Origin of the sequence: Chlorobium sp. KB01 (assembly GCF_001975465.1) — a bacterium.
GTDB lineage: Bacteria > Bacteroidota > Chlorobiia > Chlorobiales > Chlorobiaceae > Chlorobium.
In genome coordinates, this window is sequence record NZ_MPJE01000077.1 from 1 (window position 1) to 57,101 (window position 57,101).

A 57,101-nucleotide genomic window follows, 5' to 3' on the forward strand; every position below is an offset into this window, starting at 1 on the left:
TCGTGCTTAAATAGTGATACTTATCCGTTAACGTGCGCGCCTTATCCGACTTTTAGGTTACCCGGCAGTAAAATCCATTGCTCTATACTCGTTACTCCGTAACGGTGCTGTAATGGATGAATGTTTGAAAGGAGTCGATAAAGAGCGTTGCAACCGCTCGTTTGATTGGAGGCTTTCGGGTTTTTTGTATTTTCCTGAACCCCTGTTCTACTTTCAGGCACTCTTTCCAACTGACGGAATCTTCTGTTTGATCGCTCAGTTAATAGTATGCATTAAACTGTATGACCATGGCCGGTGAAGCTGATCTGATTCCGGGTATTTTTAGTTATTGTGACCGCTGGTGTGAGCGTTGTGCATTTACCGCGCGCTGTCTTCAGTTTCAGGTTGAATCCGGTGAGCAGGAGAGCGGCAGCGCTCTGCACGAGTTTGATGCACTCAATGCCGGGTTTTGGCAGGAGATGGGTGAAGCTCTTGTCAATGCTATGCGTTACATTCGGGAAATGGCCACCAGGCAGGGTCTCGGTGTTGATGATCTGCAAAAAGAGACCGTGCTCTCCGAACCGCCGGACAGTAAGTATCGTAATGCCCGTGAGCATCCCTGCTCTGCAGCAGCTCTTCTCTATGCCGGTATGGTCAATGAATGGTTTGCTGCGGTTGATGATGTTTTCGAGGAGTCTCTGCTCATGAACCTTGATCAGCCCTCGTTCAGAGAACCGGTTGAGATTATAAGGCACTATCAGTATTTTATTTATCCGAAAATTGTTCGTGCTGTTGAAGGCAGAATGACCGATATCGCTTCCGGGATCAATGAACCGGATAATGATGCCAACGGTACGGCCAAAATTGCTCTTATTACTATTGATCGATCACTTGCCGCATGGAGTCTGCTTTATACCGGATTACCCTCACAGGAGGATAGTACGCTCTCTCTTCTTGTTCATCTTGACCGGCTTCGCCGTTCCGTTGAAGTTGTTTTTCCTGCAGCAAGGTCATTTATACGGCCGGGTCTTGATGCATAACCGTATGTGCCTATAACCATTATCAAGAAGTCATGCTTAAAACAAACGAACCACATTTAGTGGAGTTTTTACTGCAGTGTCAGCCGGGACAGCCGAGAACCAGAGGTAACTGGGAGGTTGACCACCACGGCACGCCGTTTATTCTTCCTTCAATCGGAGGTATTACCCTGAATGTTCAGGCGGGAGATCCGGCATTCGGATGGCAGGGGGATCATATAGAGCCGGGAGTAAGCTGTACTGCCGATACCCAGAAACCTTTCGAGCATCCCAACGTAGGTGTACAGATCTACTCCTGTGCAGGCAATGTTGCCACCGTTGTCACCGGTGAGGCCAAAGGGGCTGAAGGCCGTGTTCTCGGTCATCATGGAGGGTCAGAGCATGTGATTGTCGATTTCACGCGTGAAGTGAAGGAGAAGCTGCTTTACAGCGATACCATTATTATCCGGGGGAAAGGTCAGGGGCTTAAGCTCACGGATTATCCGGCTATTACCCTGTTCAATCTTGATCCCGATCTGCTTCAGGCCCTGAAGATCCGTGAACTTGACGGTGATGTGCTTGAAGTTCCGGTTACCACCGTTGTTCCTGCTGTCTGCATGGGTTCAGGTATCGGTTCCGCACACGTTGCAAAAGGTGATTATGATATTATGACGAGTGACGGTGAAACGGTCAGGGAGTATGGTATTGACAAAATCCGTTTCGGTGATTTTGTTGCGTTGCTGGATCATGATAATCGCTATGGAAGAGCATACCGCAAGGGGGCAATCTCTATCGGTATTGTCGTACACAGCGACTGCATGGAGGCCGGTCATGGACCGGGGGTTACTACGCTCATGACCTGTGCTTCGCCGCTTATCAGGCCGTTTATCGATCCTGAAGCCAATATTGCCGACCGACTTGGCTTTGGAACCACCCTGAAAAAGCCCGCATGAAGGTAAGCAATGCATAGCCTGCACCCCGTCCGGTACTCCTGGAGATGAGGGGTGCGGCTCCGGAGCCGTTTGTGCTTATGCTTGCCTGAGGATTACTCTGAAACGTAAGGGCGGATGCTCTTGCGATGTTTGCTGCATCAGGCATCTTTCCCTGTCACACGACGTTCAGAGAGTTGAAGAGAGTTGTGACGGAGCTCTATGCCGGTCGAAAGAAGCGATGATTATCGCCTGCCCTCTCCTCTTTTTATAAGCGAAATTTAAGTATTTCTTAAGAGCGGTTTAATGATGCAATGGTTATCATAAAATCGTTGTAGTTGTTAACTTAAACGATAAAAAGAGATGAGCGAAAAATATCTTGCGGCAACGGACCAGAATTTCACAACCGAGATTCTTGAGTCGGATAAAGTGGCTCTGGTTGATTTCTGGGCAACCTGGTGCGGTCCTTGCATGATGCTTGGTCCGGTTATTGAAGAACTTGCCGGAGAGTATGCCGGCAGAGCAGTAGTAGCAAAAGTAAATGTTGATGAGAATCCTGCCACAGCAGCCCGGTATGGTATCCGAAGTATACCGAGCCTGCTTATTTTCAAGAACGGCCAGGTTGTAGATCAGTTGCTCGGAGCCATACCGAAAAACCAGATTTCGAGGAAAATGGATCTGCATATCGCATGATTATGCAGAAGCAGGCAAGTGGGTAAAGAGTTTTATTAATTACATCATCATGACCAATATGGAAAGAGACGTGCGTGATATCGTTATCATGGGCACCGGGCCTGCTGGATATACGGCAGCAATCTACACCGGAAGATCCAATCTCAAGCCGCTTATTATTGAAGGTATGCAGCCGGGCGGTCAGCTCATGATCACCACCGAAATCGAGAATTTCCCCGGTTTTCCTGAAGGAATCCGCGGACCTGAATTGATGTCGAAAATGCGTGAGCAGGCAGCAAAGTTCGGGGCGGAATTTCTTGCTGGGAGCGTGACCGAGGTTGATCTTTCCAGAAGCCCCTTCTCTCTTCAGCTTGAAGACGGTCGTGAACTCTTTACCCACGCACTCATTGTTGCAACCGGGGCCTGTGCCAAATGGCTCGGTATTGAGTCGGAAGACCGCTATCGAGGCAAGGGTGTTTCTGCCTGCGCAACCTGTGACGGCTTTTTTTTCCGTGACAGCAAGGTTTTTGTTATCGGTGGCGGTGATACGGCCATGGAAGAGGCGCTCTACCTTACAAAATTTGCCTCGGAAGTCGTGCTTGTTCATCGTCGGGAAGAGTTCCGCTCTTCAAAAATCATGAGTTTGAGAGTTCAAAAAAATCCAAAAATCAGGATGCTGCTCAATGAGGTAGTTGATGAAATTCTCGGAGATGGCATGCAGGTAACCGGGATCCGTCTGAAAAACGTCAAGACCGGCGAACTTGTTGAGCACTCATGTGACGGGGTGTTTCTGGCTATCGGTCACTCTCCGAATACCGCTTTGTTCAAGGGGCAGCTTGATCTTGATGACTACGGATATATCATGACCAAAAAATCATCATCGGAAACCAGTGTGGCCGGTGTTTTTGCCTGTGGTGATGTTCAGGACTTCAACTACCGACAGGCCGTTACAGCTGTAGGAACCGGCTGCATGGCAGCGGTTGATACCGAGCGCTTTCTTGAAACAATACGCTGAGAAGAATGAGCTAAGTGATAGGTGAAGAGGTATCAGGTTTTAAGCCCTGTAGGGGCGGATGTTGGTAGTCCCTGGGGTTTCTCTACGTCCCTGTAGTCCTTGAACTCCTTTGGGTCCTTTTTTCTCTCGGGACAGGTGCTATTCCTGATGCCTGACCGCTGACACCGGGCTTCTTCTTCCGCATCCGCCGGGAATTTTTTTCATTGTGGCTGTGTTCTTGTTCTTAGTGTTGTGATAGATTCAAATTCGACTTTTAAAACCCTTAAAAGATGGAGATGCAGTCATGTCACTGAAACTGTATGGAAGGGATCCGCTGAGAATGTTTGAGGATGTTTTCAACGACAAGGTATCACCATTTTTCTCTTCTATGATCGCGCCCTCCTTCAAGGTTGATATCAGTGAGGATGAAAATGCCATCAATATTGAGGCTGATCTTCCGGGCGTCAAGAAAGAGGATGTAAAGGTCTCAATGGATGATGATGTGCTTTGCATCACTGCTGAAAGAACCCAGAGCGAGGAGGAGAAGAAAAAGGGATATCATCGCATTGAACGTTCGTGGGGAAGCCTGAGCAGGAGTTTTACTGTAGGAGAGAACATCAATGCTGAAAAGATCGAGGCATCCTACGATAACGGTGTGTTGAAGATCGTTCTCCCCAAGTCGGAACCGAAGCCCAAAACCGGCAAGGAGATTTCCATCAAATAGGAAACAGCATGTGTAACAAAAAAACCCTCCGGTGTGGAGGGTTTTTTTGTTGTAACCGGTCAGGAATGAATCAGCAGTTGCGCACGGTTGATGAGGTGCGGTCCTTGATGGTGGTTTCATCGAACTCATCCCAGTTATGCTCGTCATGCTCACGCTGATAGCCTGCCTCCTTGAGACCGAAGCTCATGTCGGCAACCATCTCCGGACGCAGCTCCTTGAGGTTTTTGACCTCATTCTGTGTCAGGATTCTTGACTTGTCAAATCCAAGATCGATTTCAATCTTGTTGTTCTTGGTCTTGACGCGGTCGATATCGTAGAAGCGCTTGGTAATGGTTGTCTGGGCAAAAGCCTTAAGGCATCCGAGCATGTACTTGCGTACATAGGGGTCCTTGATCCAGGGGTAGCTGAAGAAGGTTTTGCGTGCATAGAACCGTGCATACGATTTCAGCACGCCCTTGAGCACATCCTCGCGCTCCATGTTATCCGGCTTGATGATCGGGGTAACGAAGTTATACCTGGAGTAGTCGCGTACTTCAACCCTGTCGCCAAGCTCCTTGAAGAGATCGGAGAATGGCCATGGTGTGTAGATTGTCCAGTTTGCCATATCGGGATCCCAGTCCTTGCAGAGCTGGTAGGTCTCTTCGATGGTCTCGGGAGTTTCATGCTCAAGTCCCATCACAAACTGCGCTTCGGCCACAATGCCGTTTTTCTGAAGCAGCTTGATGGCATACTTGTTCTCCTCAATGGTTGTCTCTTTGCGGAACCGGTTCAGGTTCATCTGGCTTGCAGCCTCGGTTCCAAGCGAAACGTGCACAAGGCCCGCCTTGCGGAAGAAGGGCAGCAGGTCGGCATCACGCATGATGTCGGTCACGCGGGTGTTGATACCCCAGGAGACGTTGAGTTTGCGGTCGATCAGCTCCTGACAGAGTGAGACGAACTTCTGCTTGTTGATGGTCGGCTCTTCGTCGGCAAGGATGAAAAATCCGACGTTGTATTTTTTGACCAGTACCTCGATTTCATCAACAAAGGTTTTCGGGCTGCGTGCACGGTACCGGCGCCAGAACTGCCACTGTGAGCAGAAGGTACAGGTAAAGGGACATCCTCTTGCAAAGTTCGGTACAGCAAGACGGCAGTTGAGCGGGGTGTAGATATATTTATCCCAGTCGTAGAGGCTCCAGTCGGGGGTAAGGGTATCGAGGTCCTCGATTACCGGATGAGCAGCCGTGGCAAACACCTTGCTCTCGTCATCAAGATAGGCTATACCGGTGATGTTTGCGCGGTTCTCCCTGTCGGTACCGGCGGCAATCTCTCTGATGAGGTTGACGGTTACCTCTTCGCCTTCACCGCGTACCACATAGTCGGTTTCCGGTGCCTCGCTCAGTACCTGCGGGTACATGAAGGTGGAGTGAATACCGCCCATGATGGTTCTGATATTGGGGTCAACCTTTTTGGCGACCTTCATGATATCCTGTGCCTTGAAGATGGAGGGGGTAATGTTGGTGGCCATCACCACATCAGGCTTGTTCTTTCTGATGATCTCTTCAATCTGATCGTCTTCAAGATTGTCGGCCATGGCGTCAACGAAGCGCACCTGGTCAAATCCTGCCTGTTTCAGGGCGCCGCCGATATAGGCTACCCAGCTTGGCGTCCAGTTACCTGCAATTTCAGCTCCACCTGAATGATAATTTGGCTGAACCATCAGTATTTTCATCAGTCTTCACCCTCCAGATATGTTTTTTACAAAATAGGAATCTCTTTACGCGGTAACGGGAACGCCGATCTGCCAGAAAAAAATCCCTTGACTTTTAATTTACAATTTATTTGGAAAAATCTCTTATGGTTTTAGCATAAACCGCCCCTACTTGTGCGATGCATTCATCAGCATGGTGTGATAAAAACCAAAACTGATCTTTTCGCGACTTTTTACCTGCATGCCGGCTTTTTCCATTGCACGCTGCATCTCCTCATCGCGGATCATCTGGATGGTTGTTCTCCGTTCCTTTTTCGGGAAGTAGCCTCCGATCCAGTGCTGGAAAGCAAGAATATTGTTGTATGGTGCATAGGTGAAAATAACCGACCCTTTGGTCAGGCTGCTCAGATTGCGGAAAGCCTCTGCAAAACCTTCTGCGGGATAGTGTATCAATACATCAAAACAGACCACAGCATCATAGGTGCCGCTTACCGATTCAATAGTATTGACTTCGAATTCAATGTTTCCTTCAACACCCTGCTTGATGGCTTCCTCTTTTGCCTTGCCGACCATCTGCGAGGCTATATCGACCGATTTTACCTTGTAGCCCGCTTTTGCAAGTCTGATGCTGAAAAGTCCTGTACCGCATCCAGCATCAAGTACGGTTGCTCCTTTCGGCAGTCTAAGTTTCTGTAACCAGTCAAATGCCTTGTCCATCATGACTGCATGACCCTGACGGACGGTATTGCGTACGGAGGAGAGCTTGTCATCCCCGTATATGGAGGCCCAGCGCTGGAAGCCCTGCCCATTGAAATAGGAACGGAGCATTTTTTTGTGCTCTTCAGCATTGAAAGAGGAACTGCTCATGGTAGAAGTTTTGATGTTTCGTAATTACTTATAAAAAAATTCTGGTGTCAGAGTTTACTGTTGAACCTCTTCGATTCTTGTTTCAAGGTCTGCATAGAGATCCTGCAGCTCCTCGATCGTTCCCTCTTCTGCTTCCCAGAATCCTCGGGAGTGTGCCTCAAGCAGCCTCCGGGTCATCGATATGGTAGCATGCGGATTAAGAGCGGTAAGGCGTTCCAGCATGGCCTTGTCCTGGAGGAACGTTGCACTGAACTGATCATAAGTCCAGTTTTTTACTGCTGACGCCGTAGCACTCCATCCATAGGTGTTGCTGAGATGGGACTCAATCTCTCGAACTCCCTCATAACCGTTTTCCAGCATGGCATCGTACCATTTCGGGTTGAGCAGCTTGGTTCGGGCTTCAAGCGATACCATTTTTTCAAGCGAGCAGATTCTCTGCTTTTTTCCTGTTCCGTTGATATCGCCCACCATCACCTTCGGTTTTGCCTTGCTGAGCTGCTGCACGGTTTTTGAAACTCCGCCAAGATACTCATAATAATGATCAATATCAGAAATACCGATTTCATAGCTGTCAATATTCTGGAACGTGAGGGTCACATGTTTCAGTGCGGCACGAAGGGCCTGAGGGCACTCCTGCCACTCTCCGACCGGGGTTACGGCAAAACTTTTGCGACTGACGAAGGCATCGGCAAGCTGGTTCTCCTCCTCCCAGCTGCTGCTCTCCACCAGGTGATTGACATTTGCACCGTAGCTTCCTGGAGCGTTCGAATAGACCCTGTTCGAGGCCTCCTCAAAGGAGCAGGCACTCTCCTGCATCTCAGCCAGCACATGCTTGCGTATGAAGTTCATCTCTTCCGGCTCATCCGCCGCTGCGGCCATCCGTGCCGCCCTGTCGAGCAATCGAACCTGCACGGAGAGCAGATCGCGGAAAATACCGCTGATGGTCATGACGACATCAATGCGCGGGCGACCAAGTTCGCTGAGGGGAACAAGTTCGACATCGCTGATCTTGCCCAGTTCATCGGTTTTGGCTTTTGCTCCCATGAGTGAGAGTGCCTGGGCAACGCCCTCGCCATCACTTTTGAGGTTATCCGTTCCCCAGAGGATCAGGGCGATGGATTCCGGCAGCTCGCCACTCTCCTCCCGGTAGTGAAGAAGGAGTTCTTCAGCGAGCCGTTTCCCGCTCTGCTGTGCAAACGAAGAGGGGATCGTGTATGGGTCGAGACTGTGAATGTTACGGCCTGTCGGGACAATCTCCGGATTGCGAACCAGATCATTGCCGGGAGATGGAGGGGTGAATTTCCCCTCAAGCGCGTGCAGCACCGCCTTGAGTTCCCGGTTGTCGGAAAGGTGTATCAGTACCGTGTTCAGGAAGTGCCACAGGCGATGGAGTTCTGCGGGCTTGATACCGGTTTCACGGCGAAGATAGTTATCAGCGTCCGTGATTCTGACAGCAAGGCTTCCTTCAAGCAGCCTTGCTATAGGCAGATCGGGGTGATTCTCCGGATCGAGGTGTCCGATAAAGAGCCTGACGGCTTCACGGGCGATTGCGGATACCTTCTGCCATTTTACCTGTGCATCGCGCTCACTTCCCATCATATCCTGCAGTTGATGGAAGTCATAGTGCAGGTGACGGCAGATCAGTTCGTTGAGTGAAATCCCGTCAAGTTCGGGGCGGCTGTGTGCCGAGAGAAGCGTGAGATGATCAATGAGGCTGTTTGGTGCCTGCGCTTCGCCCATGATGTGCAATCCGAGCGGAATCATCCGTTCCTCGATGGTGTAGAGTTCACTTTGCAGCCGTGTGACATACTCTTCGGCCTCTGACTCACTAGGGGCGGTGTCGAGCTCAAGCGAGGCAGCCAGCTCCCTGATCTCAAGAAGCAGCTCATCGGAAGATGCCGTGCGGAAAGCAGCAACAAGATCCTTCAGTTTTCGCAAATCCTTGTAGAGTCCGGCATGTTCAAGCGGAGGGGAGAGGTAACTCAGTAGGGTGGCAAATCCCCGGCGTTTGGCAATGGCACCTTCGCTTGGATTGTTGACCGAGTAGCAGTAGAAGTTCGGCAGAGAGCCGATCAGTTGTTTCGGCCAGCAGATGGCCGATAGTCCGGTCTGCTTGCCGGGCATGAACTCAAGCGCACCATGGGTGCCAAAGTGAAGAACCGCATCTGCGCTGTAAACGTGTTCAAGCCAGGTGTAGAAGGCGGCAAAGGCATGGTTCGGTGCTGCGTCTTTGGCCATGAGAAGACGCATCGGGTCGCGTTCGTAACCGAAACTTGGCTGCTGGCCGATAAAGATATTGCCGAGTGAGCAGCCGAGAATATGGAAACGGACTTTGTCGTTGAGAATTTCGCCCGGAGCGTCGCCCCAGAAGGGTTCAATACGCTCATAGGCAGGAAAGAGCCTTCGGTACTCTTCAAGAGGGAGATGAGCCTCCACATTTCCGTCAGTGCCGTAAATGAGCCGGTTCCCCTCAAGCAGCAGATCTTTAAGCGCTTCAGCGCTTTCCGGTACCTCTACGGTATATCCTGCAGTGTTCATTTCGATGAGCAGGCGGTGCAGGCTTTCGAAAACATTGAGATATGCAGCCGTTCCTGCATTGCCGAGATTTGGCGGAAAATTGAAGAGAACGACAGCAATTTTTTTGTCGGCCAGCGGTGACTGCTGAAGGTTGAGCAGTCGCCGGACTCTGCGGGAAATAATCTCTATCTCCTGCACAAGCGGAACGGTCTGTTCACTTCCGGTTTCTGTACCGGCATAGACCTGTGGCTCTATGGTGCCGTCCAGTTCAGGCACAGCTACACTCAGTGCGGTCTGCATCGGTGTCAGGCCAAGCATGCTTTCACGCCACTGCTCAATGGGCTGAAAAGAGAGCGGTATGAGATTGAAGCAGGGGATATCAAGTTTTTTCAGCACGGCAACCGCCTCGGCAGCCTTTGTTTCCGCAGGCCCCCCTACCAGAGAAAACCCTGTGGCGTTTACCAGCAGTGAGGGTTTCAGTGAACGGGGTGTTTCAGGATTGAAAAACTGTTCGAGTGCCGGGCGAAAATCCAGCCCGCCGCCGTAGGCAATAAAGCTGTTGATTCCTTTCCTCTCAAACGATCGAACCAGAGCGTCGAGGTGCGCCGTGTTTTTGCTCAGTACGGTTGATCGCATGGCAAGGATTGCTACAGGGCCGAGCTTGAGGTCAGGCCTCTTTTTTTGCTGCCAGTCGAGAAATTTTGCAGCCGTAAAAAATGGTTCGGGCGCTTCGGGATGGCAGATGGCTGCATCGGGATAAAAGAGCGGATCCTCCTGCGGCAGTTTGCCTTTCCATCCGGGAGCATACCGGTCAACCAGAAGAGAGAGAAAGCGTTCCAGATTCTCCTGTGAACCATTCAGCCAGAACTGGTGTGCAGCAATAAAGGTATGGATATCACGCGCCTTCCCCGGGATGTGCTTCATGATTTTGCTCACACTTCGAACGAGTGCAAGCTGGCGCTGGCTCTCACCGTGGCTCTGTTTTGGTTTCAGCTTTGCCGCCCACTGCTGGAATATCCCGGTTTCCTTCGACTCATCCTTTTTTGGCTTGCGAAGCGAAAAACGACCAAGCCGGGTCTGGGAAACCAGGGCGGGATTGCTTGTTATCATGCAGACCGGGCATGAGAGTGTGTTCAGCATCTTTTCGAGGGGGCGAACAATATCCTCGCTGAAGAGCATTGAACCAAACACGAAATCGGCATTTGGCAAGGCTGTTTCAAGCGTTTCCCAGAGTTTAACGCTGCTATGGAGTCCGAGACTGAAGACAGAAACCTCCAGATCGAGCTGGAACTTCCTGTTAAGCACACCGGCAGCCGCTTTAAGGGTGCTGTTATTGGTGGCTTCCATGGTCAGAAATACAAAACGCATAGGGTAAACCTCTTTATCGAACGTGATTGCCAAACGCTTACACCCTCTTTTGAGGTGTCCGGCATCGTGAAGCGTCACTCTTTCCAGATAGCTGTAATGGCAGCAGAAGAGCTGGGAGCGTAAAGAGGTTTCAGATCAGCAGGATACGATTCTGCTGGAAGAGGTTGGAGGGTTTACCGAGAGATGAAGGTGTTGAAAATATCCGGTTATTCGGAATATGGATGCAGTTCTGAAGGGTATGATAAGGGATATGCAGTATGGATGTGGATCCGGGAAACGAAGGATGGGATCTCTCTGAACCGAGAGAAGCGTTTAATAACCCGCTCAGACGATCAATTCCGAAACCAGGGGGCAGTGAAATACCGGGAAGTGAACGGTCTCCGGAAGCTACAATACCCTCAGAGAGAGAGTTCGTTTTTGACTTGGAGTTTAGTGACCCGGTCTTGACAAGCAGGTTAAAACCGACAACTGAGACGACGAAGAAGATGAACACCTCAATTGAACGCCAGATGTTGCGTGCTATATTGCAGTGCCTTTTGTTCATAGGGGTTGTTTTGGAAGTAATATACCAAAAGGGGAGGTAATAATGAAACGGGCTTTCTTGGGTGTGCCGGGTGCTGAGAAGATTTGTCAAAAAAAAAAGAGTTAAAGGACAATAGTGACTTCAACGACGAAGAGAAATATCAGTGCAACCAATCAACTCAAGCTAAACCTGCTTTCAGGTTCTTAAATCGCCCATAAGTCCTGTAAGTCATACAGGTGCTGTACTTCCCGGCCTCCGACGACCGCTATACAAAATCTTTTCACTCTTGTCCACTCTGTCCATTAGAGCCCACCATTTCTTCGTCCACTTACGTCCACTTCTCTTTTTCCAAAACAAAAAAGCACGGGGTGAGCCGTGCTTTTTTGGAGTAGATGTATTCAGCAAGAGTTATACCTCAATGCCTTCCAGACGGTCTTCGAGATCGGAGTAGATCTCCTGAAGTTTTTCGATCATCTCCGGATCGGCGCTCCACATTCCTCGGCCGCTTGCTTCAAGCATACGACCTACAATGTTCTTGAAGGCTTTTGGATTGACCTTCATCAGGCGTTCACGCATTTTCGGGTCCATGGCGTAGGTTTCAGCAGCCTCTTTGTAGACCCAGTCGTCTACACCCTTGGTGACGGCATCCCATCCCAGCATGTAGGTAAACCGGTTGCTGATTTCGGTTGCTCCACTGTGTCCCTGTTCAAGCATGGTCTCAAACCATTTCGGATTGAGCAGCTTGCTGCGGAACTCCACCTTGAGAGCCTTGTCGGCATCGTCGATCTTGACGTCGGCCGTAAAGGTCTCTACGTAGTTCAGTTTCACATTGTCGCCTTTCGGGTTGCGACGTCGGGCAGAGAGCTGAAGTGCTCCCGATGAGGAGAAGTAGCGGTCAATATCGGTAATGCCGAACTCTGCAGAGTCAACCTGCTGGACAACCCGGTCAACAGTGCTGAGAAGTCCTTTGAGAATATCGGTCTGCTGGTCACCGTAACGGTTGCCGCCGTAGGCAAAACCGGTGCGCTTGATGAACATGTTGTCGAGATCTTCTTCGGACTCCCATGCGGAATCTTCAACAAGCTCCTCAACCTGTGAGCCGTAAGCGCCGGGTGCCTGGGTGAAGAGACGCGAGGTTGCACTCTCGAAATCACTGCCCGCTTTGATTGCCGCATCAACATGTTTTTTGATGTGGTTCATCTCATGCGGTTCAATTGCTTTTGCGGCATCCTTGACCAGTTTGTCGAGGTGATCGACAAGGACTCCGAAGGTGTCGCGGAAGATCGAACTGATCTGGATCAATACATCAATTCTTGGACGGCCGAGCTTTTCGAGCGGAACGAGGCTGTAGTGGCTGATTTTGCCCTGTGCATCGTAAGCCGGTTCGGCGCCCATGAGATGAATGATGACGGCCACAGCTTCACCCTTGCTCTTTATGGTGTCCAGCCCCCAGAGTACCTGTGCAATAGTTTCCGGGTACTCGCCGTTGTTCTCTTCGACGTGACGGTTGATAATGGAGTCGGCAATCTGCCTTCCGCGCTTGAATGCCAGTTCCGAAGGAATGCGCCACGGGTCAATGGCGTGGATGTTGCGTCCGGTCGGCAGAATCCCTGCTCCATCACGCACCAGATCACCACCTGAGCCCGAAGGGATATACTGGCCGCAAAGGGCGCGGAGGAATCCCTTCATCTCATTGCTGTTATCCTCCAGAGCGCGCTTGAGAGCAACTCCTTCCTGGAGTGCAGTGTTTATGGCTTCACCCATCTCCTGCGAAATTTTTGCTCCGCCGGTAAGCACGTTAAAGACAGTTGCCGGATTGCTCTTGCCGAAAATGGTCTGCTGGATAAACTCGCGAGTATGATCGTCCACCTGTTCACGGGCCTTCATGGCCTGCGGTTCTCCCTTGCGGGCGCGGGTTGCGAGCGAGGCATAATCGCCAAAGAGTTTGTCTTCACCGATAGCCTGCATGATGATGGATGGCAGCGATTTTTCATTGCCACGCACCTTCAGGTACTCGGTAATGGTGGTAACCTGGGTTTCCAGCTTCGGCGTTTCTCCGAAGACATGCAGCGAGTTGGAAATCAGACGGCCTTCAAGCTCCATCATATAGGTGTAGAGCCGGCTGATATAGTCCTGGAAGCTTTCGCCCTCAATGCGCGGGCAGTCATCAGTCAGATTGAGCTGCTGAGCCTTGGTGAGAATGACCTCTTCGGTTTCGACATCCACAATCTTTTCAAGTCCGCGCTCGCGGTAGTCATTGAGCATCTCCTTGAAGGCAGGCAACTCCTTGTAGAGCCCGGCTCTGGCAAGCGGAGGAATGTTGTGCGAAATCATGGTGGCGTAGCCGCGACGCTTGGCGATGTTGGCCTCGCTCGGGTTGTTGATCGGGTAGATATAGAAATGCGGTACCTCACCGAGCAGGGCATCAGACCAGCAGTCACCGGTTACACCGAGCTGAAGACCGGGCATCCACTCAGCCGTGCCGTGCATGCCGATATGCACCATGGCACTCGCTCCGAAGACGCGACTGATCCAGCGGTAGAAGGCTATATACTGATGGTGTGGTGTATTCTCCTTGTCGAAGAGCAGACGCATCGGGTCGCCCTGGATGCCGAGGCGCGGCTGAACACCGATAAAGATGTTGCCGAGCGTGAGTCCGCCGATAAAGAGCTTGTCGGGCTTGATCGGTCCGATCTCGCCGGGGAAACCGCTCCAGCGTCCTTCAATGCGTTCACGCTCTCTTGAGCTGGTGATGCTGTTGAAGGTCTCGCGGTCAATGGCAAAGCACTCCTGCTCATGTGCCTGAATTTCGTAATCGGTAGCTTTGTCGAGCATCGCAAGCAGGGCTTCCGGTGATTCCGGCAGTTCGCCGACATTGTACCCTTCAGCTTTAAGCGTTAACAGAATATTGTAGATACTTTTCGGCACGTCCAGCAGAGCGGCGCTTGCCTTTTTACCCATGCCGGGAGGATAGTCGTAAACTACAAGGGCAACCTTTTTGGCCTTGTTCGGAAGCTGACGCAGTTCGGAAAACTTTTTGGCGATTCCTGCAAGCCGCTCAAGACGGTCAGGAACAGTCTGAAGACGGCCATCCTTGATCGCGCCGAGTACAACCGGGCATACGGCACCGTCCATTTCCGGCAATGAGTAGGTCATCGCAGACTGGAGCGGTACCACGCCCTGCGATTTCCAGGATGCAACGTCCTGTATGAAAAGCGGTTGTGAAACGACGTAAGGGGCATTGATCTTGCCCAGAATCTCGTCACGTGCGGCTGATGATGCGCCCGGTGTGGTTGCGCCCGCCGGGCCGCCCACAAATCCGAACCCCATCATGTTGACGAGCATGTCGATTTTGTTATGGGTAAACCACTCCCTGGCGGCAACGTGACCCTCAACACCCATGACAAAAACCGGCAGGGGATTAAGTCCTTTTGCTTCAATAGCCCGGATGGTATTGTCGATATACTCCTTCTCCTGCAACAGATGCTTGCGGAAAAAGAGGAGGCCGATGTTTCTGTTTTTGTCAGAACCTTTCTTATGCTTGTGCAGCCATTTTTCGTAGTGGTGCAGATCCCTCTGGTACTCCGGAGCATCCGGATGATAGAAGCCCATTGTTGGTACCTCAACCACCTTTTCAACCTTGACTCCAGCTTCAAAGTACTCTGCCATGATGTAGTTGAACATCGATGCCAGATTATCAGTGGTCGGGTTCATCCAGTAGGTGTAAACCTGCATCCAGTTCTTGAAATCCTTTGCCTTTTTCGGGATGAGGGGCAGCATGGTGCGCATGATTTTCAGCAGCTTCATGTAGCCGTAAAGTGCATCCTCATCGCGGCCCTTTACCAGCATTTTGGCAACCTTTTTGACGATATCGGGCATACCGCTTCCGTCTCCGGAGACGACATAACTGCCTATTTTTGTCATCTGCATCACTTCAGGCATAGACTCATAGGCAAAGATGGTTTTCACCTTCGACTGTTCGATCTGTTCCTGAAGCCAGTCAGCCTGTCCCTTGAACTGTATCAGTGTGGTGAAAATGCAGTCGGCATTGCGGATGGCTTCAGCCGTTTCAGGGTTCTGATGCTCAAGGTCCTGATCGGTCCATTGGGTCAATTCGGCATGTGCGGAAATTTTAGCCGTGACCTCGCGCCATACCCGCTGATTGCATTGCTCCATCCCGACAATAGCGGCAATTCTGATTTTATCATGCATAGAATTACAAAAGATGTGCGTTTGATGTGGTTGTAACAGGATTGAAAATGTAATAAAATCCCTTGATGAATGCTAACGATTAAAAAAGCCAGCCCCTCGGGGTGAGGGGCTGGCTGCAGATGTAATAGCTAAAGAGCCTGCGGATTTCTCAGAAGGTGAAATCTACGCCAGCAACATAGCTGCGTCCTGGAGCGCGGAACCAGACAACTTCCTCATACTGCGTGTTGTTGATGTTGTTGCAGGTCAGGGATGTTGTGCAGTTTTCCATGACCTTGTACTTGGCGCCGATATTGAACACCACGAAATCACCGGGATAGTCTGTCCCTAAAGGATTCGAGAAGTTTGTGATGGCCTTGTACGTTCCAACATAACGGCCGTTAACGTTCAGTGCGAGGTCTTTGGTTGTCTTCCACGTAACGCTTGCAGATGCGGTGTGTGCCGGTCTGTAAGGCAGCCAGTACGGATCAGGGTTAGCATCGTTTGTGCTACTTGCCCCTGCGACATATGAACGGTTTTTAGCGTTCATGTAGGTGTAGGCAAGGTTCATGCTGACATCATCGACGGGACGGATGTTGACATTCGTTTCGATACCATAGATCCTTGCCTTTGTGATGTTATTGTACTGGAAGCTGCTTCCGGTTATTTCTGATTCGATCAGGTTGTTGTAGTTGTTGACAAATCCTGCGATGTCGACCGAAATCCGCTCACCGAACTGCTTGAATACACCCGCTTCCCATGCGGTCAGAGTCTCTTTTCCGAGGTTGGGGTTCGGTGTTCCGCTGAAGATACCCGCTTCGCGGACGAAGCGTTCGTATAGCGTTGGTGCTCGGAAGCTCTTGCCCCATGAGGCTCGCAGGGCCATGTCGTCCATTGCTTTGTAGTTAAGTGCGACGCGAGGACTCAGGGCCTCAACCGTTTTGTTGTTTAGCGGGATAGTTGTCGTCGCAGTAGTATACACATTGTCTGCATTGATACCGCTCCAGTCGTAACGTACTGACATAAGAGAGGTCAGCTTGTCTGTCATTTTCCACTCATCCTGCAGGAAGATGGCTGCATTGTTTTCCTGTATATCATTAAACTGGTTTATTACAGGATATTGTGCTGCAATCTGGGTTGTGCTGGTCAAAACGATGTTGCGGTCCACGCCAACAAGAATACGGTTTTCAGGGGTTACTTTCCAGTCAAGTTTTGCGCCAACGCCATAGCGGCTGCTGTTGGTTTCATTGAACTGTCCGGGAATCTTCTGGCTTGGACTTGAAGTGCCATTGAAAGGAGCCCGATAAGCCCCTCCGCCAGTTGGGTATATCTGGTTGGCACTGGTGTTGTTATACTCGTAACGGGTAGAGTTGTAAGTGTAATAGGCCCTTGTATCGAGCGAAACGTTGTCGCTGAGCAGATTAACGTAATTCAGGCCAATAAGTGCATTTTTTCTTTTGATCAAATCGTCAGAATAGATTTCATCATAAGTCGCAGCATAAGGATAAGGGGTATAACCTCCGGTATATGTCCTGTATACGTCATATGCTCTGTTGGGTATTACCGTGAATGTAGTCGTTGGTGGAAATCCGACCACATTGGTATTGTATGCCCAGTTGTAAGCGTAGCCACCGGATGTCGACGTATATATGCTGCTCAGCTGCAAGTATTGCGTTGCATTAATGTCATACCTTGCTTTCAGCTTGATGTCGTCCATGCTGTTCTTTGCGTTCTCCCGGTGACCGTCGTCATCGCTGTGTGAATACAGTAGGCTGTAGTTCAGTTTATCGCTTTTGTTACCGAGGCCAAGGTAGCTGTTCCACATCCATGGTGTTCCTACCGATGTGGCAGAAGTGCCCGCAGGCTGGCGATAAAGGCTTTGATCGGATGATGGCGGTGCATCATAGAAGCCGATGCTTGATCCTGCCTTGATTTCTAGTTTGTCCGGAAGGTGGCCGAAGACGTTCACAACACCGCCCATGGCACCTGAACCGTAAAGAGTTGCTGCGGCGCCTTTCAAAACTTCAACCTTGTCGGCAGCATTCATGTTGATTGATTGCCAGACGATCTCACCGGATTCAGGGGCGTTGATCGGAAACCCATCGTAGAGGCCCAGGACGCGGGTTCCGATTCCTCCGCCATTGAAATTATTCGAACCGCGGATCTGCAAGCTGGATGATGAAGTTCCACCGGAGCGGGTGATAACAACACCGGGAACATCCTCCACGACTTCACCGAGAGTCGGGTTGGCCTGCTGCTTGATCTTTTCCTGTGAGACCACGTTGGCGGTTACCGGAACATCAAGGCGGTTCTGCTTGTAGAGTGAAGCACCGACCACGACTTCGGAAGCCATAATGGTGGTCTGGCCGATTTGCAGGTTGATCTGGTATGTCTGGCCGGAAGCGACGGTAACAACCTGGCTTGCCGGGGCGTAACCTACAATGGAGATGGCGATTTTCTGCTGTTTTGCCGGAACGTTTGGAAGCGTGAAGTTACCGTTCGTGTCAGTAGTGGTACCAATGGTTGTCCCCGCAATACTGACCGAAGCTCCGTAAACGCCTTCACCGTCGGCCTTATCGGTGATTTTACCTTTTACTATGCCGTAGTCAGCTCCGAGGGCAGGGAGCGGCATCAGTGTAGCCGTCAGGCAAAATGCCGACAGAACAAAACGGGCAACGCGATACTTCTGCGCATGTTTTGTTTTCATGGTTGTGTGTTGTCTGGTTGCAATGATACGAACGAAAAAAAACAGGATAAAACTTTGTTAATCTTTGTCAGCTTTGCAATAATCATCAACACGCTATATCAGCAATCACTACTTATCAAGAATCCGGGCATCACTCTTCATGTGGTCACAGTACTTACAATTTATTAAAAAAAAAGGGAATTGTGCAAAAGTGCAGGTGAAAGTGTCGTAAATCAGGGTGAGGGGAGGAAAAAGAATCCCCGGTTTTGGCCGGGGATAACGCAAATAAACGATGTATGTGCAGCTCAGACGACTCCGAGCTCTCTGCCTATGGTGGAGAATTCGGTGATAACCTTGTCGAGGTGCTCCTTGCGGTGGGTTGCCATAAAGCTTGTTCGCAGCGCTTCGTGACCGGGCATAACCCCGGGGCGGATAAAGGCATTGACGTAAACCCCGGCATCAAAAAGCTTTTTCCAAAAAAGAAGAGTTTTCATCTGGTCACTGATCAGAACGGTCACAATGGCTGTCCGTGAGGGCATGAGCGTGAAGCCGGCTTTAAGCAGTCCCTGGCGAACGTAATCGGTATTTGCTATCAGCCGCTCGGTGAGCTCGGGCTCATTGCGGATTATTTCAAGTGTTGCCAATACGGCAGCTACGCTTGCCGGTGTGGGCGAAGCGCTGAAGATCAGCGATGATGCATTGTGTTTGATATAGTTGATGACGGAGCGGTCGCCTGCGACATATCCTCCGAGTGAGCCAAAGGTTTTTGAGAAGGTGCCCATGATGAGATCAACCTCGCTTACCAGGCCGAACTCCGATGGTGTACCCCGGCCACCTTTGCCGATAACTCCCACAGCATGGGCGTCATCAATAAGAATGCGGGCATTGTATTTTTTCGCCAAAGCTACAAGTTCGGGAAGATCCACAATTTCACCTGATACCGAAAAAACGCCATCGGAGACGATCAGCCGTCCGGCAGTTTCAGGGATTTTCTGAAGCACCCGCTCAAGATCCTCCATATTATTATGGTTGTATCGTACCAGGTTTGCCCCTGCACCCTGCGCCATGATGGAGGCAGCGACAAGGCTTGCATGGTTGTCGCGGTCAGAGACAATATATTCTCCACGCTGCACGAGGGTAGGGATGATGCCCTGGCCTGTCTGGTAACCGGTACTGAAGAGCAGGCAGCGCTCTTTCTCGAAAAAGTCGGCCAGCTTCTCTTCAAGTTCAATATGAAGATTGACGGTTCCGGTCATGTATCGTGATCCGCTGCAGCTTGTTCCGTATTTGTTGATCGCCTTGATTGATGCAGCTTTGACCCTGGGGTCTGCAGTCAGGCCGAGATAGTTGTTGGAGCCCGCCATAACGAGTTTTCGTCCTGCAAAGGATACTACCGGCCCTTCATTTTCGTCTATCGGATGAAAAAATGGATATACACCCTGAGCCTTGACTTCATCGGCAAGGGTAAACTCAATACATTTTTTAAATAAATCTTTTGTTTTATCCACAGGAATGCAAATTTATCTCAGCTGTAACAAAAAAAGCTGGAATTTCTTGTACTTACGGTCGTTACTTTTTGTTTTTCTCTTTTGTTGACCGGGTTTCAGCAGGGCGCTTTTAGCCTCGAACCGAAATGTATCAAATTTTTTATGTTTTTTGTCAAAACACGATCCGGTTTTTTTCCTGTCAGACCGTAAAGAGCCGTGTAATGGGCGTAACTGTTTTATAAAAATGAACAAAAGCAGGTATGGGTGAAACAATATTAGTGACGGGTTCAACGGGCTTTATCGGTTCGAGGCTGTTGAGTCTGCTTGAAAAGGAAGGGGTAGAGATAAAAGTTTTTCTTCGTCCCGAAAGTGCCGGAGCTCCCACATCCGGGAAGATCGGGATTGTCCGTGGCAGTTTCACTGACGATACGGCTCTTGCCAGAGCCGTAGAGGGAGTTGACAGAATTGTGCATCTTGCCGGAGTTACCAAAGCAGTTGATGAAGCCGGTTTTGAAGCCGGAAATGTTATGCCGGTCCGGAACCTGCTTACGGCAGTAAGGAGGCATAATCCCGGGCTCAAGCGCTTTCTGCTTGTCTCATCCCTTACTGCTGCCGGCCCGGCAACGGATGGGCTTTCCGGTGTCAGGGAGTCGGAGCAATGCAACCCTGTGAGTGCCTACGGGCGAAGCAAGCTGAGGGCGGAAACCCTCTGTATGGAGTTTGCAGGGGAAATTCCTGTTACCATCATTCGTCCTCCGGCAGTGTACGGTCCTGGTGATCGTGATATTCTGCAGGTCTTCCGGATGCTTGCAAAAGGAGTACTGATTTCTCCGGGCAGTACAGCAAGGAAGCGCTTCAGCATGATTTACGTTGATGATCTTCTCAAAGGTCTCATGCTGTCCGCCCGCTCTGAAAAAGCGGCAGGCCAGATTTATTATATTACCTCGCCACGCTCTTTGTCATGGGATGACGTTATTGCGGCAGCAAGACCGGTGATTGGTTTTCAGAGGCTTTACAAAGTCGCCCTGCCAATTCCTCTGGTCTTTTTTGTCGGAAATATTATTGGTGCAGCAGCAGTCTTTACAGGCAGGCCTGCGCTTATTAACCGTGACAAGGCAAATGAACTGGTTCAGGACTACTGGGTCTGTTCACCGGAAAAGGCTGAACGCGATCTTGGTTTTATTGCCGGTACCCCCCTTGACAAAGGCGTTGCCATAACCATTGACTGGTACCGGCGAAAAGGGTGGATGTAGCTGGTTAAAGGTCTTAAAATCATTTATAGTACCTATAGGACTCATAGGACTTACAAGACCTATAGAAGACTTAAGAATCTTGCAGCGTAACTTTAGTTTGGTTGACGAGTTTTTTTCTTCTTTTTTCACCCCAGCAGTTTCTGCATGAGTTTCAGGAGCAGGAATTTTTCATCCGGGTAGGGGAGCAGTCCTTTGAGTGCGGCATCGGTTTCCTTCAGGGCGGCTATTGCCCGTTCGGTATCGGAGAGTGAAAACGACCTGGTGTAGGTCAGGTAGTTTTTTACGAAGTACTCCTGCTTGCCGTACATGCCGAGAATTTTGGCGATTTCAGCCTGGGGCAGCTGTCGGACTTCGGGCAGAGAGAGTTTCCAGAGACGGATATAAAATGTTGCGAGATACCGGACGATGTTTCCGAGTCCCTCCTTCTGCCCCTCCTGATCCATAATCATCAGAGAGATACCGCTGCAGAGCCTGAGATTGCGTGCTGCAAGAGCTTTTTCCAGTTCAAAGACATTGTAGGTCCGTGATATGCCCACACAGTCAAGCACATCGGCAGCGGTGATAAGTTTCAGGCCGGTTCGTGCGGAAGCATACATAATGATTTTATCAATCTCATGGCAGATCTCCCGAGCGGAGGGCTGGATATAGGCCGTGAAGGCCTTGAGCGCATCAGGTTCGAACTTCCAACCGGAGGATTTGGCCCTGTCGGAAGCAAAGAGATCCGGATTTTTAATGACCGGAAACTCTTTGCGGTACATTTTCAGCGTGCTGAACGGTGGTTTTTCCTGCTCCTTTTTCTCTATCTGGTCGGCATCGATAACAAGAACAGTAAAATCTGCCGGATTCTGCATGTACCGGCTGAATTTCTCTTCATGCTGTTTTTGCAGCTCTTTTGTCGGGGGCTTTTTGACTTTTTCAAACTGCCGGACAATAATAAGCTGCTTTTGGGTGAACATCGGGTACTCGGATGCTTTCGATACAAGCTCTCCCGGAGTGAGGTCCGGGCCATAAAGGATATGCGTATTTGCGGCAGCATCGCTCTCCGAAGGAAAGAGTGCTGTTTTTATCATCTCCGCAACCTCTTCCTTCAGGTAGCTTTCCGGGCCGTAAAGGAAATAAACCGGAGCGATGGTTCCGGCCCGAATACTCTTTTTCAGTGCATCCATTTATGTATGAAGAGATAATGGATTTTGAATTCTGAATTTTTGATTGCTGTAGGGGTGATCCTGCGTGATCGCCCTGTTGGCAGGTGTTGAGAACCGGGCGCAGAGAACCCGGTACTCAGCACGTTCTCTTTAAAACGGAAGGTCATCCTTGTCGCTCTCAAGCAGGGGTGCAGATGGAGGAGCAGACGGGGCAGGATAGTCAGAGTCACTCTGCGAATAATCGCGTTGCTGAGTTTTGTCTGGCTGACGCTCGTAATTCGATGCACCGCCTTCATGGTATCCTCCCATACCGGCACCCTGATCCCTCTGTCCGCCGAGCATCTGCATATCAGTGCATATAATGTCGGTAGCATATTTCTTTTCGCCGCTTTTCGGGTCATCCCAGCTTCGGGTCTGCAGTTTCCCCTCGATATAGACTTCGCGTCCTTTCGTCAGGTATTGCTGGCATATCTCGCCAAGTCGTCCCCATACGGCAATGTTATGCCACTCGGTCCGTTCCTGTTTCGAGCCCTGGGCATCCTTGAATGTTTCGCTTGTGGCTATGGTGAAGTTGCATACGGTGTTGCTGCCGGCCTGACGGCTAACCGGATCTTTGCCAAGGCGGCCTATGAGCATTACTTTATTGAGTCCTCTTGCCATGGTGTTTCAGGGTTCATTGAAAAAAGCTTTCGGGAATGCCTTTCCCATGTTTTTTGAAGATATATCTCTGTGTTCTATAGTACAAAAAGTTCAGCATCGATGACGGGACCTTCTTTACAGAGCAGGAGAGTGCGTGTGCTTCCGTCAGGAGTATTGATTTCAACACTGCAGCCGTAGCAGATACCGATGCCGCAGCCCATAACCGATTCAAGGGAGAGTTCGCAGGGGATGTGATGCTGCCGGCAGCATCCGGCAAGTGCCTTCAGCATCGGATTGGGACCGCAGGCAAACACTTTGAGTCCTCCTTTTGTTTCAAGAGTGGGCAGTACACTCTCAAGCAGCTCAACCACATTCCCGCGGAAGCCGGCTGAACCGTCATTTGTCGCGAACATCAGGTTGGTAAGTCCGGGGGCTATCAGATCCTCTTTTGTTCGACCTCCCACCAGATTGATTACCGTTTTTTGGTGAAGGGCAAGTGCTCTTTCCAGAAAGAGCATCGGTGCCGTGCCTACTCCTCCCGAAAGCAGGATAGCGGTATCAAAGTTCTGACCGGAGGTATTGAAGCTGTTTCCGAGCGGTCCGAGTACCATCATGGAAGTTCCCGCAACGCAGTTGCTGAAGATGGCGGTGCCGCTTCCGATTGATTTGACCATGATATCAATTGAGCCGCCCCTCACATTGTGGATGGAGAAGGGTCTTCTGAGCAGTGGCTGTGTGCTGTCACTGACCTTGATATTGACAAAGTTTCCCGGTTTTGCCGCGGCGGCAATTTCCGGGCACTCCAGCGTAATGATGCTGATATCGCTGCTGATTCGCCGGTTTTCTGTGATTGTTGCCCGGATATCTGCAATGGCGTTCGTTTCGATCATAACGGGACTCATTTCAAAGAGGGTGAAAGGAGGATAGAGGTTGAGAGATCAATAAAGAGAGTTGTCCTGTCATTTGCAAGCTGTTTGCCAACACCGTCTCTTTTTCATTACGGTGGTGCAATGAATTTCCTCCTCCGATACAATTCCTTTGTTTGGTTCCCGATCGTATCGGGACCCGTCACCCGATAGTGCTTTCCCCCGGAGCTTGAAACCGCAACAGCTCACCGAGAAGGAGTAGATTTACGCATAATGCACCATAAGTACTCTGTGCCGGCCGGACTCGATAAAACAGGTATAAAACAGCCGGAATAATATTTTTTAAACATCGATTGAACTGTGTATGTTTGATCTTTTGCAGAATAAGCTCAGAGTTATATCTTGAACTCTCTGCCCGTATTCTTTAAATATTCCAAACTTCGGTTCATGCGTATTTTAACATTTACAGGTAAAGGCGGGGTAGGAAAAACCAGTGTATCTGCTGCTACGGCGGTCCGTTTGTCAGACATGGGTTATCGAACCCTGATTCTTTCGACTGATCCGGCGCACAGTCTGTCGGACTCCTTCAACCTTCCTCTTGGCCCTGAACCGACAAAGATCCGGGAGAACCTGCATGCCATCGAGGTCAACCCTTATGTGGATCTCAAGCAGAACTGGCAGTCCGTTCAGAAGTACTATGCAAAGGTGTTTATGGCCCAGGGTGTTTCAGGGGTCATGACCGATGAAATGACCATTCTTCCCGGTATGGAAGAGCTTTTTTCCCTTTTGAGAATAAAGCGCTATAAAGCCTCCGGCCTATATGATGTACTGGTGCTCGATACGGCCCCGACCGGAGAGACTCTCCGGCTTCTCTCTCTTCCCGATACCCTTGCTTGGGGAATGAAAGCTATCAAAAATGTCAATAAATATATAATCCGCCCGCTCAGCAAGCCGCTTTCAAAAATGTCCGACAAGATTGCGCACTTTGTGCCTCCTGAAGATGCCATAGAGTCGGTTGACCAGGTTTTTGATGAACTTGAGGATATTCGCGACATTCTGACCGATAATGTGAAATCCACGGTGCGTCTGGTCATGAATGCGGAGAAGATGTCCATCAAGGAGACCATGCGGGCTCTGACCTATCTGAATCTTTACGGATTCAAGGTCGATATGGTACTTGTCAACAGGTTGCTTGACACCGAGGAGGATAGCGGCTATCTTGAAAAATGGAAAACGATTCAGCAGAAGTATCTTGGCGAGATTGAGGAGGGTTTTGCTCCGCTACCGGTTAAAAAACTCAGGATGTATGAACGGGAAATTGTCGGTCTTGAGGCGCTTGACCGCTTTGCCAGGGATATGTATGGTGATAGTGATCCTTCAGACATGATGTATGATGAACCACCGATCAAGTTTGTCAGAATCAAGGATGTGTATGAGGTTCAGCTGAAGCTGATGTTTGCCAATCCTGTAGATATTGATGTCTGGGTTACCGGTGATGAGCTCTATGTCCAGATCGGTAATCAGCGGAAAATCATCACGCTTCCAATCAGTCTTACCGGACTTGAGCCGGGTAATGCCGTTTTCAAGGATAAATGGCTCCATATTCCTTTTGATCTTGACCGGAATGAGCAGAGCCGTCTGCAAAATGAGTCTAAAAGTCATCTCAGTCAGCGAACTTGACTGGGTAGTGCGAGAGTGCTTGCTTCGGATGATTTTTATGTTTAACTTGTTTTCATATAATCTTGTTAGCTATATATCATAACAGGGGCTCAGCTTTGGGGCCTCATTTCCAAGGAGGGAAATATGTCGGAATCGTACCAGAAACTGCGTAAGGATTTCAAGGAACTTGAATTTACTGATCGCCTCACCTTTCTTGCCGAAAGTGTTCTCTTGACCGGACAGAGCGCAGTGGTGGGGGGATTGAATCTTGCCGGAAGCCTTTTTGATACCGTAACCGGTACCGTCGGTGCTGTTATTGATGCTTCGGGAATTGGTAATCTGCTTGGCAATACCGGTGGTGTTGTCGGGGAGACTATTGATCGTGTAGCCATTACCGTCAAGGATGCCTCAAGAACAGCCAATGAGCTTTACGCCAACGCCGTTGAAACGGTGGAGAATGCTACGAGCAATGCAGCAACTGCAGTTGGTGATGTAGGGGTTTCAGCCTCGACTGCGGTCAAGAATTTTACCGGCTCATTTCAGAAAGTACCGGTAAAAAAATAGAATCGTTTGATTGCTGTTCAGATGATTGCTGTTTGGTCCCTGTAATTTTTTTTGTGTTTTTTCGTTTATTACTGTAAATTGATTACAGAATACTGTTTTAAATATCTGATAACTTTCCAATAATTTAATTCCAAGGAGGAATTATGAGTGGTGGTGGCGTTTTTACTGATATCCTGGCTGCAGCCGGCCGCATTTTTGAAGTAATGGTTGAAGGCCATTGGGAAACTGTTGGTATGCTGTTTGATTCACTGGGCAAAGGCACCATGAGAATCAACCGCAATGCATATGGCAGCATGGGCGGAGGCACAAGCCTTCGTGGCGGATCACCTGAGGTTACCGGTTATGCTGTTCCTTCAAAAGAAGTCGCTTCAAAGTTTGCGAAGTAAGCAGATAGAGATCCTCTTTCTTCAAGGCAGTGAAAAGTTTAATGTTTCACTGCCTTTTTTTATTTGTGTCAAGCCATAGCAGAAGCTGAAAGCAACGTCAGCTCGTTCCATGAGCTTTTTCCGCGCGGCTTTCCGTCCGTAAATCTCTTTTGAGTTCCATTACTGATCATGAGGGCTTACAGGCTCTGTGGATCAGTAATTTCTGTTTATTCTAAAATTTTAATAGATTTCGCTTCAACGTCCCATTAAGAGTTAAGTGAACGGGTAGAGGGGTTAATGGCTAATATATCTTTGTATGTTTCAGGGCAGACCGAGCAGAGTGATATAACCGAATTTTTTCAGAAAGGCCTTATGAATGCAGGGGAGAATCCCATTGCATTTTTTGACGGGGTCTTTTATGAATCACATCAGGAACGTGTCGGCAATATTGCATTTCAGGACTACCTGATCTATACCGACAAGGCGGTTTATCTTTGGGCACGGGGTTCTGCAAAAGACTTCCTCGACAGATTTGATCTTGGTACGGTTTCAGTCAACAGCCGCAATAAAGATCATGATTTTGCAACGCTCAATCTGAAAATCCGCAGGGAGGACAAAGATCCTGTCTATGTGATTTTTGACATGGTTGAACTGCGTGAAGCCGAACAGATCTCAAAACTGCATACGGTGATTGAGTCGATCATAGAAGAGCATCTCGGCCTTAATTTCCGTAAAAACTTGCCGGACGAAGTTGCTGATGAAGTCCTCAGAGCAGCTCGCAGTGTTTGTATTCCCCAGATTATTACGCTGCGATTAGCAGCACCGGATCCGGCCCAGCAGGAGAGTCATATTGGCTATGGTCAGGATCTGCTCGAACAGTACAAGGCAAATATGGGTTATCCGCCTTCCGAGCGCGCTCAGCAGCCCGGAATGCCCCCTTCAGGAGCATCGCATGGCCAGGAACATGGGCAGGGTGGATTTTCTCCGGCGGATGCACTCAAGGGGCTTGAAAACATTCTTCCCACCGATCCGGCTTCACTGAAAAGAGTTGTTGAATCGCTGAAGGATCTGGTTGGAGATGCACCCTTCAAGCTTCGTGATCAGCTGCGCAGTGACCTGCAGCATGTGCCGGGAATGCTTTCAGCTATCACCGAACTGCTGACCAGTATATCTGATAATCCCCAGGCCGAGCGTTTCATCATGAATATCGTCAAGACGGCTGTCCGCAATGACGGCATGATCGGTTCGGTAAGCAAGCTTATGAAGCTCTCTTCCAGTTTTGGCGGTTCACCGAAGAAAAACGCTCAAAAAAGCAGTTCCAGTTCAGGATCTTCCAGAGACTCTTCACGCCCAGATCGTCGCGATCCTTTTGATGATGATGAGGCGACCGGTCAAAGAAAGAAGATCAAGATCAGCAGTGAAGATGGTGCTACCCGGAATGATGACTGTTTCGGTCGGGAAGCGTCATCGGGAAAAGTAACCACCGTTTCATCAGCATCCGGCATGAAGAGCGCCCGCTCTTTTGCCGATCTTGATGATGATGATGCTATGCCGAAACGCAAAAGCATATCCATTCAAACTCTTGACGAAAACCAGCCGGCTATTGTCAGGCACATGTTGCATATCGATGACTCTGTTCAGGAAAACGCCGCGCCTGATCGTGTTGCTCCAAAGCTTTCAGGAGAGAATGGTGCCGGTACGGAAAAAAAAAAAATCAGTATTGTTCCCGAAGAGGGGAAAAAAGAGGGGAAATCTCCGGAACAACCAGTCGCGAAAGATATGCCGGATCCTGATGAGATAGCCGCAGCTTTTGCTGCCATTCACCTCCCTGATGAGGATGACGGGTAATAAGGGTCTGAACATCGATAACAAGCATGCAATCAAGATCAACTCCACTCAATAGTTTTATTACCAACATGAGAATTATTCTTTACTTGGGTAAAGGAGGGGTAGGGAAAACCACCGTTTCAGCCTCAACTGCAACTGCAATTGCCCGAAGAGGACAACGGGTTTTGATTATGAGCACCGATGTTGCTCACAGCCTTGCCGATGCTTTCAGTGTTGAGCTCTCCTCTACACCATTGGAAGTTGAAAAGAACCTCTTTGCCATGGAGGTTAATGTTCTTGCCGAAATCAGGGAGAACTGGAATGAACTCTACTCTTATTTCTCTTCTATTTTAATGCATGACGGTGCCAATGAGGTGGTCGCTGAAGAGCTTGCTATCATGCCGGGAATGGAGGAGATGATCAGTCTTCGTTATATCTGGAAGGCTGCCAAGTCAGGAGATTATGATGTTGTTGTTGTTGATGCTGCGCCGACAGGTGAGACCATGAGACTGCTTGGCATGCCGGAATCCTATGGCTGGTATTCCGACAAGATCGGCGGCTGGCACTCGAAGGCCATCGGTTTTGCCGCACCGCTTCTGAGCAAGTTCATGCCGAAGAAAAATATCTTCAAACTCATGCCTGAGGTAAACGAGCATATGAAAGAGCTTCATGCCATGCTTCAGGATAAGTCCATAACCACTTTCCGGGTTGTTCTGAATCCTGAAAATATGGTTATCAAGGAGGCTTTGCGTGTACAGACATACCTCAATCTTTTCGGTTACAAGCTTGATGCTGCTGTAGTCAACAAGATTCTTCCGTCAAGCTCAACAGACTCATACCTTCAGAGCCTGATTGACATCCAGACCAAATATCTCGGTGTGATCGATAACTGCTTCTTTCCGGTGCCGATTTTCAAGGTGAAACAGTCTACGGCCGAAATTATCAATACCGACCGCCTTCATGTGCTGAGTCAGGAGATGTTCGGTGATAAAAATCCGGCGGATATTCTCTACTCCAATGAGAGAACCCAGGTTCTTGAGAAAGTCAATGGTAAATATGTGCTGAGTCTCTATCTGCCGAACGTGGAGGTAACGAAGCTCAATGTCAATATCAAGGGTGATGAGCTGCTGGTTGATATCAACAACTTCCGCAAGAGCATTATTCTTCCGAATGTTCTGGTCGGGCGCAAGACCGAAGGCGCTGATTTTGCAGGAGGCAACCTCAATATCACCTTTGCCAACTGAGAGCAGTTTCAGCTCTGTTCTCTGAAAAAAAGCGTTAAAAAAGGACGGACGGCTTCTCGGCGGTCCGTCCTTTTTTTTACACTCTGATGGACTCTCTTACCCTTATCAGCACCGACCGGTCACTGCATCGGTCGAGAAGCTGCAGGACGCTCTCACCGGTTGCCGGATAGAGGGGATTGGCGATATCGAGCATTGGCAGAAGTACGAACTTCCTGCAATGCAATTCAGGGTGAGGAATGGTTAGTGCAGGTGTGCTGATCACCAGATCATCATAGAGCAGAATATCAAGGTCGATAACCCTCGGGCTCCAGCGTGGATAGGTTTCAGGCCGGCCGAGATCCTGCTCGATAATTTTGCACTGCCGGCGAAGCTCTTCAGGTGCAAGGGCAGTGTCAAGAAGAACAACCCCGTTGTAAAACCGGTTCTGGCCGGCCTCTCCTACCGGTTCAGTCATATATACATGCGAGACTCGCACCACGGCTGTTTTCTCAAGAAGGCTCAACCGGTCAACCGCTTCCTGAAGATGGTGCAGGCGATCTCCGATATTGGATCCGATTCCGATAAATACCTTGTGCGGCGTCATAGTATCAGTGACGGGATGTCGTGTAATCAGCCTCGGCATAGTCGCAGATACCGTCAACAGGCGGGTTCCTCTTGCGTACCCTGATGGAGAGACGTTCAATAACCGGAAAGTCGAGCAGGAGCTCGTGAGCAATCTCATAGGCGACTGCCTCGATGAGAAAGAATTTTCTGAGGGTCAGCGCTGCCCTGATTTTGCGGTAGACCGCACCGTAATCGATGGTTTTGGTGATATCGTCGTGTTTGGCTGCATCGGTATAGTCAAAAAAGAGTTCCGCATCGACTTCATATTTCGCACCGACCGTATGCTCTTCCCTGAGGACTCCGTGGTGTGCATAGAAGACCATGTTTACCAGCCGGACGCATGAGAGGGAGTGCTGTGTCATAAATAAGGTTCAGATGATCAATGTCATGCAAGCTAATAATGTTAATGACAAAACCCGTAAATCAAAACCTGAAAAAGTAAATTCTCCGCTCTTCCTCTCCGGAGTGTAAAGGGCGGGAAAACACCGGACGGAGATGACCGGATTGCAGGTGAGAGGGTCGTGGGCTCTCTGGTAAAAAAGTGTTACCTTTAAATCGCCCGGAGAGTCAGCCGGGGAGAGAACAATTATTTAATAATGTATCAGGTGCGGCAATTATGATGAAGGCGCGGAACGATTTTTATGAGGGATGCCGCTCAAGGGCCATTATGCTGGCCCTTGAGGAAGATCGCTATACCGGTGATATTACAACGCTTGCCACAATTGAGCCCGGCCAGGTGGGCAGTGCGCAGATAAAAGCTAAAGAGGATGGTATTATAGGTGGTGTTGACGTTGCCAGGCAGGTTTTTAACGCCTGTGATCCGGAACTGTCGGTTGTGCTGCATCGAAATGATGGTGAAGAGGTTCACCGTGGTGATCTGATATTTGAAATCAATGGGAAGGTTGCTCCATTGATGGTCGGTGAACGTACCGCGCTTAATTTTATGCAGCGCATGTCGGGTATTGCGACCAGAACGAGAGCCTATGTTGACCGGATCAGCCATACGGCAGCCAGGATTCTCGACACACGAAAAACGGTGCCGGGTTTGCGCTATTTTGACAAGGAGGCGGTAAGGATCGGTGGCGGAGTTAACCACCGTTTCGGCCTGTTTGACATGATTCTTATCAAGGATAATCATATTGATGCTTCAGGCGGGATTGCCCAGGCAATTCGCCGGGCCCAGAAATACCGTGAAAAACAGAACCTTGATGTAAAGATTGAAACCGAAGTACGCAGCATGGATGAGTTGAGCCGGGCGCTGGTCTGTATGCCGGATATTATCCTGCTTGATAACTTTACTGCGGATCTTATGAAAGAGGCGGTTGATTATGTCAGGAGCGCATGCAGCACGGTTCAGCTTGAAGCATCGGGTAACATCGGTATGCGCAATGTACTTGAAGTTGCTGAAACCGGTGTTGATTTCATCTCTGTCGGAGAGCTGACGCACAGCGTCAAGGCTCTTGATCTTTCAATGACCATAAAGCTGACCTGAAGGAGCGGGAAGATGGAGATTGGAGTGGACATTGTCGAACTGGATCGGATCGAAAAGGTATACAACCGGTATGGCATGAAGTTTCTCCAAAAGTTTCTTTCCGAAGAGGAGATCAATCTTTGCCTCCATAAACCGCAGGTCATTGCAAGTCTTGCCGGAAGATTTGCCGCCAAGGAGGCGGTTGTTAAAGCTCTTGGAACGGGATTATCCGGAAAAGTGCACTGGAAGAGCTTTGAAATTCTCAATGACCGTCGTGGCCGTCCTTTTGTGCGGCTCGTTGATTTCGATTGTTTTCCCGAAGGGTGTTGTGTGAAAATATCTATTTCGCATGACCGCCATGCTGCGGTAGCTACGGCGCTGCTTGAGCGCGCATAAGGGTTATTCTGCGCCAGAGGTGAAGAAAACCGTGAACGGAGAGCAGAAACAGAAAAAGGCAGGAGTCCCTCCCGGAACTCCTGCCTTTTTTATGGTAATTGGTGCTGATCAGGCGTGGTGAACCGGAATTGGTGTTGCTTCCTCGGTGATCGTTATTTTCGACTTGATGATCTCATAGATTTTCTCTTTGAGAATGGTGTCGGTGATGTAATCCCTGAACTCTGCCGAGAGGTAGGTGCTCAGAAGATCTTCAGCATTCATCGATGCATTTTTGCCTGCCTCTTTTTCTGCATAGGCCTTTATGTCATCGTCCGTCACGGTAAGCTTGTCAAGTTCGGCGATTTTCTGGCTGATAAGAAGCCATTGGGCATGTTTCTCCGCATTCGGCTTCATGGCCAGACGGAACTGGGCATCATCAAAGGATTTCGGGAAGTTTCCACCCATCTGCCGTTTGGCATTTTCAACCAGCATATTCGAGAATGACTCTACCATGGTTTTCGGAGTCGGTACCGGGTTCTCTTCAATCAGTTTGGCCGAGATTGATTCAAGCAGCTCCTCTTCGGATTTTGCTTCAAAGTGCTGCGTGAGCTGAATGCGGACATCGCCGGTAAAGTCGGTAACTGACTCAAACCGTCCGCCGGTGATCTCTTTGACCAGTTCATCGGTCAGTTCAGGAAGTTCAAGGCGCTTGATTTCACTGATGGTAACCCGGAACCTGGTTGGCTCTATATCGGCATCCTTCTGATCGGCAGTAACCTCAACGACATCACCTGCCTTTTTCCCTGTCAGCTCTTTGCGGAAGGGGTTATCCTCGGGAAGATACTCAAGGTTGAAGTGATGGTTGTCGGTTTTCTGCTCTTCGTCGGGTTCGCCTGCTGCGTTGATATGGATGACATCACCGATTACGGTGTCAGTCGCTGCTGCGGGTTCATCCACGGTGATCATGGTGCCGTGACCCTTGAGAATGAGATTTATTTCACGCTGTACATCCTCATCGGTAATCGAGTAGCTTTTCCGGGTGAAGGGGTAGGCGCTGTAATCCTTGAGCTCAAATTCGGGATGGATATCATAGGAGAGCCGGATAGTCAGGAGATCAGGCGTAAAGGTGAAATCAATCAGCTGGGCGCGGCTTGCCGGCTTGATGTTTTCGGCTTCAACAATCTCACCGAAATGTTTCGAAGCCAGTTTTTCAGCTATGTTTGCCTCAATCGACGGACCTGCGAGTTTTTTGATCAGGCTTGCAGGAGCATGTCCTTTTCTGAATCCCTTGATCTGGATGGTTCTTTTAGCTTCTTCCAGTTCCTGGTTATAATCGGCACCGAACTCTTCTGCGGAAAGGATTATTTCCACTTCCTGTTCGGTTTCGCTGACGTTCTTGATATTCTTTTGCAAGGCTCTCTGTGGTTAATTGGAATTGTGCAAAATGTAAAGTTCAGAAGATACGAATTATTCCTCTTTAATAAAAGAGAACCTCCGGTAGACGCCTGCTTACCGTTTCGGTTTATAGACCAGTGTCGACAGGGGCGGTGCAAGCAGTATTGCCGAGGCGGCATTTGCTATATCGTCAGCGGTTACCGCCTTGATCGATGCGGTTTTTTCTTCCGGACCAATACATCGGCCAAAATAGGCGATGTCTGAAGATGTTTGCGACATTCTTCGTGTCATCTTTTCCTGCCCCATGATATGAGCGCCAAGCAGCTTTGTTTTTGCCGCATCGACCTCTTCCGGGTCAGGATGCTTCAGCGCATCGCTTTGGAGCAGCTCCCTGATGAGCTCAATGGTGAGTTTTGTTTTGTTGCTCTCAGTTCCGGCATAGATGTTCAGAGCGGTAAGATCATCAAAAAAAGTCAGGGATGAATAGACATTATAGGCCAGCCCCCGTTTTTCACGAAGCTCCAGGTTGAGCAGGGAGCTCATGCCATTACCAAGCATGGAGTTGAGCACCATAAGGCTGTAAAAGATCGGGTCGTGTCGCGCAACAGCGGTTCCGAGCACTATCTGTGCCTGAAAGAGTTGTTTTTTCAGAGTCAGCTCAAACGGTGTATAGTGCTCTGCGAGGAAAGGCTGGCGATGGTATTGCTCGCCATTTTCCTCTCCAAGCTTGCCGAGAAAGCGTTCGGAGAGTCTCACGATATCGTCATGCGGAACGTTGCCGGTTGCGGTGAGCATCATATTTCGGGGGACATAGTGCTGGCGCATGAACTGCTTCAGGTCACTATCCGAAAATTCACTGACGCTTTTTTCGCTGCCGAGAATTGGTCTGCCGAGTGGATGCAGGGGAAAGGAGCGCAGATCAAACTCCTCGAAAATCAGCTCTTCCGGTGTATCGTTGACGCTGCTTATCTCCTCAATGACCACCTCTTTTTCCTTCTCTATCTCTTCGGGAGGGAAGGTCGGGTCACAGACCAGATCGGCAAGCAGTTCAAAGGAGGGCTCAAGGTGTTCGCAAAGGCAGCGCAGGTAGATGCAGGTCTGTTCCTTTGTTGTATAAGCATCAAGATAACCGCCATGCTTTTCAATATTTCGTGCGATATCAAGATAGCTTCGCTTTTTTGTTCCCTTGAAGAGTGCATGTTCAATGAAGTGGGCCAGACCGGGAGCACTCTCCGGGTCATCGCGCGAGCCGGCATTGATCTGTATGCCGAGTGTAATGCTTTCAACGTGTGAAACTGAATCAGTAACAACCTGTAATCCGTTCGTCAGAAGCTCCTGCTGAACCGGTGCTGTCTGATACAGCATGTTTTCATTTGTCATTACCGAAATTTTTTCTGATGCTTATGAGCGGAATTGAATGCAATGTAGTTTTAATTCTTATTTTTATAAACAGTGAAGCTTTGCTGTCAAACTTACCCTGCCGGTCTGGGCGCATTTCTCAGGCAGTGAAAATCGAGCAGATCGGACATTTTGCCCCGCTATCAGTAAAGAGGGTTGTTCCCTGAGTTTCACCGGGGGTGGGTAAGGGAGCAGAAAGAGGGAAATATTCAGCATTTCATGCCCAACTCATCAATTGTCATAACCGGGGGTACCGGCTATATCGGCTCCCAGATTCTTCTTGCGCTTCTCTCCCGGTTCTCCGGGCAGCTCAGCATCAGGGTAATAGCCCGCCAAAGCTCGGACTGCTCCTTTCTTGAATCACTTCCGGTTGACGTTGTCCGGGCGGATATTCTTGATCCTCTCGCGCTCAATGAAGCGTTAAGGGGTGCTGACACGGTTTTTCACTGCGCCGGACTGATCTCCTACACCGGTAATTTCCGTAACGCGCTTTATGAAAACAATGTCGTAGGAACCAGAAACGTAGTTAATGCCTGCATTTTGAACAATGTTCGAAGGCTTGTACTGACCAGCTCCATCGCTGCTGTCGGTTCCACAGAGGACGGTTCGCCTGCCAGCGAGTTGACAACGTTTCAGGAGTGGCAGCGCAGGAATGGATACATGGAGGCAAAGCATCTGGCGGAGCTTGAGGGACTTCGCGGTGTGGCCGAAGGGCTTGATGTCGTGTTGGTTAATCCCGGAGTTGTTATTGGTGTTGATCAGAACAATTCGGCTTCTCTCAGCTCCTCCAACGAAGTGCTTCGTCTGATATACCAGGGCCGGTTGCCGCTCTGTCCTTCAGGAGGTACCGGTTTTGTTGACGTTCGCGATGTGGCTGACGCGCATATTGCTGCATGGCAGAAAGGACGGACAGGTGAGCGATATCTGGTTGTCGGTCATAACCTGCTCTTCCGGGAGCTTTTCGATCGCATCGGCAGCCTTGCCGGTAGCAGTATGGGCCCGGTTTTCATGGTCCCCGACACCTTCGGGTTTCTGGCCGGTCTCGGAGGGGAGATCTGGTCGATTGTTACCAATTCGCCCTCATTTATCAGTCTGGAAAGCATACGTATTTCATCACGACCGCTCTCATACAGCAACAGCCGCTCAGTGCAGGAGTTGACCCTGCGTTACCGGGAACTTTCGGAAACGCTTATGACTATTGTAACCTGAAGGAGCCGCTCTTCTCAAATTTTCTAACACTTGTACCATGGATACCCAAAAAATAGAACAGAGTGTGCCGCCGGTTGTCGATCCGGCAAAACTCAAACAACTCAATCTTGCTGTTGATGCTCTTGAAAAACAGTTCGGGAAGGGTGCTATCATGCGTCTCGGTGACAGTTCGGCGGTTATGCAGGTACTCTCCATTTCAACCGGATCGATGACCCTTGATTTTGCTCTCGGTGTCGGAGGCCTTCCCCGCGGCAGGGTTACAGAAATATATGGTCCTGAATCTTCAGGAAAAACCACCCTTGCCCTTCATGTGATTGCCGAGGCCCAGAAAGATGGAGGAATTGCTGCTCTTGTTGATGCTGAACATGCGTTTGATCCGAGCTATGCCCGCAGGCTCGGTGTCGATATCAACTCCATGCTCATCAGTCAGCCGGAGTCCGGTGAACAGGCCCTCTCCATTGTGGAGACACTCGTCAGAAGCGGTGCGGTTGATGTTGTCGTCGTTGATTCCGTTGCTGCCCTTGTTCCCCAGGCTGAACTTGAAGGGGAGATGGGTGACAGTGTTGTAGGTCTTCAGGCCCGGCTTATGAGCCAGGCCCTGCGCAAGCTGACCGGTGCCATTTCAAAATCAAGCTGTGTCTGTATCTTCATCAACCAGCTTCGGGATAAAATCGGTGTCATGTACGGCAGCCCTGAGACAACAACCGGCGGCAAGGCGCTGAAATTCTATTCCTCCATTCGTCTCGATATCCGCCGCATTGCCCAGCTCAAGGATGGCGATGAGATTATCGGCAACCGTACCAAGGTCAAGGTGGTTAAAAACAAGGTCGCTCCTCCCTTCAGGACGGCAGAGTTCGATATTCTTTACGGAGAGGGTATCTCGGTCATCGGTGAACTGATCGATCTGGCTGTTGAGTTCGGTGTGGTTAAAAAATCCGGATCATGGTTCAGTTACGGTCCGGACAAGCTCGGCCAGGGACGTGAAACCGTCAAGAAAGCGCTTCGTGAGGATCCGGCGCTCTTCAAAAAGGTTCATGCACAGGTCAAGGAGTTGATGAAGGTACCTGCAGAGATCGTTAAAGAGCAGGGATGAAGATTGGATCGATAGCTATTGACCGTCCTGTTATTCTTGCTCCCATGGAAGATGTTACCGACAGGGCATTCAGACAGCTCTGCAAGCAGCATGGGGCGGACATTGTCTATACGGAGTTTATCAGTGCAGAGGCTTTGCGCAGGGGTGCGGAGAAGACTGTTCGCAAGCTCAGGGCTGACGAAATTGAGAGGCCGCTTGCCGTGCAGATTTTCGGCAGTACCGTCGAGTCGATGATTGAGGCGGCTGTTATTGCTGAAGAGTTCAGGCCGGACTATCTCGACATCAATTTCGGATGTCCGACCAAAAAAGTTGCCGGCAAGGGAGCCGGTGCGGCCCTGCTCAGGGAGCCGGAAAAGATGACCCTCATTGCCGAGGCGGTGGTGAAGGCGGTAAGCATTCCGGTAACAGCCAAAACAAGGATCGGGTGGGACCGGGAGTCAATCAACGTCATTGATGTGCTGCACCGTCTTGAAGGTGCCGGCATTCAGGCACTCGCCGTTCATGGACGCACACGGAGTGAGATGTACAAAGGCAGAGCGGACTGGAACTGGATTCGTGAAGTCAAAGAGCATGCCTGCATACCGATCATAGCTAACGGAGATATCTGGTCGGCTGAGGATGCTGTCCGTATGTTTGATGAAACCGGTGCCGACGGGGTGATGATCGGCCGCGGTTCAATCGGAAATCCTTTTATCTTCGCTGCAGCAAAGCACCTTCTGAAAACCGGAATACCATTACCTCCGCCTGACTTTCGTCAGAGAATAAATGCTGCGGTGGAGCACCTGAAACTATCCGTGGAGTTCAAGGGTGAAAAGTACGGGGTGCTTGAGATGCGCCGTCACTATTCAACATACCTGAAAGGGTTACCAATGGTTTCACAGGTGCGCAACAAACTGGTTCGTGAAGATAACTGGGAGCTGGTTATTGATATGCTCTGCTCCTACAGCGAGGAGTGTGAAGGTTATGCACGGGAGGGAAAGATTCGTGACCATGCGGAGTACCTCAACGATCATTCAAAAAAATTGATATTGAATTATTAAACCAACGATATAAAACAAGATATGAGTAGTTCGGATTCCCGCTGCCGGGTGGCAGTACTGGGTGCAACCGGCCTTGTCGGCCGTACCATGATTCAGGTTCTCGAAGAGCGGAATTTTCCTGCCACAGAGATTATTCCCCTTGCCTCATCGCGGAGTGCCGGTCAGGTTGTCAAGTTTCAGGGCAAGGAGTTCATTACACAGCTGCCTTCAAGAGAGGTGTTCCGGGGTGTTGATATTGCACTTTTCTCTGCCGGAGCAACTGCCAGCAAGGAGTGGGCTAAAGTAGCTGCCGAAGAGGGCGCTATAGTCATTGACAACTCTTCGGCGTTTCGTATGGACCCCGAGGTTCCTCTCATTGTGCCCGAGGTTAACCCCGAAGCCATTTTCAAAGCGGATGGTACTCCTGAACTCATTATAGCCAACCCCAACTGTTCAACCATCCAGATGGTGGTTGTGCTCAAGCCGCTTCATGACCGGTTCGGCCTGAAACGGGTTGTGGTATCAACCTATCAGTCGGTTACCGGAAAAGGAAAGGCAGGGCGCGACGCCCTTGAGAGCGAGCTGGCCGGAGAGAAGCAGGAGAAGTTTACCCATTTTCACCAGATAGCTTTCAATGCCGTGCCGCAGATCGATGTTTTTACCGATAACGGCTATACCAAGGAGGAGATGAAGATGGTTAACGAGACCCGCAAGATCATGGGTGACGACACCATCAGCGTCTCTCCGACTACCGTCCGCATTCCGGTTTATGGCGGTCATGGTGAGTCGCTCAATATCGAGCTTGATCGTGACTTTGAGATCGATGAGGTGCGTGAGCTTCTTCGTACTGCACCCGGTATTATTTTACAGGACGATCCTTCGGCGAGCCTCTACCCGATGCCGCTCACCTCATACGAGCGTGACGAGGTCTTTGTCGGCCGGCTCCGCCGCGACTACTGGCACCCCCGGACCCTCAATATGTGGATTGTGGCCGATAACCTCCGCAAGGGCGCGGCCACCAATGCAGTGCAGATTGCTGAAGTGGTTATCGCCAAAAAAGGGTAGAACACTGCTATAAATCTGTTCCGCAATTTGATGGCTTCGTTGGGCGGTGCTCGAAATCCTCATGTACTCGCTTGTACACTCCGGCTTCTGCGCTCCGTCCGCCTTGCCCTCAAACCGCTCACGACGATTTATAGTTGTGTCTTGTGTAGGTTATCTCTTGCCATCCAGAGCCATCAGCGCCGTGCTGATGGCTTTTACGGCAGAAGCGGAAGAGAAGCGGCATTTATCGGGATTACTGATGGAGATCGACGATGGAATGCCGAGCGGCTTCATACTAACTGCGCTCTCTTTGCGGATCTGCTTGGTCATGGCCCTGTCGGCCAGTTTCCCTGTAACCTGAACCTCGATTTCCCGGCAGACCGGGTTATCGAGCAGCTCCTTCATCGAGAAGTATCTTGATTCCTCACGGTTTTTCACCCTCCGGTACGAAAATCTTTCCATTTGTCCACTCTTCGCGATGGCAAAGAGTATATGGTTCTCTTCAAGCTCAAGGATCACCTGCGTTTTGCCGGTAAGCTTTGAGAGGTAGAGAAGTGCGGGCTGTGTCGAACCGCTGAAGTTGATCGGGTGAGTTGGTGCAAAATACCCGGTTACCTTGCGGCAGGGTTCTGCAGGGTAAAAGAGCAGCAACTGTTTTGCAAGCGTTGTGTTGGTAACGCTCCCGTCAGCATAACCCGTAATGTCACAGAGATACTCTTCGGGGCGGGTTAAAAAGTACGCCGCCTCAATCCGGCAATATGCTCTTGCAGCTTCAGGGGTTGCTTCAAGAGGAAAGCTGGCAGGAAGAGGGAGATAGGCTTGAGGCTCAACAGAGAGCGCAAGATTTTCCCCCGGCCACCTGGCCGTCTCTTCCGAGAGCTTTATCCAGAGCCGCTCGCTTTTCGATGAAGCAAGCGTGTTACTGCCAAACGAAAAGGTTTTACACCCGCTGAGGCAGTATCCGTCACTGCCGGAGGTTTTCACTCTTACTATGGAGCACTCTTCCGGATCAATAGTACATGCTATCTGACTCTTGCTCATTATTCGAGGGTAAAATGTTTTTTCAGAACTTCCAGTTTCTTTTTGCCTATCCCCTTGACGTCGAGAAAATCCTGAAATTGCGTTACTTTCCCCCCTTTTGAAGCTCTGAAGGCAATCAGGCGTCCGGCCATGACCGGCCCTATTCCGGAGATTTTCTGCAACTCTGCTTTGCCGGCTTTATTGAAGGCGATCGTACCGCTGAAGGTTTTTTTCCCTGCAGAGCGGTGTGAGGCAGGCTTTTCAGAAGACTCTTCACGCTCTGCATCCGTAACCTCCTGAAGTACATCCTCCCTGACAGTTGTCTGATCGATTGCTGCAAACCGGAGAAGGCTGTCAACTTCGGCTTCACGCAGTCTGGCCGATTCAGCTTTTTTGACAAGCTGATCGGTCTCCTCCATTGACCGGAAATTTTTCAGGATCCCACCAAGCACCAGAAAGCCGAGAAGCATCGAGATCAGCGAAATCTCTGCTTTCGTCAGGCTGAGCTTTCGAGCAAGATTTTCCAGATGCTTCATGACAGGCGTTTGACTATTATTGACCCCTCTTTATATGAAAATACGCTTTACCCTCGTCGAAACCGAACAGAGCGTTTCATAGCTTATGGTGCCGGCAATCTCTGAAAGCTCTTCAGCCGAAGGGCCATCCCACCCGAACAGGGTTGCCCTGTCTCCTTTTTTGACATCATGTTCAGTGCCGAGATCAACCATAATCTGATCCATGGTGACCGTCCCTACCTGGGGGTAGGGTTTGCCGTTGATCATTACCGTTGCCTTGCCGGAGAGTACTCTTGCATAACCGTCAGCATACCCTGCAGCTATGGTGGCGATAGAGCGGGGAGTCGGAGCACTCCATCGCCGGTTGTAGCTGATAGTGGTTCCTGCCTCTACGGTTTTAATGAAAATGACTTTTGCCTCAATCTGCATGACCGGTTTCACTTCAAGTCGCAGGGGGGTGTGCTTCGCCGGGTGGTAGCCGTAAAGCAGAATTCCCGGGCGTACCATGTCGAGCCAGGAAGCGGGAGCGGTAAGGATAGCGCCGCTGTTGGCTGCGTGTTTGCAGACAGTATGCGATACAGCATGTTCGTATTCAGAGGTGAGCCGTTTGAACTCCGCAAGTTGCTGTGCGGTAAACCCTCCGGGTGAAGAGCTGTCGGCAAAGTGCGTATAGATTCCCTTGAGCTGCAGGTGCTCTGCCTGCTCAATACGACGGAGCAACTCCATGGCCGTTGAGGGGTGAACGCCGAGCCGTCCCATCCCCGTATCGACCTTGAGCTGAACGGAGAGGGTTTTGTTGTGTGCCGCCGCGATCTCCTCCGCAGCTTGCAGGGTTTCGCTGTCACAGAGCGTCATGTCGATATCGTGTTGCAGGAAATACTCGATATGAGAGGTGAGCGGTGATGAAAAAGCGAGAATGGAGGCCGGATTTTTCAGCGCACCTCCGGTTTTCAGTTCAATGGCTTCATGGATGTTAGCTACACCGAAATCCCTTATGCCAATTGTTTCAAGAGCTGTCGAAACTTTATGGACGTTATGACCGTAAGCATTTGCCTTGACGATACCCATGATACGGGGAGTTTCGCCGACCTGTTTGCGGATCAGGCGGGTATTCCACAACAGGTGGTCGATACAAACAAGGGCCTCCGTCATGTTTTCCGGCGGAGTGATTCCTGCACCGGAGTCCGGCTCTTTTTCAGTCATATCGGGAGAAGAATTTGAAGTTATAAGGTCGCAGCCTTAACGCACCGCATAAATCCTGACGAATCGGGAAATTGCGCAACAAATAAACGGGTATCCTTCTGTTAAAGAACATATTTTACACCTGATTATCAAACCGTCGATCAATCATATTCAGCCGGTATCGTGAATTGTACAATTAATGTATATTTTCCCTTGAACAGGTGATCAGCCGAACTTGCCACGTTAAACCATTTCAGCCATCATGATGCCGAACAACGATATATTCGGGCTTGCAGCAGAGACACCGCTTATTCTGATCAAGCAAATGGCGCGCCATATCAGACCGAAAGTTATGGCTAAACTCGAATATATGAACCCGGCCTGTTCCCACTACTACAGGGTGGCTTCAGCGATTGTAAGTGATGCTGAAAAGCGCGACCTGATTCATCCGGGAATGACCCTTGTAGACTGGACATACGGCAACAGCGGCATTGCCCTTGCCATGGCCGGTGTCAGTCGCGGTTACAAGCTGCTGCTTGCCGCGCCTGATAAAATATCAAGGGAAAAGCGCGATATGCTCAAAGCTATCGGTGCTGAACTGGTTATTACTCCTTCAGATGCCCTTCCGGGTGCTCCCCGCAGCTGCAAGAATGTGGCCGAGAGTCTGGTTAACAATATGCCCAATGCATTTTTTGCGGGGATGTATGAGAACCCTGTCAGTCTCAAGGTTCACTTTGAAGCTACCGGCAGTGAGATTTTCCGCCAAACGGAGGGAAAGGTAACTCATGTTTTTGTGCCCATGATTTCCGGTGCGATGGTTTTCGGCCTTGGCCGTTACCTGAAAGCGAAGAACCCGGCAATTAACGTGATCGGTGTGGAGCCGCAGGGCTCAATCTATGCCGCTCTTTTCAGGAACGGAAACCCTGGAGCACCTCAGTTTTCGGAGCTTGAGGAGATCGGTTCCCGGCACCCGTCAGCCTATTGGGACCCGACGGTAATCGATGATATCTTACAGGTAAGCGATTATGCTGCGTTCAACTGCGGCAGGGAACTCCTGCGGATGGAGGCCGTTTTTGCCGGGGGAGCATCGGGCGCGGTTATGTCGGCTGCACTGCAGAGCGGTGCGGGCTACACGGAGAGTGACTGCATTGTTGTCATGATGAATGATTTTGGTGGTTACTATCTCAGCAAGATGTACCGCGATGAGTGGATGCGTAAAAGGGGATTTTACCGCAAACAGAAATCAGCACTTGATCAGATTACCGCCGAGGATATTTTGCAGCTCAAAGCCCGCAGGGATCTTATTTTCGCCTATCCCGAAAATACCCTGGCCGAAGTGTTCGAGATGATGAAACAGAATGATGTGTCGCAGTTGCCGATTGTCTCCTACAACGCGCCGATCGGTAGTATCAGTGAAAACAAGATTCTTTCCATACTGATTGAAAACGATGAGGCGATGAATTCCAAGGTGGTCGGGTTCATGGAACAGCCGTTTCCGGTCTGCCCGCCGGATGCTGCAATCTCCGAACTATCCGAAAAATTGCAGCAAAGCGCCTCAGGGGTATTGATCAGTCTCTCCGATGGAAGGCTTCAACTGCTTACGAAATCTGATCTTATTGATGCATTGACCCACAAGTGAGGAGCCTTGAAATTATCCGGTTGTTTTTTTTGGTGGATTTTCTTAACTAAGCACTCTTGAAACATTCCTCTTTTTTTTTAAGTGCAGTAGACTATATTGCGCTTGCAGCAGGAAAAAATATCGGGAATCCACCTCAGAGGACCGTTACATTCAATTGGATAACAGAGTGAAGATCCCGACGGCTGATGAGCGGGTGAAAAACCAGCAATATACTATGAAGGTAGAGTCCAGAAAAAGGCAGTTCATTTTGGAAGGTAAGATCAAGGCTTGCTTCTGTGAAGGATGTGGCCAGACTACCGACAAGGTGTTTGTGGGTGAGTGGATGCCGAGCAACAAGCCGAAGGACGAAGAGTTTTTATCGACTGCACCGGTTAAAAAAGGGAAGGAGAGCAAGAATGGTGCGGCAGCACTCTCTCCGGCTGCTGAAAATCAGTACTGGATTCGCTGTGCAGCCTGCAATCAGGTCCATCTGCTCAAGGAGTGGCAGATACAGATTGACCGGGATATCAGTCCTGATGAACTGAATCCGGAAGAGTGCCAGGTATATTCACCGCACGGTATTTATGCCAAGGGTGATGCACTCTATCATCAGGCGCTTGGTGAGGTTGGCGTTGTCAGGGAGAAGCAGTCGACCGGAAGCGGTGCTTATGTTATTATTGTCGAGTTTTGTAAGAGTGGCAGAAAACAGCTTCTCGAAAATGTGCGCGTTACTCCTGCAAAGGAGAAGAGCGCCGAGAGCATTACGGATATTATTAAACTAAAACTAAGACGTTGATCTTTTAAAAGGGGGTGAATTTCATTGGTTAGTGTGCAGATAAATGATAACGAATCCATCGATAAAATGCTGAAGCGCTTCAAAAAGAAGTACGAACGTGCAGGTATTTTAAAGGAGTTTCGAAAAAACGCATACTTCGTTAAACCTTCGATTGATGGTCGCTTGAAACGTTCCAGAAGCAGGCGCAGAGCGCAGAGGGCAAACGAAGAACGCAATTCATGATCATCGTGATCAGAGTAGTTATGCAAAGCAGCTCCTTTACGGGAGTTGCTTTTTTTTTGTGAATACCAATCCACTGACTCATGAGAGTTTTCAAAGGGGAAGTTACCGCGTTACCGCCAGACAAGTCCATCTCTCACCGTGCAGCCCTTATCGGTGCCCTTTCAGAAGGGACAACGGAGATCACAAATTTTTCAGGAGGTTTTGACAACCAGTCAACCCTCAGCGTGCTTCAACGAGCAGGCATAGCACTTAGTCAGGAAGAGAGCGTTCAGCTCAATGGCCGTACGCAGCGCAGGGTGGTTATCAAGTCAAGGGGATTATGGAGTTTTCAGCCCCCGGCGGAACCCTTGATGTGTAATAACTCCGGCAGTACCATGCGCATGTTTGCAGGTATTTTAGCCGCACAGCCATTTCGGAGCGAGTTGATCGGCGACAGTTCTCTGATGAAGCGTCCGATGAAAAGGGTCGCCGACCCTTTGCGTTTGATGGGTGCCGATATTGAACTCTCTTCGGCCGGCACCGCCCCGATTGTTATCAACGGCACCAAAGAGCTGAAGCCGATAGCGTACCGCCTGCCGGTTCCTTCGGCGCAGGTGAAGTCACTGGTGGCGTTGGCTGCGCTGCATGCTGACGGTGAATCAAGAATTATTGAACAGATTCGTTCCCGTGACCATACCGAAGTGATGCTCGGTCTTGAGAGTTTTGAGCAGAATGGTGAACGGGTTATTGTGGTGCCGGGCAGAAAACAAATTGAGGCCAAACCCTTCTATATTCCGGCAGACCCATCCGCCGCCTGTTTTATTGTTGCACTTGGCCTGCTTGCCCGCGGATCGGAAATCATGATCAGGGATGTCTGTCTCAACCCGACAAGGGCGGCTTTTCTCGATATTCTGATGGCAGCAGGGGCGGGTTTACGCATTGAAAACCTGAGAGTGATCGGAGGTGAGAGCCTCGGTGATATTCTTGTCAGCTCTGCTTCCCGGATCGAGCCGCTCTGTATCAGTGATCCGCAGCTTATCGCCATAGCCATTGATGAAATTCCCATGCTTGCCGTGTTGTCGGCTTTTGCAACCGGGCGTTTCGAGCTGCACAACGCCGCAGAGCTCAGGACCAAGGAGAGCGACCGGATTGCTGCTCTTGTGGTTAATCTTGAGCGACTCGGATTTGTTTGTGAGCAGTATCCCGACGGTTTTGTCGTTACCGGTCGTAACCAGGTGCCTTCAGGGACGGTGGTGCTCGACAGTTTCGATGATCACCGCATAGCCATGAGCTTTGCCATCGCCGGTCGTGCGACAGCCGGCTCTTTCGACATTACCGATATTGAAGTGGTAGGGGTCTCGTTTCCGAACTTTTTTGAACTGCTGGATTCCCTCGAAGTCTGAAGAGATTCTGGATTCTGAATTTTTGATTGGTGTGTAGGGGCGATCCTGTGTGATCGCCCTGTTGAATAGAAATATAGGTACGGTCTTATAGGTCTTGTGGGACCTATGGATGAGTTACAGTGATGCCATGAGATTTTCAATATGCCCGAGCAAGGTATGAGTGAACTCTTCGGGCTGTTCAAGGTTTGAGAGGTGTCCGGCATCCGGAAGCACCAGGAGACGGGAGCCTGTAATTCGGTCGTTTATTGCAGCGGCAGTTGCTTTGGGGGTGACCCTGTCATCAGCACCGACAACTACCAGCACCGGGCAGCGGATTGCTCCAAGCATCGGAGTTGCGTCATTGCGCGTCATGATGGCCCGCATTGCGGCATTGATCACCGGCACCGACTGCTTTTCAATCATGGTACGGGTATCGATGACCAGGTGCGGTTTTGCCGTGTAGGTTGATGGGGAAAAAAAGTTTGGTATCATCCGTTCTGCGGCTTCATGTGCTCCTTTCTGTTCTACAGCCCGGATAAACTCCTCGCGCCCCGCTCTTGCCTCAGGAGCATCGCCTTCAGCTCTCGTGTCGCACAGTACCAGAGAGGTGATTTTATCGGGGTAGAGCCTGTAGAATTCAAAAGCCTGATAGCCTCCCATTGAAAGTCCTGCAACGGTTACCCGTTCAATACCGAGCGAATCCAGAAGTGCGGCAAGTTCATGGGCGTAATCGGTAAAGTTCCACCCCTCCTTCTCCTCTGACCCCTCTATACCATAGGCGTTGGGTGCGACTACGGTAAAGCCGGTTTCGCCGAGCGCGTCAATCTGTGGCTGCCACATGGCCGCAGAGAGCGGAAACGCGTGCAGAAGAAGCAATGCATGGCGGCTTCTGCTGCCTTCAGCAGTGTTTGCACTGCGCCAGGTCAGCATCACTCAGTTTTCCTGGGTTTTTGGATACCCCTTGATTTCGCGGATAATGCTGTTTGCCTCATTAAGGATGATTTTTGCTTCGTCCCTGGCTGTGTCAATGATCTCCTGTGAGCGTTTTTTTGCATCGTTATTGTAGGCAACGTCATGCTCACTGCTTTCGTACAACTCGGAAGCCTTGTCAATAGCATGCTTAACCTTGCCGGAAATAATCTGCTGCGTTTCAGTTCCCTTGTGCGGAGCGAAGAGCAGTCCCATAATTGTTCCGGCTGCAGCTCCAAGCACGGCGCCGAAGAAAAGGCCTTTATAAAACTTGTCCTGCTGTTCCATAGTGCGGTTAGGTTTTGTTGTATCGTTACCATAAAGATAAAGTACAGCGTGGTGTTTTCCTCTCATTATTTATTCATCTGCCCCCAGCCTCTTCCGGGCACCACTATGAATTGTCGGAATTTTCAGACTTTCGGGAGAACAAATAAAAAGTGGCGGTGCATTTTTAAGCAAGGTTTAAGGGGCTCTTCATACTCTCTTAAGATTCGCGGGTGTACCTTATTCACTGTAGATCGAAAAGATCGGCACCATACAGGCAAACAGATAATACTTATATACGATACGATGCATACTAACACCAGATTTTCGGCAAGCCCTTTTGCAATCGGGGCATTTATCCTTTCGGCAATTACAGCTCTGCTCTTTGTCCTGACGGTTGTCACCGGCATGTTCCAGTCTGCGCAGTTGTGGCTCAGTGCTCTGCTCGTCATTGCCGTTGTGCTGCATACCGTAATCAACTGGAAGCAGTTTACCTGATCCGCGGTTACGTTGACCGGTTTTCCTGCAGGGCAGCCGCTACGAGAAAAGCCGTTAGTGTGGATTTTTTAGTGAGGGAGGCTGCCTGAACGAAACAGGTCAAGATCGTTGGCCATCAGACACATAATCTCTTCACGGAATGCCGCAATATGATCCCTCAGGTCAGGGCGGCAGAGGAGCCTGAATTTTTTGGTATACCGTTCAAAAGAGAGAATAAAGTCCGATTGGAACACTGATTCATTCAGGTCGTCAAATCGAACATACTCTGAATCAAGCTGCAGGGAGTAGTGGATGTGTTCCGATCGGGTCGGCAGTACTCTCAGCTCTTTCAGGTCAGCATAGTCGAAAATATCCTTTTTCGATGGGGGATCGATCAGCACCTCGTGGCCATGCAGGCCGAGATGGAGGCGTTTGTTTAAAAAATTGCAGATCTCCAGCTCCTTCTCCCGACGCATTTTGTTGTCGCTGTTATAGATAAACCATCGCTCATCCTCCTGCGAAGAGTTATTCATGTAGGGTTGAACGGTGATTGCTCTCTTGTATACCCTGCGTATGAGAATATCATCCAGCAACGCGCTGATCGGGTGCGTTTTATCGGGCATCAACTGTTTCAGTTCATGCAGCACCCGGTCGTCAGCATTGCCATAGAAGAGCTCTCGCAGGGCGCTGGCTGAGAGCATCCCTTCCCCGGCAATGTCCTGCAAAAGCCTGCGCAGCATAGCCGACAGCGCTCTGCTTGTATGGTGCCAGTAAACGTTGCGCATCATCATGTATTTTGCGAACAGCAGGCTTTCAAGCGGCGCAATTCCTTTTTCGGTTATGGCAAACCGCTCACGCTGCGGGTCAGGCACAAACGACTCGATCAATCGTTCAATATCGATGCTTCCGTAAGGAATGTTGCAGTGGTGTGCATCGCGCATCAGGTAGTCCATTTTGTCCGGATCAAGCGTTCCGCTGATCAGTTTCCCGAATCGGGTGCCGCTTCCTCCCTTGATAAGCGTTATTACCTCCTCGGGATTGACCTGCCACTCCTCTTGCAGGATTTCAGCTATTGCCGGAATTCCCGGATGCTTCTCGTAAATGAAATGGCAGCAAAGATTCTCGTGGTGCGAAAATACCGGTTCACCTTCGCACACAGGAATCTGCTCTTCTATGATATGGGCATGCGGGAAGTGGCCGATATCATGCAGCAGACTTGCCGAGAGCAGTACCCGGCAGTTGTGATCATCGAATATGAACTCGCCATCCTGAAGGCTGAGTGCAAGCTTGCTTGTCAGCATCCGCTGCAGAATAAGCTTCATGAGATGATAGACCCCTATGGAGTGCTCAAACCGGGTATGCGTGGCTCCGGGATAGACCTGCTGGGAAAAGGAGAGCTGCCGGATACCCTTGAGGCGCAGGAACGAAGGGTGGGAGAGGATTTTTTTCAGCGGCCCGCTCAGCGGAATATGGCCCCAGATCGGAATGCGGATAAAGCCGCCGTCGGAATCGAAAAGCAGGTGTTCGGCTGTCATGAAGTTTATGCAGTTGGAGGCGTAAAGAGTTATCAGTCAAGATACGCAACAAAGCGTGGCTGGCAAACTGAGCGATTAACGGGATAGTTTACGGTTCGGTTTACGGGAAAAAGAAAGGCAGAGTAGGTGAGGGGCAAAAAAAAGCTGCTGTTTTGCAACAGCAGCTTTTTTACTATCCGTAGTGGTAAGGCTTAATACCTTGAGCGGGATGCTGGACGCTCTTCACGGGGCTTTGCTTCGTTAACCTTGATGGTTCTGCCGTTCAGGTCACTGTCGTTGAGGTCAGCGATTGCAGAAGCAGCTTCTGCGTCATTTGCCATCTCAACAAAACCAAAGCCCTTCGAACGGCCGGTGAATTTGTCGTTGATGACACTTGCGCTTGAAACTTCGCCGAATTCGCCGAAAGTCTCACGAAGATCAGCTTCAGTTACGCTGTAATCAAGATTGCCAATGTAAATATTCATAATTTCATATAGTAGTTCGTGCCTTGATCAAAAAGAGACACTGTCAAATAACCAAAAGCACAAATCACTTGAAAGTTTTCAGACCAACCGTTGGTCTTGCTTCCAAGAGTACGCTTTATTTCTTCAGGAAGCAAGGGAAATTAAAATATTATATAGATGCACTCGATACAATGCTGTGCATGAACGCTTATCCTGGGGTTCTTCGAACCTCTTTCAGATGCAGCTGACACACCTTTCGAAAATGGTGGCCGTAAATGGCCAGCGTTACGGCCAGCGGCAGGGAGTTCTGGCGATTGAAAAATGTCCAGATCAGCATCTTCCAGTACTGGAACCGCTCCCGTCCGACAACACCGAGCAGCACGGTTGAGCGGGCAAAGGCCAGCATGTCGTCAAAGCGGACCCTTCTTTTTAAGCGAGGTGCCCGGTATTCACTCAGCAGTGTCCGGATACGCCGGTAGTAATATTTTGGAGCATAGAGCTGGTTCATCATGTCGGTATACCCTTTTCGAAGCAGTTCAAGGTCCATTACCGGCACAAAGTTGGTATTGCTGTCGGCATTATCGCCGCTTGAGTTATGCAGCAGTCGTCCCTCCTTCTGCATGCGGTCGTAGAGTCTGGTGCCGGGGAAAGCCTGGAGGATGCCGACCATGGCCGTAACGATGCCGCTCTTCTGTATGAATTCGATCTGTTTCTGGAAAATAGAGGGGGTGTCACTGTCAAATCCGACAATAAAGCCACCCTGTACCTCCATGCCGGACTGCTGAATCTTTCTGATGTTGGAGAGCATGTCCCTTGATGTGTTGTGCTGCTTGCCGCAGGCTTGCAGTGCGGCATCATCGGGGGTTTCAATGCCGATAAAGACCATCCCGAATCCGGCCTCAACCATGAGCGACATCAGCTCCTGATCATCAGCCAGGTTGATCGAACACTCCGTGTAAAACCGGATGGTTCTGCTGTAGCCTCTCTGCCACGCTATCAACCGTGGAAGCAGCTCTTTTTTCAGGTATGTTTTGTGCGCAATGAAGTTGTCATCGACAAAAAAGATGCTGTCCTGCCATCCAAGCCGGCGAAGAGCGTCAAGTTCCGTAATGATCCGGTCGCTGGTTTTTGTGCGGATTTTATGGCCGAGAAGAGCGGTGACATTGCAGAAGTCGCATTTGTAGGGGCACCCCCTGGAAAATTGCAAAGCCATCGATGCATATTTATTCATGTCGAGCAGCTTCCAACTGGGGGTCGGGGTCCGGCTGATGTCCGCATAGAGATCGGTGGAGTAGAGCTTTTTCGGAGAACCGTTCAGCAGGTCATCAAGAAAGGGTTGAAGGGTCAGCTCGGCTTCGTTCAGAACAAAATGGTCAACCGTCGGAAAATCTTCATGTTCGGAAGTAAAGAGAGGTCCTCCGGCAACGATGGTCAATCCGGCGGTGTTGCAAAGCTCGATGACCTTTCGGGCTGATTCCTGCTGGACAGCCATTGCGCTGATAAATGCCATGTCGGCCCAGGCAATATCGTCTGCCCGGAGAAAACCGGTATTGAGGTCAACCAGTTTTTTCTCCCAGTTCTCAGGCAGCATTGCGGCTACCGTCAGGAGACCGAGGGGAGGAAGTGATGCTTTTTTATTGACAAATTTCAGGGCGTGTTTGAAACTCCAGAAGGTATCAGGGAATTCGGGATAGATCAGAAGAATATTCATCGTGCACTTGCCTCCGGTGAATCGGTTTGGATGTTATCGATCAAATCAGGGAGAGTAGCTATGGTTACGACTGCAATGCAATATAGGAACACCCGCTTTATCTATTAACGTTTCATGAGGTGCGGAGAAATTGATTTCGGCCTGCTTCTCACGTGCTTCGGCACTCGTTATCAGTCACCATGTATATGAAGTGCGGAGCGTGCTGTTCAGCAGCCATGAAGGCGGATAGAGTGTTTCTGTGCTGGTTGTATTGATGGCAGGTTGAGCCTGAACGGGTTGCGCATGTTCCTTTTACGGAGCGCTCACAGAGGGATGGCTCAGTATCGGTCGAGGCTGAATTTTTCGCCAAGGTACATTTTTCTGACCTCCGGGTTGTCGGCGATCTCTTCTGGTGTTCCCTGCATAAAGATGCTTCCGTCAAAGAGCAGGTAGGCATGGCTGGTTATGGAGAGGGTTTCATGCACATTATGATCGGTGATGAGGACGCCGATGTCGCGCCGGACAAGCCCTTCAACAATCTGCTGGATATCCTCTACAGCAATAGGGTCCACTCCGGCAAACGGTTCATCAAGCAGAATGAATTTCGGGTCAAGAGCCAGTGCCCTTGCGATCTCTGTTCGACGGCGTTCGCCACCCGACAGGGTGTAACCCATGTTTTTGCGTATCGCAGTGATGTTCAGATCCTCAAGCATCCGGTCGGTTTTTTCCAGCCGTTCCGGTTTTGAAAGGGAGGTGAATTCGAGTACGCTCATGATATTCTCTTCAACAGTCAGGTTGCGGAATACGGAGGCTTCCTGGGGGAGATAACCGATACCGAGACGGGCCCGCTTGTACATCGGTATGCGGGTTATGTTCAGCGAATCAAGAAAAACATCTCCGCCATCCGGTCGGACAAGCCCCACAATCATGTAGAACGTAGTTGTTTTACCGGCTCCGTTCGGCCCGAGCAGACCCACAATCTGCCCCTGCTTCACCTCAATGGATGAGCTTTTGACAACTTCCCGTTTGTTGTAGATCTTTTTTAACCTGATGCAGCTGAGTGTTGCTTTCATGCCCGTACAGAAATAGTGATATCCGATTGCTTACGCACTCCTGTCGTTCTCATGTACAATTTCTATGAAACGAGCGGGAGAAAAGAGGGGGAAACAAAAAAACGGAGCCGAAGCTCCGTCTTTTCAATATTGTGCAGGTCTCCGCAAAATTTTAATCAAACCGTTTTGCGATTTCCTTGCAGGGTTTTGCATAACCGGCTTTTACCGGTGATGACCCTCTCAACCCTGATGAAGCTGAACCGCCATAAAGATGCGGATAAGCATTGGCTCCAAGTCTTTTGGTGGTTTTGCCTACATTTTCAAGGGCATCACCTACAACCCACCAGTGACCATCAATGAAAACCTCCAGAAACCGTCCATAAGTTTCAGCTGCGTTTGTAAATGCTCCTGATATGTTGCTCATGTCCGCTTGTTTTTGATGTTAGTCACTACTATTAGAGGAATTTAAGAAATAGACGGATGATTAAAAAATTATTTTCTGCCCGATAAACAACGCGCAACGTTTTCAACTATTACTTTTTGTGTTCAACCAGGCCCATCTTAATGCGGGATGTTCGGGTAAAAAAGATGATTGAAATCAGTGAAGAAAATCCGGGCAAGCTCGGGTTCTGCTACCTTGAGGCGTGAATAGACCTCCAGGCTTTTACTTTGATGGCCATGCTCAAGATAATCATGGCCGAGGTTGAACAGGGCGATATTATTTTCCGGATTGATGCGCAGTGCCTCCTGATAGGCGGCCAGCTCTTCAGTTTCGTTAAATGCCGTTCCATGGGCAACGCCAAGGCAGACCCATGCATTTGAATTTTGGGGATTGATGCGTACAGCCTGCTGATAGGACTCAAGAGCCTTGGTGAACTGACTCATATCCCGATAGGAAAAGCCCAGTTTGAGCCAGCCGTCAGAGTTTTCCGGATTGATACGCACCGCTTGCTTGAACGCCTCAATTGCCTTGGCGAACTGACCTGTTTTTTGATAGGCTGATCCCAGATTGAGCCACGCATTGCTATAGTCCGAATTGATCCGTACAGCTTTCTGGAATGACTCAATCTGTTTATCCTGCCGGCCAATCCGGCCATAGATAATACCCAGTTGAGTCCATGAACCGGCGTTATCCGGAGATATTCGAAGCGCCTGTTGATAAGCATTCAGGGACTTTTCACTGTTTCCGGTCTCGTTATATCGTTATGCCAAGATTGATCCAGCTGTTTTCCAGATCAGGATCAAGAGAGACCGCTTGCAGATAGGCTTCGATTTTTTTGGTCTGCTGACCCGCGCGTCCATAGGCCGCTCCCAGATCAGACCAGTAATGAGCATTGGCGGGATTGATCCGTACCGCTTCCTGATAGGCAGGAATAGCCTTTGACAAGTCTCCATTCTGGATATAGGCATACCCCAGATATCTCCAGGATGAACAGTTTTGTGGCTGTGTTGTCGACCAGCGCTGGCAGATATCAAGCAGAGAGATCCAGTCCTGCTGCTCCACTTCGGCATTTACTTTATTCACCCATTCGGTTGCCAGTTCATTTGTTTTGGTTTGAGCCGCATGGCGGTTGGGCAGATCGATAATCCACTCGACGGGCAGTGCGAAATTCAGCTGCTGACCCTGATTGAGAAAATAGGTGGGTAAACCGATCAGACGGCCATTTTCATCAAACAGCCCGCCTCCGCTTGATCCAAGTGAAATAGGCGCAGTTGTCTGGATATAATACCCTTTTTCAACTTCACGCAAGCGGGAGACAAGTCCGTCAGAAAAGGTGAGTTCAAGTCCCTTTGGAGAGCCTATGGCATAGACTTTTGCTCCAACGCTGAGCGTTTTGGTATTGCCCAATCTGACGTGTAAAGCTTGAAGGCCGGGCGTGTCAAGTGAGCATAGATCCCTGAAGCGGTCAATATATCTTGGTTTTGCCGGATACTCCTTGCCCTGATAGATCACCGTTATCCTGCCGGCTTTTTCTATGACATGATAATTGGTCGCCACATCCCCTGATGGCAGTACAATACCGCTACCCAGGCTTTGCAGGTTACCGTTATCACCATAATTGTAGATAGCTACGACGCTTTTTGATGCTTGCCGGAAGACGTCAACAGCATTTTGCGGCTCTGATTGATACCTTGATCTGGTACGGAGATGGTGCCTTGAACTGACGTGTCTTCCATGTCTTGATTTTGCCTTTGCTTCAAACGGTGTTGCCGGTGCAACAACAAGAGCGCAGAGCGCAGTAAGGCAGAGTTGCCGAAGATAGACGCGCAGCCGGTATCTTTCTGCAGGAGCAGGGCAAAGGGCGCGCGATATGCATGAGTTACCGTTTTTTTTCATCATGGCGCGCACTGCGGTTCAAAGGGAGTTAAACTGATTGCAATACTTTAATATTCATCAAACTTTTTAATATTACCAAGAGGCAATGTGTGACATTAATGTGAAAAGATCTTTGTTAAATTCGCTTGTTTTTCGGCATACTATCCTGGTTTTTCGTTGGGTTTTCCCTGCGCATTGCTGGTAATGGCTCTGCTTTTATATAGTTATAAGCAAAGGGTATGGCCGGTGTGAGCAGAAAATCAGGGGCTGCAAATCGGTTGATAGTTTCGGCTGCAATTTTTTTTCCGGGTTATTTCTTTTGCTTCTGTTTTTTAAAGTTGTGTTGTTTTTTTTAAGTCAATTCTTTTTGTGTGTATGGGAAAAGTAATGCCTTACAAGGGTGTATGGCCGAGGTTACATGAGACGGTTTTTATGACCGAAGGCTCATTTGTTATCGGTGATGTCGAGATCGGTGCGCTTTCAAGTATCTGGTTCAATGCGGTGGTGCGGGGTGATGTCTGCCCGATCCGTATAGGCGAGAAGACCAGTGTGCAGGATAATGCAACCCTTCATGTGACCCATGATACCGGTCCGCTGAACATAGGAAACTGTGTGACGATAGGTCACGGTGCGGTGCTGCATGCCTGTACGGTCAGGGATTATGTGCTGATAGGCATGGGTGCTGTTCTGCTTGATGACTGTGTTGTCGAGCCGTATTCGATTGTTGCCGCAGGTTCGCTCGTCCGGCAGGGCTTTACGGTGCCATCGGGAATGCTGGTTGCCGGTGTTCCGGCAAAGGTTATGAGGCCGATAACAGAAGCGGAGCGTCGAAATATCGAGGAGTCACCGGAGAACTATGTGCGTTATTCGCAGAACTATCGTGATGACGAACAGCAGGCGTAAGGGGAGCAAGAAACCTGTCAGGATCTGTTTTTTGCCTCCTCTGCTGCCGGGAACATGGTCAATGCTCAATTTTTTCAGCGGTGATCTTCACTGTTTTCGCTAAATTGCTACCGAAAATGTTGTATAGTTAGTGGCGAGAGGCGGGGATTCTTTTTTTAATCCGGCCGCGCCTGTTTTGTTAACTCCTTTACCCTGAAATACTTTGGCATTTATGATGCAAAACGATGTCGTTGTTGTCGGCGGCGGAATCAGTGGACTGAGCCTTGCCTACTATTGTGTGAAGGCCGGCCTGAAAACGACGCTGCTCGAAAAAAACGACACAACCGGAGGTTCTTTCGCTTCCCACCAGTACCATGCAAACGGGAAGAAATTCTGGCTGGAACTTGGAGCCCACACCTGCTACAGCTCGTACCAGAATCTGCTTGATATTGTTGAAGAGAGCGGAATCATGAATACGATCATTCCCCGTGAAAAGGTTCCTTTCTCCCTCTATATTGACGGCAAAGTCAAATCGATTGTCTCCCAGCTCAATTTTCCGGAACTGCTTTTTGCTGCTCCAAACCTCTTCAAGCTGAAGAAAACCGGCCAGAGTGTCAGGTCCTACTATTCAAAAATTGTAGGGGAGAAGAACTATAATGAGGTGATCAGCCACTTTTTTAATGCGGTTCCCTCCCAGCCAACCGACGATTTTCCTGCCGACATGATGTTCAAAAGCAGGGAGAAACGCAAGGATGTGCTTAAAAACTATACCTTTACTCACGGACTCCAGAGCGTGGCAAAGGTGATTGCTGCAACCAACGGTCTGAACATCTTTACAAGCCGCGAGGTGAGTTCGATCGAGTATGTTGATGGCCGCTATATTATCAGGGGCGGCGATGATGGCGGTGCATATTCTGCCAAAACACTGGTTCTTGCTACACCTTCCGCAGTCTCTGCATCACTTTTGCGGGATATTAACCCGGATATAGCCACACATCTCGGTCAGCTCAAAGCTGCTGAGGTCGATTCTGTCGGCGTGATTGTACAAAAGGCAAATATCTCACTCAAACCGGTCGCTGCGCTGATCTCTCCGAATGATATCTTCTATTCGGTCGTGTCACGTGATACGGTGGCTGATGAGAATTTTCGTGGTTTTACCTTTCATTTCAAGCCGGGCCTTGACGACAAGACCAAAAGAGCACGGATTACCGAGGTAATCGGCGTCAGCATGTCGAAAATCGAGCACACGGAGGCAAAAGTCAACACCGTACCGACGCTCCGTCTCGGTCACCACCAGTGGCTCGAAAGGATGGAGAGTATGCTTTCCGCCAAAAAAAATCTGCTTTTGACCGGCAACTATTTCGGTGGTATGGCTATTGAGGATTGTGTGAGCCGCTCGAAGAGTGAATTTGCACGGCTGAAGGGTTAAGCAAACAGCATATCCGGGCTGCCAGGCCCGGTATCAGCCAATAGTTTTGTGCCTATGGACAGTGTAGCGGAATTCTGGAGTTTGTTACAGGGCCCATACCTCATTCCTGCAGTTATTTTTCTGCTTGCCACTCTTTTTTATCTGGCAGCGAACACGCTTTTCCGGAAAGTCATTGCCGCTGTCCGCTTCTCACTCAAGGGGGTCACGGTTCCCTATGAACTGATGGCATGGCCGTTCAGGATGCTCATCACCCTCATTGGACTCTCCGCACTGCTGCACTCCATTGCACTCCCCGCGGGGCTGCATGAAATTCTGCGCCACGCTTTGCTCATCGTCGCCGTTATTGCCGTCGCATGGTTCATGATGCGCCTCTTCAGGGTCTTTGAACACATTGTTTTGCAGCACTATTCCTCCAGAGTCCGGGAAAATGAGGCGGCCAGGAAAATCTCCACCCATGTCAGCCTGGCGCGCAAGATTCTCAATGTGCTGATTGTTCTTCTCGGTGTTTCGTCGGTGCTGA

General features: G+C 49.9%; 51 protein-coding genes and 1 pseudogene (1 of these 52 running past the window's edge). 25 read left to right on the forward strand and 27 right to left on the reverse strand.

The annotated features are described in order from the left end of the window. Positions 1–281: 281 nt before the first annotated feature. The 5 genes from BOO20_RS08535 (at position 282) to BOO20_RS08555 (ending at position 4,314) form a co-directional block, all read left to right on the forward strand. Positions 282–1,019, forward strand: coding sequence for a hypothetical protein (locus BOO20_RS08535; RefSeq protein ID WP_076792064.1), 738 nt, complete (start codon positions 282–284; stop codon positions 1,017–1,019). Between the two features lie 32 nt (positions 1,020–1,051). Beyond that, positions 1,052–1,948, forward strand: a complete 897-nt coding sequence (locus tag BOO20_RS08540; RefSeq protein ID WP_076792066.1) for a DUF4438 domain-containing protein — start codon at positions 1,052–1,054, stop codon at positions 1,946–1,948. A gap of 339 nt (positions 1,949–2,287) precedes the next feature. Beyond that, positions 2,288–2,617 (forward strand): thioredoxin, encoded by a 330-nt coding sequence (trxA, locus tag BOO20_RS08545; RefSeq protein ID WP_076792067.1) that lies wholly within the window; start codon positions 2,288–2,290, stop codon positions 2,615–2,617. Between the two features lie 58 nt (positions 2,618–2,675). Continuing rightward, complete coding sequence (gene trxB, locus BOO20_RS08550) at positions 2,676–3,611, forward strand: thioredoxin-disulfide reductase (RefSeq protein WP_076792152.1); 936 nt, start codon at positions 2,676–2,678, stop codon at positions 3,609–3,611. 283 nt (positions 3,612–3,894) lie between these two features. Next, positions 3,895–4,314, forward strand: coding sequence for an Hsp20/alpha crystallin family protein (locus tag BOO20_RS08555; protein ID WP_076792069.1), 420 nt, complete (start codon positions 3,895–3,897; stop codon positions 4,312–4,314). 70 nt (positions 4,315–4,384) lie between these two features. On the opposite strand, the gene bchE is transcribed toward BOO20_RS08555, so the two are convergent. The 7 genes from bchE to BOO20_RS08590 all read right to left on the reverse strand — a co-directional run bounded on the left by bchE (position 4,385) and on the right by BOO20_RS08590 (position 19,661). Beyond that, a complete protein-coding gene (gene bchE, locus BOO20_RS08560; protein WP_076792071.1) occupies positions 4,385–6,025 on the reverse strand; it encodes a magnesium-protoporphyrin IX monomethyl ester anaerobic oxidative cyclase in 1,641 nt (546 codons plus the stop codon). A 147-nt stretch (positions 6,026–6,172) separates the two neighbouring features. After that, a complete protein-coding gene (bchM, locus tag BOO20_RS08565) occupies positions 6,173–6,871 on the reverse strand; it encodes a magnesium protoporphyrin IX methyltransferase (protein WP_076792072.1) in 699 nt (232 codons plus the stop codon). A 54-nt stretch (positions 6,872–6,925) separates the two neighbouring features. Continuing rightward, positions 6,926–10,756, reverse strand: a complete 3,831-nt coding sequence (locus BOO20_RS08570) for a magnesium chelatase subunit H (RefSeq protein WP_076792074.1) — start codon at positions 10,754–10,756, stop codon at positions 6,926–6,928. A 130-nt stretch (positions 10,757–10,886) separates the two neighbouring features. Next, positions 10,887–11,300: a hypothetical protein gene (locus BOO20_RS08575; protein WP_076792075.1), complete on the reverse strand. Its 414-nt coding sequence runs from the start codon at positions 11,298–11,300 to the stop codon at positions 10,887–10,889. Between the two features lie 387 nt (positions 11,301–11,687). Beyond that, positions 11,688–15,491, reverse strand: a complete 3,804-nt coding sequence (gene bchH, locus BOO20_RS08580) for a magnesium chelatase subunit H (RefSeq protein ID WP_076792077.1) — start codon at positions 15,489–15,491, stop codon at positions 11,688–11,690. A 148-nt stretch (positions 15,492–15,639) separates the two neighbouring features. Further along, positions 15,640–18,174, reverse strand: a complete 2,535-nt coding sequence (locus tag BOO20_RS08585; RefSeq protein WP_076792079.1) for a TonB-dependent receptor — start codon at positions 18,172–18,174, stop codon at positions 15,640–15,642. A 284-nt stretch (positions 18,175–18,458) separates the two neighbouring features. Next, on the reverse strand, positions 18,459–19,661 hold the full coding sequence (locus BOO20_RS08590; protein ID WP_076792081.1) for an aminotransferase class I/II-fold pyridoxal phosphate-dependent enzyme: 1,203 nt from the start codon (positions 19,659–19,661) through the stop codon (positions 18,459–18,461). A gap of 239 nt (positions 19,662–19,900) precedes the next feature. Between BOO20_RS08590 and BOO20_RS08595 the strand changes: the two genes are divergently transcribed. Beyond that, positions 19,901–20,893 carry an NAD(P)-dependent oxidoreductase gene (locus tag BOO20_RS08595; protein ID WP_076792083.1) on the forward strand — a complete coding sequence of 331 codons (993 nt, stop codon included), beginning with the start codon at positions 19,901–19,903 and terminating at the stop codon, positions 20,891–20,893. A 125-nt stretch (positions 20,894–21,018) separates the two neighbouring features. Here the strand turns inward: BOO20_RS08595 and holA are convergent, their stop codons facing one another. The 3 genes from holA to BOO20_RS08610 form a co-directional block, all read right to left on the reverse strand. Next, positions 21,019–22,059 carry a DNA polymerase III subunit delta gene (gene holA, locus BOO20_RS08600; RefSeq protein WP_076792085.1) on the reverse strand — a complete coding sequence of 347 codons (1,041 nt, stop codon included), beginning with the start codon at positions 22,057–22,059 and terminating at the stop codon, positions 21,019–21,021. 129 nt (positions 22,060–22,188) lie between these two features. After that, positions 22,189–22,698, reverse strand: coding sequence for a single-stranded DNA-binding protein (locus BOO20_RS08605; protein WP_076792086.1), 510 nt, complete (start codon positions 22,696–22,698; stop codon positions 22,189–22,191). 74 nt (positions 22,699–22,772) lie between these two features. Continuing rightward, entirely contained in the window at positions 22,773–23,567 is a 795-nt protein-coding gene (locus tag BOO20_RS08610; RefSeq protein WP_076792088.1) for a dihydroorotate dehydrogenase electron transfer subunit, read from the reverse strand. Between the two features lie 423 nt (positions 23,568–23,990). On the opposite strand from BOO20_RS08610, the gene BOO20_RS08615 reads away from it, so the two are divergent. The 5 genes from BOO20_RS08615 (at position 23,991) to BOO20_RS08635 (ending at position 29,202) form a co-directional block, all read left to right on the forward strand. Continuing rightward, positions 23,991–25,223, forward strand: a complete 1,233-nt coding sequence (locus BOO20_RS08615) for a TRC40/GET3/ArsA family transport-energizing ATPase (protein ID WP_076792154.1) — start codon at positions 23,991–23,993, stop codon at positions 25,221–25,223. A 123-nt stretch (positions 25,224–25,346) separates the two neighbouring features. Beyond that, positions 25,347–25,766, forward strand: a complete 420-nt coding sequence (locus BOO20_RS08620) for a chlorosome protein C (protein WP_076792089.1) — start codon at positions 25,347–25,349, stop codon at positions 25,764–25,766. A gap of 143 nt (positions 25,767–25,909) precedes the next feature. Further along, a complete protein-coding gene (locus BOO20_RS08625; RefSeq protein ID WP_006366302.1) occupies positions 25,910–26,152 on the forward strand; it encodes a bacteriochlorophyll c-binding family protein in 243 nt (80 codons plus the stop codon). A gap of 276 nt (positions 26,153–26,428) precedes the next feature. Then, positions 26,429–27,979, forward strand: a complete 1,551-nt coding sequence (locus BOO20_RS08630) for a hypothetical protein (protein ID WP_076792091.1) — start codon at positions 26,429–26,431, stop codon at positions 27,977–27,979. Positions 27,980–28,047: 68 nt separating this feature from the next. Then, positions 28,048–29,202, forward strand: a complete 1,155-nt coding sequence (locus BOO20_RS08635; protein WP_076792092.1) for an ArsA family ATPase — start codon at positions 28,048–28,050, stop codon at positions 29,200–29,202. Between the two features lie 76 nt (positions 29,203–29,278). Here the strand turns inward: BOO20_RS08635 and folK are convergent, their stop codons facing one another. Both folK and folB read right to left on the reverse strand, forming a co-directional pair. Continuing rightward, the gene (folK, locus tag BOO20_RS08640; RefSeq protein WP_076792094.1) at positions 29,279–29,785 is read right to left on the reverse strand and encodes a 2-amino-4-hydroxy-6-hydroxymethyldihydropteridine diphosphokinase; all 507 of its coding nucleotides are present in this window, start codon (positions 29,783–29,785) and stop codon (positions 29,279–29,281) included. A gap of 4 nt (positions 29,786–29,789) precedes the next feature. After that, positions 29,790–30,167 carry a dihydroneopterin aldolase gene (folB, locus tag BOO20_RS08645; protein ID WP_076792095.1) on the reverse strand — a complete coding sequence of 126 codons (378 nt, stop codon included), beginning with the start codon at positions 30,165–30,167 and terminating at the stop codon, positions 29,790–29,792. A 254-nt stretch (positions 30,168–30,421) separates the two neighbouring features. Here folB and nadC point away from each other — a divergent pair, with 254 nt between their 5' ends. Both nadC and BOO20_RS08655 read left to right on the forward strand, forming a co-directional pair. Further along, positions 30,422–31,297 (forward strand): carboxylating nicotinate-nucleotide diphosphorylase, encoded by an 876-nt coding sequence (gene nadC / locus BOO20_RS08650; RefSeq protein WP_076792097.1) that lies wholly within the window; start codon positions 30,422–30,424, stop codon positions 31,295–31,297. 12 nt (positions 31,298–31,309) lie between these two features. Then, the gene (locus BOO20_RS08655) at positions 31,310–31,672 is read left to right on the forward strand and encodes a holo-[acyl-carrier-protein] synthase (RefSeq protein WP_076792098.1); all 363 of its coding nucleotides are present in this window, start codon (positions 31,310–31,312) and stop codon (positions 31,670–31,672) included. Between the two features lie 108 nt (positions 31,673–31,780). On the opposite strand, the gene tig is transcribed toward BOO20_RS08655, so the two are convergent. Together tig and BOO20_RS08665 are read right to left on the reverse strand one after the other, a co-directional pair. Continuing rightward, a complete protein-coding gene (gene tig, locus BOO20_RS08660; RefSeq protein WP_076792100.1) occupies positions 31,781–33,064 on the reverse strand; it encodes a trigger factor in 1,284 nt (427 codons plus the stop codon). Between the two features lie 96 nt (positions 33,065–33,160). Further along, positions 33,161–34,411 carry a pitrilysin family protein gene (locus BOO20_RS08665; protein ID WP_233120933.1) on the reverse strand — a complete coding sequence of 417 codons (1,251 nt, stop codon included), beginning with the start codon at positions 34,409–34,411 and terminating at the stop codon, positions 33,161–33,163. Positions 34,412–34,663: 252 nt separating this feature from the next. Here BOO20_RS08665 and BOO20_RS08670 point away from each other — a divergent pair, with 252 nt between their 5' ends. The 4 genes from BOO20_RS08670 to BOO20_RS08685 are packed head-to-tail and all read left to right on the forward strand — an operon-like array spanning position 34,664 to position 38,830. Then, a complete protein-coding gene (locus tag BOO20_RS08670) occupies positions 34,664–35,653 on the forward strand; it encodes an NAD-dependent epimerase/dehydratase family protein (protein ID WP_076792156.1) in 990 nt (329 codons plus the stop codon). Between the two features lie 37 nt (positions 35,654–35,690). Continuing rightward, the gene (gene recA, locus BOO20_RS08675; protein ID WP_076792103.1) at positions 35,691–36,746 is read left to right on the forward strand and encodes a recombinase RecA; all 1,056 of its coding nucleotides are present in this window, start codon (positions 35,691–35,693) and stop codon (positions 36,744–36,746) included. Next, positions 36,743–37,786, forward strand: a complete 1,044-nt coding sequence (dusB, locus tag BOO20_RS08680) for a tRNA dihydrouridine synthase DusB (RefSeq protein ID WP_076792104.1) — start codon at positions 36,743–36,745, stop codon at positions 37,784–37,786. Before recA ends, dusB begins: the two co-directional genes overlap by 4 nt. Positions 37,787–37,807: 21 nt before the next feature. Then, the gene (locus tag BOO20_RS08685) at positions 37,808–38,830 is read left to right on the forward strand and encodes an aspartate-semialdehyde dehydrogenase (protein ID WP_076792106.1); all 1,023 of its coding nucleotides are present in this window, start codon (positions 37,808–37,810) and stop codon (positions 38,828–38,830) included. A gap of 150 nt (positions 38,831–38,980) precedes the next feature. Here BOO20_RS08685 and BOO20_RS08690 read toward each other — a convergent pair whose 3' ends face one another. Genes BOO20_RS08690 through alr form a run of 3 tightly spaced genes read right to left on the reverse strand, consistent with a single transcriptional unit; the run spans position 38,981 to position 41,547 of the window. After that, the gene (locus BOO20_RS08690) at positions 38,981–39,850 is read right to left on the reverse strand and encodes a hypothetical protein (protein ID WP_076792108.1); all 870 of its coding nucleotides are present in this window, start codon (positions 39,848–39,850) and stop codon (positions 38,981–38,983) included. After that, positions 39,850–40,365 (reverse strand): helix-hairpin-helix domain-containing protein, encoded by a 516-nt coding sequence (locus BOO20_RS08695; protein WP_076792110.1) that lies wholly within the window; start codon positions 40,363–40,365, stop codon positions 39,850–39,852. Before BOO20_RS08695 ends, BOO20_RS08690 begins: the two co-directional genes overlap by 1 nt. A 30-nt stretch (positions 40,366–40,395) precedes the next feature. After that, positions 40,396–41,547 (reverse strand): alanine racemase, encoded by a 1,152-nt coding sequence (gene alr, locus BOO20_RS08700; protein WP_083694613.1) that lies wholly within the window; start codon positions 41,545–41,547, stop codon positions 40,396–40,398. A gap of 244 nt (positions 41,548–41,791) precedes the next feature. Between alr and BOO20_RS08705 the strand changes: the two genes are divergently transcribed. The 4 genes from BOO20_RS08705 to aroA all read left to right on the forward strand — a co-directional run bounded on the left by BOO20_RS08705 (position 41,792) and on the right by aroA (position 45,544). After that, entirely contained in the window at positions 41,792–43,165 is a 1,374-nt protein-coding gene (locus tag BOO20_RS08705; protein ID WP_076792159.1) for a pyridoxal-phosphate dependent enzyme, read from the forward strand. A gap of 214 nt (positions 43,166–43,379) precedes the next feature. Beyond that, positions 43,380–43,940 carry a hypothetical protein gene (locus BOO20_RS08710; protein WP_006366285.1) on the forward strand — a complete coding sequence of 187 codons (561 nt, stop codon included), beginning with the start codon at positions 43,380–43,382 and terminating at the stop codon, positions 43,938–43,940. 24 nt (positions 43,941–43,964) lie between these two features. Continuing rightward, the gene (gene rpsU / locus BOO20_RS08715; RefSeq protein WP_006366284.1) at positions 43,965–44,162 is read left to right on the forward strand and encodes a 30S ribosomal protein S21; all 198 of its coding nucleotides are present in this window, start codon (positions 43,965–43,967) and stop codon (positions 44,160–44,162) included. Between the two features lie 80 nt (positions 44,163–44,242). Next, positions 44,243–45,544, forward strand: a complete 1,302-nt coding sequence (aroA, locus tag BOO20_RS08720; RefSeq protein WP_076792111.1) for a 3-phosphoshikimate 1-carboxyvinyltransferase — start codon at positions 44,243–44,245, stop codon at positions 45,542–45,544. Between the two features lie 114 nt (positions 45,545–45,658). Here the strand turns inward: aroA and BOO20_RS08725 are convergent, their stop codons facing one another. Both BOO20_RS08725 and BOO20_RS08730 read right to left on the reverse strand, forming a co-directional pair. After that, the gene (locus BOO20_RS08725) at positions 45,659–46,453 is read right to left on the reverse strand and encodes an alpha/beta fold hydrolase (RefSeq protein ID WP_076792113.1); all 795 of its coding nucleotides are present in this window, start codon (positions 46,451–46,453) and stop codon (positions 45,659–45,661) included. A gap of 3 nt (positions 46,454–46,456) precedes the next feature. After that, positions 46,457–46,780 (reverse strand): YtxH domain-containing protein, encoded by a 324-nt coding sequence (locus BOO20_RS08730; RefSeq protein WP_076792115.1) that lies wholly within the window; start codon positions 46,778–46,780, stop codon positions 46,457–46,459. A 282-nt stretch (positions 46,781–47,062) separates the two neighbouring features. Between BOO20_RS08730 and BOO20_RS08735 the strand changes: the two genes are divergently transcribed. Further along, entirely contained in the window at positions 47,063–47,254 is a 192-nt protein-coding gene (locus tag BOO20_RS08735) for a hypothetical protein (protein WP_040433297.1), read from the forward strand. Between the two features lie 68 nt (positions 47,255–47,322). On the opposite strand, the gene BOO20_RS08740 is transcribed toward BOO20_RS08735, so the two are convergent. The 8 genes and pseudogenes from BOO20_RS08740 to BOO20_RS08770 all read right to left on the reverse strand — a co-directional run bounded on the left by BOO20_RS08740 (position 47,323) and on the right by BOO20_RS08770 (position 54,294). Further along, a complete protein-coding gene (locus tag BOO20_RS08740; protein ID WP_076792116.1) occupies positions 47,323–48,768 on the reverse strand; it encodes an HD domain-containing protein in 1,446 nt (481 codons plus the stop codon). Positions 48,769–48,959: 191 nt separating this feature from the next. Further along, positions 48,960–49,232 carry an RNA-binding protein gene (locus BOO20_RS08745; RefSeq protein ID WP_006366279.1) on the reverse strand — a complete coding sequence of 91 codons (273 nt, stop codon included), beginning with the start codon at positions 49,230–49,232 and terminating at the stop codon, positions 48,960–48,962. Positions 49,233–49,419: 187 nt separating this feature from the next. Further along, positions 49,420–50,922 (reverse strand): B12-binding domain-containing radical SAM protein, encoded by a 1,503-nt coding sequence (locus BOO20_RS08750; protein ID WP_076792118.1) that lies wholly within the window; start codon positions 50,920–50,922, stop codon positions 49,420–49,422. Between the two features lie 317 nt (positions 50,923–51,239). Further along, entirely contained in the window at positions 51,240–51,974 is a 735-nt protein-coding gene (lptB, locus tag BOO20_RS08755) for an LPS export ABC transporter ATP-binding protein (protein WP_076792119.1), read from the reverse strand. Between the two features lie 151 nt (positions 51,975–52,125). Continuing rightward, positions 52,126–52,377: a bacteriochlorophyll c-binding family protein gene (locus tag BOO20_RS08760; protein ID WP_006366276.1), complete on the reverse strand. Its 252-nt coding sequence runs from the start codon at positions 52,375–52,377 to the stop codon at positions 52,126–52,128. A gap of 137 nt (positions 52,378–52,514) precedes the next feature. After that, a complete protein-coding gene (locus tag BOO20_RS13375; RefSeq protein ID WP_368665435.1) occupies positions 52,515–52,838 on the reverse strand; it encodes a tetratricopeptide repeat protein in 324 nt (107 codons plus the stop codon). A gap of 6 nt (positions 52,839–52,844) precedes the next feature. Beyond that, positions 52,845–53,123, reverse strand: a pseudogene (locus BOO20_RS13380) (tetratricopeptide repeat protein); the annotation flags it as partial. Positions 53,124–53,148: 25 nt separating this feature from the next. Continuing rightward, positions 53,149–54,294: a trypsin-like peptidase domain-containing protein gene (locus tag BOO20_RS08770; protein ID WP_076792123.1), complete on the reverse strand. Its 1,146-nt coding sequence runs from the start codon at positions 54,292–54,294 to the stop codon at positions 53,149–53,151. Positions 54,295–54,645: 351 nt separating this feature from the next. Here BOO20_RS08770 and BOO20_RS08775 point away from each other — a divergent pair, with 351 nt between their 5' ends. The 3 genes from BOO20_RS08775 to BOO20_RS08785 form a co-directional block, all read left to right on the forward strand. After that, the gene (locus BOO20_RS08775) at positions 54,646–55,173 is read left to right on the forward strand and encodes a gamma carbonic anhydrase family protein (RefSeq protein WP_076792124.1); all 528 of its coding nucleotides are present in this window, start codon (positions 54,646–54,648) and stop codon (positions 55,171–55,173) included. Between the two features lie 211 nt (positions 55,174–55,384). Continuing rightward, positions 55,385–56,581, forward strand: a complete 1,197-nt coding sequence (locus BOO20_RS08780; RefSeq protein ID WP_076792126.1) for an NAD(P)/FAD-dependent oxidoreductase — start codon at positions 55,385–55,387, stop codon at positions 56,579–56,581. 54 nt (positions 56,582–56,635) lie between these two features. After that, positions 56,636–57,101: the start of a mechanosensitive ion channel family protein gene (locus BOO20_RS08785; protein WP_076792128.1), read on the forward strand. The gene runs 611 nt beyond the window's last position; the window shows 466 of its 1,077 coding nt (coding positions 1–466); its start codon is at positions 56,636–56,638; its stop codon lies off the right edge, out of view.

What these genes read in the sequence shown, in the direction of transcription:
- BOO20_RS08535 (WP_076792064.1), top strand. Translation starts at nt 282, where the DNA reads ATGACCATGGCCGGTGAAGCTGATCTGATTCCGGGTATTTTTAGTTAT.
- BOO20_RS08540 (WP_076792066.1), top strand. Translation starts at nt 1,052, where the DNA reads ATGCTTAAAACAAACGAACCACATTTAGTGGAGTTTTTACTGCAGTGT.
- trxA (WP_076792067.1), top strand. Translation starts at nt 2,288, where the DNA reads ATGAGCGAAAAATATCTTGCGGCAACGGACCAGAATTTCACAACCGAG.
- trxB (WP_076792152.1), top strand. Translation starts at nt 2,676, where the DNA reads ATGGAAAGAGACGTGCGTGATATCGTTATCATGGGCACCGGGCCTGCT.
- BOO20_RS08555 (WP_076792069.1), top strand. Translation starts at nt 3,895, where the DNA reads ATGTCACTGAAACTGTATGGAAGGGATCCGCTGAGAATGTTTGAGGAT.
- bchE (WP_076792071.1), bottom strand. Translation starts at nt 6,025, where the DNA reads ATGAAAATACTGATGGTTCAGCCAAATTATCATTCAGGTGGAGCTGAA.
- bchM (WP_076792072.1), bottom strand. Translation starts at nt 6,871, where the DNA reads ATGAGCAGTTCCTCTTTCAATGCTGAAGAGCACAAAAAAATGCTCCGT.
- BOO20_RS08570 (WP_076792074.1), bottom strand. Translation starts at nt 10,756, where the DNA reads ATGCGTTTTGTATTTCTGACCATGGAAGCCACCAATAACAGCACCCTT.
- BOO20_RS08575 (WP_076792075.1), bottom strand. Translation starts at nt 11,300, where the DNA reads ATGAACAAAAGGCACTGCAATATAGCACGCAACATCTGGCGTTCAATT.
- bchH (WP_076792077.1), bottom strand. Translation starts at nt 15,491, where the DNA reads ATGCATGATAAAATCAGAATTGCCGCTATTGTCGGGATGGAGCAATGC.
- BOO20_RS08585 (WP_076792079.1), bottom strand. Translation starts at nt 18,174, where the DNA reads ATGAAAACAAAACATGCGCAGAAGTATCGCGTTGCCCGTTTTGTTCTG.
- BOO20_RS08595 (WP_076792083.1), top strand. Translation starts at nt 19,901, where the DNA reads ATGGGTGAAACAATATTAGTGACGGGTTCAACGGGCTTTATCGGTTCG.
- holA (WP_076792085.1), bottom strand. Translation starts at nt 22,059, where the DNA reads ATGGATGCACTGAAAAAGAGTATTCGGGCCGGAACCATCGCTCCGGTT.
- BOO20_RS08605 (WP_076792086.1), bottom strand. Translation starts at nt 22,698, where the DNA reads ATGGCAAGAGGACTCAATAAAGTAATGCTCATAGGCCGCCTTGGCAAA.
- BOO20_RS08610 (WP_076792088.1), bottom strand. Translation starts at nt 23,567, where the DNA reads ATGATCGAAACGAACGCCATTGCAGATATCCGGGCAACAATCACAGAA.
- BOO20_RS08615 (WP_076792154.1), top strand. Translation starts at nt 23,991, where the DNA reads ATGCGTATTTTAACATTTACAGGTAAAGGCGGGGTAGGAAAAACCAGT.
- BOO20_RS08620 (WP_076792089.1), top strand. Translation starts at nt 25,347, where the DNA reads ATGTCGGAATCGTACCAGAAACTGCGTAAGGATTTCAAGGAACTTGAA.
- BOO20_RS08625 (WP_006366302.1), top strand. Translation starts at nt 25,910, where the DNA reads ATGAGTGGTGGTGGCGTTTTTACTGATATCCTGGCTGCAGCCGGCCGC.
- BOO20_RS08630 (WP_076792091.1), top strand. Translation starts at nt 26,429, where the DNA reads ATGGCTAATATATCTTTGTATGTTTCAGGGCAGACCGAGCAGAGTGAT.
- BOO20_RS08635 (WP_076792092.1), top strand. Translation starts at nt 28,048, where the DNA reads ATGAGAATTATTCTTTACTTGGGTAAAGGAGGGGTAGGGAAAACCACC.
- folK (WP_076792094.1), bottom strand. Translation starts at nt 29,785, where the DNA reads ATGACGCCGCACAAGGTATTTATCGGAATCGGATCCAATATCGGAGAT.
- folB (WP_076792095.1), bottom strand. Translation starts at nt 30,167, where the DNA reads ATGACACAGCACTCCCTCTCATGCGTCCGGCTGGTAAACATGGTCTTC.
- nadC (WP_076792097.1), top strand. Translation starts at nt 30,422, where the DNA reads ATGATGAAGGCGCGGAACGATTTTTATGAGGGATGCCGCTCAAGGGCC.
- BOO20_RS08655 (WP_076792098.1), top strand. Translation starts at nt 31,310, where the DNA reads ATGGAGATTGGAGTGGACATTGTCGAACTGGATCGGATCGAAAAGGTA.
- BOO20_RS08665 (WP_233120933.1), bottom strand. Translation starts at nt 34,411, where the DNA reads ATGCTGTATCAGACAGCACCGGTTCAGCAGGAGCTTCTGACGAACGGA.
- BOO20_RS08670 (WP_076792156.1), top strand. Translation starts at nt 34,664, where the DNA reads ATGCCCAACTCATCAATTGTCATAACCGGGGGTACCGGCTATATCGGC.
- recA (WP_076792103.1), top strand. Translation starts at nt 35,691, where the DNA reads ATGGATACCCAAAAAATAGAACAGAGTGTGCCGCCGGTTGTCGATCCG.
- dusB (WP_076792104.1), top strand. Translation starts at nt 36,743, where the DNA reads ATGAAGATTGGATCGATAGCTATTGACCGTCCTGTTATTCTTGCTCCC.
- BOO20_RS08685 (WP_076792106.1), top strand. Translation starts at nt 37,808, where the DNA reads ATGAGTAGTTCGGATTCCCGCTGCCGGGTGGCAGTACTGGGTGCAACC.
- BOO20_RS08690 (WP_076792108.1), bottom strand. Translation starts at nt 39,850, where the DNA reads ATGAGCAAGAGTCAGATAGCATGTACTATTGATCCGGAAGAGTGCTCC.
- BOO20_RS08695 (WP_076792110.1), bottom strand. Translation starts at nt 40,365, where the DNA reads ATGAAGCATCTGGAAAATCTTGCTCGAAAGCTCAGCCTGACGAAAGCA.
- alr (WP_083694613.1), bottom strand. Translation starts at nt 41,547, where the DNA reads ATGACTGAAAAAGAGCCGGACTCCGGTGCAGGAATCACTCCGCCGGAA.
- BOO20_RS08705 (WP_076792159.1), top strand. Translation starts at nt 41,792, where the DNA reads ATGCCGAACAACGATATATTCGGGCTTGCAGCAGAGACACCGCTTATT.
- BOO20_RS08710 (WP_006366285.1), top strand. Translation starts at nt 43,380, where the DNA reads ATGAAGGTAGAGTCCAGAAAAAGGCAGTTCATTTTGGAAGGTAAGATC.
- aroA (WP_076792111.1), top strand. Translation starts at nt 44,243, where the DNA reads ATGAGAGTTTTCAAAGGGGAAGTTACCGCGTTACCGCCAGACAAGTCC.
- BOO20_RS08725 (WP_076792113.1), bottom strand. Translation starts at nt 46,453, where the DNA reads ATGCTGACCTGGCGCAGTGCAAACACTGCTGAAGGCAGCAGAAGCCGC.
- BOO20_RS08730 (WP_076792115.1), bottom strand. Translation starts at nt 46,780, where the DNA reads ATGGAACAGCAGGACAAGTTTTATAAAGGCCTTTTCTTCGGCGCCGTG.
- BOO20_RS08735 (WP_040433297.1), top strand. Translation starts at nt 47,063, where the DNA reads ATGCATACTAACACCAGATTTTCGGCAAGCCCTTTTGCAATCGGGGCA.
- BOO20_RS08740 (WP_076792116.1), bottom strand. Translation starts at nt 48,768, where the DNA reads ATGACAGCCGAACACCTGCTTTTCGATTCCGACGGCGGCTTTATCCGC.
- BOO20_RS08745 (WP_006366279.1), bottom strand. Translation starts at nt 49,232, where the DNA reads ATGAATATTTACATTGGCAATCTTGATTACAGCGTAACTGAAGCTGAT.
- BOO20_RS08750 (WP_076792118.1), bottom strand. Translation starts at nt 50,922, where the DNA reads ATGAATATTCTTCTGATCTATCCCGAATTCCCTGATACCTTCTGGAGT.
- lptB (WP_076792119.1), bottom strand. Translation starts at nt 51,974, where the DNA reads ATGAAAGCAACACTCAGCTGCATCAGGTTAAAAAAGATCTACAACAAA.
- BOO20_RS08760 (WP_006366276.1), bottom strand. Translation starts at nt 52,377, where the DNA reads ATGAGCAACATATCAGGAGCATTTACAAACGCAGCTGAAACTTATGGA.
- BOO20_RS13375 (WP_368665435.1), bottom strand. Translation starts at nt 52,838, where the DNA reads ATGAGTCAGTTCACCAAGGCTCTTGAGTCCTATCAGCAGGCTGTACGC.
- BOO20_RS08770 (WP_076792123.1), bottom strand. Translation starts at nt 54,294, where the DNA reads ATGATGAAAAAAAACGGTAACTCATGCATATCGCGCGCCCTTTGCCCT.
- BOO20_RS08775 (WP_076792124.1), top strand. Translation starts at nt 54,646, where the DNA reads ATGGGAAAAGTAATGCCTTACAAGGGTGTATGGCCGAGGTTACATGAG.
- BOO20_RS08780 (WP_076792126.1), top strand. Translation starts at nt 55,385, where the DNA reads ATGATGCAAAACGATGTCGTTGTTGTCGGCGGCGGAATCAGTGGACTG.